A 54,429-nucleotide genomic window follows, 5' to 3' on the forward strand; every position below is an offset into this window, starting at 1 on the left:
AAAGCGGCTTTCAATAATCGGGCAAAGTTTGGGACGCTTCCCCCCACCCGCGCAGTTCGCGCGAACCGGCGCGCTCAATCAATTGGTCGAGATCCGCGATGGTGAAGGCACCGGGACGTTCGATATCCTCCAATTCATCCCAGGTGATCGGCGCGGCGACAGGCGCGTTTTCCCGCGCGCGCACCACATAAGGCAGGACGGCGGTCGCGCCCCGCTGGTTACGCAGCCAGTCGATGAAGATGCGCCCCTTGCGCTTGGCCTTGCTCATGGTGGCGGTGAAGCGGTCGGGTTCCGCCGCTGCCAGCGCGCGGGCGAAGCGGTCGGCGAAATCCTTGACCTGCGGCCATTGCGCGTCGGGCGTCAGCGGCACGACGACATGAACGCCCTTGCCGCCCGACAGCATCGCAAAGCTGGTGAGGCCGATATCGTCCAATGTCCGCCGGATGTCGCGCGCCGCCTTCTTCACATCGCCAAAGTCCAGCCCCTCGTCCGGGTCGAGATCGATGACCAGCCGGTCGGGCCGCTCCACATCCTCCACCCGCGATCCCCAGCCGTGAAACTCGATCGTCCCCATCTGAACGCAGGCCAGCAGGCCGTCGACATCATCGATGTAGAGATAATCCTCATCACCGCCGTCCTTTTCCCGAATGGGAACATGCATCACATGATCGCCAAAGCTGCCGCTATCATGTTTTTGGAAGAAGCATTTCTTCGCCCGGCCCTGCGGACATCGGACGAGGCTGATCGGGCGATGCGCGACCCAGGGAAGCATGATCGCGCCCGCCGCCGCATAATAGTCGGCCAATTGACCCTTGGTGATCTTCGCCTCGGGAAAGATCAGCCGATCGCGATTGCTGATACGGACATCGGTCTGGGTTTCGGGGGTGGCCATTGGTTTCTCCCGGCTGACATCCTTGGCCGCCTTGTCTTCGCGCAAGCCCAGGAAGCTGCCGTGCCGCACGACATTGCTGCCCGTAAATTCGGCAAAGGCGATTTCGGCCACCAGATCGGGACGCACCCACTGAGCGCCCCGGGTTTCGCTGCGCGGGACGGTCAGGGCGGGGGTCTTGCGCGCGCGAGCCTTCAATGACCGGACCAGATCTTCGCTGTTGCGCGCGTTGAATCCGGTGCCGACCTTCCCGGCGTAGACCAGCCCCTCCTCTCCATTCTGCGCGAGCAATATGTTGCGCAAGGCGCGACCGCTGGCACCGCTCGCCGTCCACCCGATGATGACGAATTCCTGCCGCCTGGTGCATTTGACCTTCAGCCAGTTCTTTGTCCGCACACCACGATAGGGTGCATCCGCCCGCTTGGAAATTATGCCTTCCTGCCCGGCGTCGCACATCGCGCGGAACAGCTTTTCACCCGCGCCCACCACATGATCGGCGAAGTGAATCTGCGGCATTCCATCACCCATCAGGGCGGCGAGCTTTTCTTTTCGGGCCACATTGGGAAGCGAGGTCAGATCCTGTCCGTCCAGCTCCAGAAGGTCGAAGGCAAACAGATGGAGAGCGCCGTCAGCCTCTCCTTTCAACACCTGCTGGAGGGTCGAAAAATCCGGGTTGCCATCAGCGCCCATCGCCACGATTTCCCCGTCGATTAGGGCCGGCGGAAGGTTCATCGCCGCGAGTTCGGCGGCAAGCGGGGCGAAACGATCGGCCCAGTCCAGTCCCGTGCGCGTAAACACCCGCACCTGCTTTCCCGCGACGCTTATGACGCAACGATAGCCATCATATTTGATCTCGTGAATCCAGCTATTGCCCGACGGGACCGCGTCGACCAGCGTCGCAAGCTGGGGCGCACGAAAGGCGGGCGGCTTGCCGGTCACGCGCTTGCGCGATGCGCGAACCGGCGTCGCCTTTTGCGCCTGGGTCATGGCGGCGTCGAAGGACTTGCCCTTCTTGCCCTTCAAGGAAATGGGCGGCGCTTGCGCGGCGATCTGGCCCATGGTCCGGCCGCTGCGAATGCTGGTAAGCTCCCGCGCCACCAAATCATCGCCCGCGCCTGCATAGCTATCCTCAATCTTGCGCAGCAGCCAATTTTCCCGTTTTTCGCCCGAACGCGGTTTCAACCGGATCAGCAGCCATTCGCCCTTCATCCTGTGACCGTGCAGGATGAAATGAAGGTGCCCCTTTTCCAAATCCCTGGCGCTCTTGCCGGGGATGGGTTCCCACGTCCCCTCATCCCACAGCATCACCGTGCCGCCGCCATATTCGCCTTTCGGGATGGTCCCTTCGAAACTGGCGTAGGACAGGGGGTGGTCCTCTGTTCGTACCGCCAACCGTTTATCCGCGGGATCAATGCTCGGCCCCCTCGTCACCGCCCAGCTTTTCAGCACGCCGTCCATTTCCAGCCGAAAATCATAGTGCAGCCGGGTGGCGTCATGCTTTTGCACGATAAAGCTGTTTCCGCCGCTTCGCCCGCGCTTGCCAGCAGGCTCCTTGGTCCGGGTAAAATCGCGTTTGCGATTATAGACCGTCAGCGGATCGGCATCGGCCATGGGTCATGCCCGCTTTCGCGCCGGAACCTTGGCCGCCCCGGCCTTCCGCGCGGCGGGCTTTCTTGCCGTTCCGGTCTTGCCGGTCGCGCCCGACGACCCGCCCTTGCCGCCCGTGTCGACCGATTTCTTGAGCGCGGCCATCAGGTCGATGACGTTGCCACTGCGTTTCACCGGGGCAGTATCCTCCTCCTCAATGATGCGGCGGCCCTTGGCCTTTTTCTTTTTCTCGATCAGCCGTTCCAGCGCATCGACATAGCGGTCATGGAAGCTGTCGGGCTTGAAAGGCGCGGTCTTCTTTTCAATCAAGGTCTGGGCAAGGTCGAGCAGTTCCGGGTCGGGCTTTGCATCCTCAATCTCGCGGAAATAGCTTTGCGCGCGGTTGACTTCATCGGCATAGCGCAGCGTTTCCAATATCATGCCCCGCCCGCAGGGCTTGAGCGACACGATATATTCCCGCCCGCGCATCGCCAGCTGGCCCAGGCCGACCTTCTTTGACCGGCGCAGCGCCTCGCGCAGGACGATGAAGGCTTCCTCGGCCAGATCGTCGGCGGGGACGACATAATAGGGCCGCTCATAATAGAGCACGTCGATCTCATCCGCGTCGACGAACTGCGTCAATTCCAGCGTCTTCTTGCTTTCCAGCTTGACCGCCTCAATCTCATCGGGTTGCAGCAGGACATAGTCGCCCTTGCTTACCTCATAGCCTTTTACGATGTCCTCAGGCTTCACCGCGCCGAGACCGGGCACGGTCTTTTCATAGCGGACACGCTTGCCACTAGGTTCATGTATCTGGTGAAAGGCGATTTGCGCACCCGACTTGGTCGCGGAATAAATCTCGACCGGGATGGACACGAGAGCCAGCCTGATCTGCCCCTGCCAATAAGCGCGCGCCGCCATGATAATGTGCCTCCTTGCGACAGGGAAAAATGCGCGGGCGCGGTTCGGAGTTCCGCGCGGGCCACGGCAAAGCTGCCGGCAACTCGCTTCCCCGCCCTTACGCGCGCGTATCGAAATCGGACGAAGCGCTTCCGAAGACGGCTGAAATGCCCTAAGCTGCCCGAAATCAGCAGCTGGGACGATATGCCGATGCAATTTCTGCGGACTGCCTTTTGGGTCGTCATCGCCGTAGCCCTCGCCTTTTTCTGCATGGCGAATTATGTGCCCGTCACGGTCCGGCTATGGGGTGACATGGTGATGGAAACCAAGCTGCCGGTCCTGCTGATCGGCGCATTCCTGCTGGGCGCGCTGCCCTTTTGGGTCATGGCGCGGGCCACGCGCTGGCGGATGAAGCGCCGGTTGGAAAGCACCGAGCGCGCTTTGATTGTCGCCACCACTACCCCCGCCCCAACGCCCAGCCCGGCCGATTCTGCGGACATCACCACCCCGCCAACCCCTCCCCTTTCTGCAACAGGAACAGCATGAGCAGCCCGATCTACGTCGCCATCGATACACCCGACCTGGCGAAGGCGCAGGAATTGGCGCAGCGGGTCCACAACCATGTCGGCGGGCTGAAGCTGGGGCTCGAATTTTTCTGCGCCAACGGCCATCACGGCGTGCGGGAGATGATGAAGTTCGACCTGCCGATCTTCCTCGACCTCAAACTGCATGACATTCCCAATACCGTGGCGAAGGCGGTGCAGTCTCTAAACGGCCTGGAACCCGCCGTGCTGACCGTCCATGCAGCGGGCGGGCGAGCGATGCTGGAGGACGCGAAGGCGGCGGCTGGCATCCATACCAAGGTGGTGGCCGTCACGGTGCTGACCAGCCTGGACAATAGTGACCTCACCGACATCGGCGTCGGCGGAAAGGCGGAGGATCAGGTTGCTCGCCTGGCCGACCTGGCGCGCAGTGCGGGCCTGGACGGTATCGTCTGTTCCGGCGAAGAAGTGGCGATGGCGAAACGGGCATGGCCAGACGGCTTTTTCGTCGTGCCCGGTGTCCGGCCTGCGGGCGGCGCAATGGGCGATCAGAAACGCGCCGTCACCCCGCGCGAGGCGCTTGACCGTGGCGCATCCATCCTGGTGGTGGGACGACCGATCAGCCTTGCGGACGATCCCGACTTGGCTGCGCGCGAAATCGAAGCGACATTATAGCAGCTACGAACGTCCGTGTGACCCGCCGCACCGGCGGGCGGGTCAATAGTCCTTCGATATGCGGACGTTCGCGCTTTCCCGTCCCAAGGTCGATATGGCCGCCAACAGGGAGAGCCAGCGGGTCACCTGATATTCTATGCGGGTGGCGGAATAGCCCTGTCCGTCGGTGATCAGCTCCACATAGGTTTTGCGCGTCAGATATTTGCCCGCCGCCAATGATGTGCCCTGCCCCTGGGTCGGGTCGGCGGCGATGATCCGCAGCCGATCCAGCCCGGCGGCCTTGCGCACGGCATTGATCGGGTCCAGCCCGCCGTCGCCCTGAAGCGAGCCGACAGCCGACGCCAGTTGCAGAGCCTCTGGCGCGGACAGGTTGGTGATGGACGTTCCGAACAGGATGCGGGACAAAAGCTCATCCTGCGGCAATGCGGGAATGCTGGTGAAGCTGATATCGGGTTTCAGCCCCGTGCCGCCCACATGGATGGTCGCGGTCAGGTCGTTGACGTCGGCTTCGGCATTGATGTCCAGTGATGGGTTGACCGGCGTGCGCCCGTCAAACTGTATCCTGCCTTCACGCAGTTCGAACCGCCGCCCCGCAAAAGTATAGCCGCCCCGCACCAGTTCCGCCCTGCCCAAAATGGTGGGCGTCGTGACCGTGCCGCCAATGTCCAGATTGGCACGCCATTCGCTGTCGAGGCCAAGCCCGGTGACGGTCAGGCGGTCGCGGGCCTTGGCCTTGATCGCCAGCGCCCAAGGCTTGCCGGTTCGCGGTCGTTCTATTTCATCCCCATTGCGACGCGTTTCGATGACGCGCAATTCGGGGATCTGGGCCACGGCAGCGGCCCGGCCCATAGTGAACCGGCTGCGGTTGAGGATCAGATCGCCGCCGACCGTGCCTGTGGAGCCGTCAGAGCGCAGCGTGATCGGGCCGCTCACGGTCGCGGCGATATCATCCCGCTCCAGCAAGGCGGAGTTGTCGGCCTGAAGCCGCAGGTCCATGGCCACGCCCCCGATACCCGCAAAGGTGAAATTCCCCGCGCCTGTCACCGTGCCGCCATTTCGCGCGGTGGCGGAAAATTCGGAGATGACGAGTTGCGCGCCGGAAAAGCGCCCCCGCGCCTTGACGCCGTTCAGGCGCATGCCGGTAACGGGGCTGTTAATGGCTGCCTTGTCGGTTGCGAGCGACCCGGAAATGACCGGATTGCCCAAAGTGCCACGGGCATCTGCCGACACGCTGACCGGGCCGGAAATATCGACAATCTCCACGCCTGTCAGCCGCCAGAGCGTGTCAGCAGTTCCCTTGAAACGCAGTTGGGCGAACAGGGGCGCGCGGTTGAGCCTTTCCACCAGCCCACCCTGATTGCCAAGCGGGGTCAGCAGCACCTGGCCGCGCCCGATGGTCTGCCCGTCCGCGGCAAAGACCATGCGGGTCGCCAGCCGGTCCTGCGTCAGAATGATATTGACGCCAGCGTCGACAGGCCGCGAACTGAGCGACAGGCCGGAACGAGTAAGGCCCCGCACCCGCAGATCGCCCTTGCCGCTGGGCAAGCCGCCGCGCGTGTGGACATAGGTCAGCGTTCCGGTGGCGGTGCCCCCCAGACCCAGATCATCATAGGCGATGTCGAGAAGCGCGAGGGGCAGCTTGTTCATCCGCGCTTCGACCCGCGTCGTCGCCCCGCTCAATTCCCCGCCCAGTTGCAGCGATCCGCCCGCATAGCTGATGGTCGCCGGGGACAGCCGCCAACCGCCATCGATCCGGGTAAATAGCGCCGCGCGCGTCAGACGGATCGGTCGTGCGTCGACCGTCCCTTTGGCAGTCAGGCGGATGCGGTCCGGTTCGACCTCCGCCTCTCCCTGAAGGTCGAACAGCCGTCCCCGCTGGCCTGACAGGCTGCCCCGGACGACGCCGCGCCCGCCGATCATTTCGGCATTGGCCGTCATCCGGCCCACCAACATGCCGCCCAGGCGCAATCCGCGCGCCTGCATCGCGGCGTTTACGGATGCGCCCGCGGGATCGAGCAGGATGGTCGCGTCCAGCTTGCCGCGCCGCATCGATATGACCGTCGGCCCATCAAAGTTCGCGTCGGTCGCATCCAGCTTCAGCACCAATTGCTGCACAGCGTTGACGGGGGCAAAAGCGATGGAACCCGCGACCGGCCCCGCCACCACCAGCCGTCCATCAAGCCCGCCGGTCACCGGGCGCAGGTCGCCGCTTGCGGTCACGCCTGACACGGCAATCCGCGCCACCCGGACCACGGCCTGGCCGTCACGCGGCAGGATGATCGCGCCATTGCCGGTGAACGGACCCAGGGTGGAGCCCCCTTCGGCGGTAAAATCATATCCCGGTTCGCTGGGCGTCAAACGGGCGTGCAGATCGGTAACACCCAGGGCGTCGAGCGGGCGCGCAAGCACCAGGTCTATGGAAGGGCGCTCGATCCGGCCGTCCAGCGTGAGGCGCAGCGGGCCATATTGCCCATGCCTGCCGCTGCCTTCGAAATGAAAGCTGCGATCCGGGCGACGATAGCCCTGCGCGGTCAGCTTGAGCAAAGGCGCGTCGAGCGACAGGTTGGAAAAGACCAGCCGCCCATCCGGTCCCAGTGACAACCCGCTGCGCACCGTGGGCAGCCCGCCACCAAGCGACCGAAGAAAGCTGTTGTCCAGCCGCCGCATCTTCGCCGCCGCATTGCCGCTAAGGCTGAACGCACCGCCAGCACCCGGCACGGCGCGCAGCCGCGAAACCAGGTCCACAACGCCCAGCCCGCGAATGGCGAGACCCCGGATTTCACCGTCCAATCCAAAATCATATCGGCCAGTCTTCAGGTCGGCCAGCATCAGCAACTTGCCGTCAAGCTTGTCCGAACGGATCGACATGGGATTGCTGACGATCTGCTGCCCCTTGATTTGCAGCACCCCGTTCAGCGCAAAATTGCGCACTATGCCTTCGACCAGTTCTCCCTGACCGTCCAGCCGCCGCGCCTTCAACTGCACGGGGATCAGCGTGGGACCGTTCTTCGCCTTGCGTCCCTTCCCTTCGGCGCGCACGTCGCTGATCAGGGTGCGGTCGAACGCCAATTGTCTGGCCCGAAGCAGATATTCATAGCCAAAGGCCGCGAAAGGTCCGTCCAGACGAATACGCGCTGTGACATCCCGCCCGCGCATCGATTTGAGCAACGCCTGGGGACGAACCAGCTTCATGTCGACCAGCACATTGTCGAGCGCATTGTTCCGCAGGTCGAGCGCACCGTCCGCACTGAGTTCCATCGCGTCGGATCGCAGCGACACAAGGCCATCGATCCGCCGGTTGGCCATGGTCCCCTTCGCGCTCACCGCCAGACGCGGGGCCGACAGGCGGCGGATAAGCCCCTGCCCTGCGATGGCCGATCCTTCGACCGAACCCGTTGCCGAATAGGCCCCACCCCGCGCCGCCAGTCGAAGGTCGACCGCAGGATTGCTGTCCAATGTGCCGGATAATCGGCCGTCCCACCGGGTCCAACTGCCCTGGCCGCGAATGCGCAGATTGGCGTTCTGGCTGAGGCCCGCCATCGCCGCCAGCACCCCGCCCTTGGGGGCGTTGACGGTCACGTCCAGGTCGAACCGGTCGTCGTCCGGGCGGCTGTCCAACGCGATGTTCAGCGCATCGTCGCCATCCAGCAGCCGGGCCGACAGGTCGATCACGGCACGGCGGTCGCGAATGTCGGCATCGCCGGCAATGGTCGCCTGCCGCGCACGCCCCGTCACGCTCTTGTCAATCATCAGCCGGTCGATGGAAAATTGCATCAGGCGGATGTCGAAGCCTGGCAGGATCGGGCCTTCGCGCTGGCTTGGGTTCAGCTTGGGCAATTTGTGCAGCGTGGCGACTGGAATGACCAGGCGGTCGATGTCCAGCCGATTGGACAGCCATGCAAAGGGCCACCAATCCAGCTCGACGCGCGGCGCATCCAGAAATGCGCCCTTGGGATCGGACAGGGTCAGACCATGGAGCACGGCCCGGCGATAGATGCTGCCTTCAATCCGGTCGACATGGATGCGCAGGCCCGATGGCGGGCTGATCCGCCCTATCCGCGAAATCAGGAAGCGGTGGCCCGACGGCGTATCCAGCCAGGTCAGCGCGCCCGCCGCCACCAGCAGTAGCAGAGCGAGCAATCCTGCAATCCACCTCTGCCACGGCCCGTCCCAGGCGCGGTGACGCGCGGTTGCCGGGCGGGGCTGCGACTGGGGCTGAACCTCATCCTCCGCCATCAGAAGGCCTGACCCAGCGAGACGTAGACCGCGACCTTGGGATCGTCCTCTTGCGGATTGAGCGGCGTGCCCACATCGACCCTGATCGGCCCGAAGCTGCTATAATAGCGCACGCCAAGGCCCGCCCCGATCCTCAAATCGCGAAAGCGCGGCACGAAGCTGGTCGATATATTGCCCGCGTCCACGAACGGCACCACACCGAAATTGCCGAAGCGTATCCGCGATTCCAGCGAAAATTCGGCCAAACTCTTGCCGCCGATCGGGTCATTACCGGAATCGCGTGGGCCGATTGCCTGATACCCATAGCCGCGCACCGAAGCCCCGCCCCCTGCATAGAATCGCCGCGACGGCGCGATGCGATCCACGGTAGACCCCAATATGGTGCCGAAGCGCGCACGAGCCGCCATCACGACGCGATCCCCCATAGGCTGATAGACGCTGCCGTCCAGCTGGACGCGGGCATAGCCGAAAGTGCCGTTCTGGAAGGACAGCTCGGGACTTAGACGGCCACCCAGGCGAAAGCCTCTCGTCGGATCGAGCAGATTGTCGCTGCCGTCATGGGTCAGGCTAAGCGGCACGGCTCCGATCAGGAAAGTGCGCCGGTTGCCTCCGCTGAACGCGTCCTTTTCATCCGAAGCGATGAATTCCGCGCCCACACGCCAGACCCATTTCTTTTGAAACAATATGTTGGTCTGCCGCTCGATCGCGCCGGATAGGGTTATGGTTCGCGCGTCATAGGCATCGCGCTTGATGTTGCTGATGGAAACCAGCCCGGTCAGCACATGGTCGCGCCGACGGAAATTGTTGCGCCGATAGGTGGCGGAAGCCGTCTGCTCCTGCGTGCCCAGAACGCCGCGAAACGTCACGGCTCCTTCGGGCGGGAACATGTTGCGGTGCTGCCAGCTGACTTCCGCGCGATAACCTTCGCCGGTGCCATAACCCAATTCCCCGGCGATGGTCCGCAACGGCGCAGGCCGCACATCGACCAACAAATCGACATGCTCCCCATCGCCAGCATCCTTCCGGGTCAGGCCGACCGAGGATACGAGGCCGGTAGCGATGATGGCGCTGCGCAGGTCCTCCACATCGGAAGCCATATAGGGGTCGCCCGGCTGGAAACGGGCGATGCGCTGGACATGGCTGGCGCTGAACAGCTCATCATTCGTCAGCTGGATGGATCCGAACGTCCGATAGGCGCCGGGCGACACGACAATGTCCAGATCGCCCTTGCGCTCTTCATGATCGATATGGACTTCCGGCTCACCCACGGTCGCGAAGGGAAAGCCGCTTTCCGCCAGGGCCAGCGACAGGGCGGCCTGGCCGGACAGGATGGCGTCGGCGTCGACGGCATCGCCCGGCTTCAACGGAAATGCGGCGCGCAACTTCGCCTCGCGCTCGCCCGCCGCCGACAGCCCCTCCAGATCCACGCTGGACAACAGGTAAAGCGTTCCCGGCACGATCCGGAACGTGACCGACAGGCGATCTTCACCCGCAGGTGCGACGGATGAACGGATACGGGCAGCATAATAGCCCTTGGCGCGCAGCAGCCGGTCCAGCAACGCCGTATCTTCCGCAATGCGACGGTTGATCTGCGCCAGGTTGGCCGGCTTGCCTTCGCCCTGCTGCAACACGGACAGATCGCGGAAGCGCGCGTCGAACTGCGCATCGGCGATCTGCTCCACGCCTTTCAGCTGCAACGAATAGCGGTTTTCCTTTGCGGGGTCGGTGAAGTCCCCGGCGGGACTGATCGCTGCGGATGCGGCCTCTGCTTCTGGCTCAACCCCGCCTTCATCCGCCACGACCGGCTCGTCATCAGGCAGCATGTCGGCCACATCATCGGCAGGAAATGGATCGACGCTGTCAGGCTGATCCAGATCGGGCCAGGCGACCCCGATATCAGGCATGGGATCGAGCGGCATCTGTTGATCGTCAGCGACGGCGGGCGGGGCAACGCTTTGCGCCTGCGCTTCAGGCCACAACAGCAGCAGCAGCGGCGCCAAGAGAAGCCGGGCAGCTTGCGGAGTGCCTGAAGTGCGGCAGTTGTTCCGCAAACCGGTGTTCATATCAACGATCTAGACCATTTGGGCAGGGAAGCGCCAGAGCGTATCGTGGGGCAAGCGCGAACGGCGCACCGCTCAAAATGCCAGGTTCAGCCGGTCCATCAATGCGCGCGCGGGGTTGGCCGCCTGCTGCGCCGTTGGCCGCGCCATTTTATCCATGCTGTCCTGCAACCTGGACACCCGATCATATAATTCCTGGCTGGCTTCGATCAGTGCACGCGCAGCGAAGGGAAAGGCCAAGGCCACCTCCGTGTCGGTGCTGGCCGCACGGCCCAGGCGATATTTCTCATCCGTCAGGTCGGCGTCTGCAATCTCCCCCCTCTGCCATGCCCGCTGGCTCAGCAGCCAGGCAATGACGTGCATCAATCGGGTCGTCACCTTGAGCGATTCGCATGCGAAGGATACCCGGCGCAGCGGATCGTCAATCTCGCCCATGCTCGTTTCACGCTGATCGAAATAGGAACGCGCTTCATCCGCCATGACCATGGCCTCCAGATAGAGGCCATCGACCAGCCGTCGATGAAGGCCACGATCAAGGAAACGCGCAGGAGACATGTTTCATTCCTGACATAAAAGTTTCGCCTTGTCAGGCCCGCGTGGCCCCCGTCACGCAGCTTGTCCCATTAAGGGCCGTCTAACCATGGAATTAACCACGAATCGCACGGTGGGCCGGGTTCAGGCGATGATGTCCGGGATCAACGCGTCTTCCAGTAATGCGATTTCGTCACGCAGCCGCAGCTTGCGCTTCTTCAGTCGCGCGACCTGCATCTGGTCGCTGGCCCCGGTGCCGATCAATGCGCCGATGGCGCCATCGAGATCCCTATGCTCGATTCGCAGCAGTTCCAGCCGACGCATAATGTCTTCCCGGCTCAATCGGCACTCTCTTTCCAGGCCATGCTTTCGAATGCCCCTCTGATAGCTTGGCGCAGACCATCGGACCATCGTAAATTTTGGCCCATCCGGTCGCAAAGCGATGCGACCATGAGGACAAAGCCTCAAAATCATGATCTACTCGTTCATCCATCACCTTCACAAGGAGAACGTCATGGAAAATAGCCACATTTCAGCTCTTTCGGCCAAGCATGCAGGGCTTGAGGCACGCATAAAGGCGGAGTCGAGTCGGCCCATGCCTGATGCGATCCTTGTCGCCTCGCTCAAAAAGCAGAAGTTACGCGTGAAAGAGGAAATGTCGGTGGGGAATTAACCCCCGCATAGGCAAAGGGGTCGGATCGGCGCAACAGCCGTCCGACCCTTCGCCATCAGTCGACTGCCATCCATCCATAGCTTAAAATCGGGTCGCGTGACCGCCCGAAAGGAGCGATGTCAGCGCTTTACCTGCCGTGCGTGCTGATGGGTCGAGCGGGGCTGAGTTTTGCTGAGGCTGGAAACCGGCTTGCGCGCCGCTTGCGGGTCGATTTCACGGTCGAACGCGATACCGATCTTGTCCCCGCGCGCCCATACGACCTTGCCCTTCACCCTGCCAACGCCGCGCAGGTCCATGAAAATTTCGATGCCGGAAGGCACCGGCCTTTCACAATCTGCCATCATGCCCGTGGCGGACAGATTACGAACGCGGGCGCGTCCCAGGGGAGCGCCGCCGGTCGACTCGAGGCTGGTGAGTAGAAACAGGCTGTCCCTTGGCCCAGACCGCGCCGGACCCCGCTCACCCAATTCCTGTTCGATGTCCATCATCAACCCTTGCGATGCCCACTGTTTCCAACGGCTTGCCACAGGGCGATGGACAAAGGGTTAATCGTCGCGGGACACCTTTTCCTGGCGCTCGTGCCGCTCCTGGGCCTCCACCGTCATGGTGGCGATCGGCCGGGCTTCCAGACGGCCCAGCGAAATTGGTTCCCCGGTGACTTCGCAATAACCATATTCGCCATCATCGATACGCCGCAGCGCCGCGTCGATCTTGGAAATCAGCTTGCGCTGGCGGTCGCGGGTGCGCAGTTCGATGGACCAGTCGGTTTCGCTGGACGCGCGGTCATTGAGATCGGGTTCACGCAATGGTTCGTTCTGAAGAACCGCCAGAGTGCCTTCGGCCTCCGTCAATATCTGCTTTTTCCAGTCCCACAGTCGCTGCCGGAAATATTCAAGCTGCAGCGGGTTCATAAACTCTTCGTCGGGTGAAGGACGATAGTCGGCGGGAAGGGATACCGCCGATTTTGGCGGATTTTGGCCGTCATTATCGGAATTAAGGACCGATGCCATCTGGCTCTCCGACTCGATAGGCCCCTTCGCGTTTTGCTTTGGGAGCCGTGACTTATGATTGAGCGCGCCTAATAGCCAGCGGCGCGAGGCGACACAAGCGCCATTCCTGGTGGAATGAAAAGCGCCCTCACCCCCGCCTCATCAGCATGCGGTCGCAACATCGCTTTCCGGCTTGTCCAAAGAGGAGGTGGCGGAAAAACAGATACAGGCAGCATCGCGCCCGTTCCACTATGGGACGTTAACCATCATGGTTGAGGCATTCCAACAATTTCTCTCGACTTAGCCCCGACAATCAGAGTTAACGCCATTGAAGTTAACATGTTCTTTTGCCTTTCTACGTGAAGGCGACTGTCCTTCATCTGCCACCGACATGCGGTGACTGGGCTGAAGGACAGGAAGACAAACAAGAGTGGATCACTATGTCGGTACGGATGGCATTGGCTAAATTATGCGCATGCACCTGCGGCGGCGCCCTTATCGGCGGTGGTGCGGTCCATGTCGCGGAAAGCGCGCGCCCGGCAGGGGTCCAGAGCACGAAGAGCGTCAAGGCTGCGCCCAAGCGCTATGCCGCCCGCCCCGTGAAGCGCAAGGTGGTAAAAACCGTCACCGCCTGCGCCCCGCAAACAATCTCTGTAACCACCCAGGCTCCGCCCGTCCCCCTGCCTCCCCCCATGGTGGCCACCGAAATGCCCGTCATGTCAGGCGGTGGTGCTGCGCCGATCATGATGGCTGGCGGCCCCGGATTCGGCGGCGGTGGCTTTATCGGCGGTTTCTTCGGCGGTAGCGGCGGCGGCAGCAGCGGCGGATCAGTGGTAATTTCCTCCACCAGCAGCTCGACGGGTGGCATCAGCAGTTCGACAAGTTCCACAACGGGCGGTGTTTCCACATCGACCGGTGGCGTTTCCACGTCGAGCGGCAATGTCTCGACCTCCAGCGGCAACGTGTCCACCTCCAGTGGCAATGTCTCGACTTCAAGCGGGAACGTGTCCACTTCCAGCGGGAATGTGACGAGCAGCTCTTCTTCGTCCAGTTCCAGCTCCAGTTCGTCGTCATCTTCCTCCAGCTCCTCTTCCAGCAGTTCTGGCGGAAAACCCCATGGGTCGAGCGGGAGCAGCGGCAGCAGTTCTTCGAGCTCTTCGGGCGGTTCTTCAAGTTCATCCAGCTTCGGCAGCACCAGCTCGTCCACCTCATCCAGCAGCTCATCCTCCAGTTCGTCGAGCAGCTCTGGCGGCAGTTCGAGCAGCACTGGCGGAACCGACGTCCCCGCGCCGCCGATGGTCCTGCTGTTCGGAGCAGCGGCGGTCGCGCTGATGGCCCGCCGACGCTTCGCCGAACGGAAGGGCCAGACGGCCTGATCGGCGTTCACAAAAAAGGGGCGGCTCCTTCACGGTGCCGCCCCTTTTTCGTTCAACCGATCGCCTCGCTTCAGCTTTGGGCGATGATCCGTTCGATCTCAGGCACCGGGTGGTTCGCCAAATCCTTGGCAATTTCGCCTACCAGCCGACTTTGCACTTCCTTGTGATAATGTTTGCGCATTTCACCAAGGGAATTGGGCGGGGCCACGACGATCAGCTTGTCGAAATCATTCGCCAGCGCCCGCTGCTTGAGCAGGTCGCTTGCTTCGGCGGCAAACCGAGCTTCTTCCTGCTCATGATAGTCGGTCTTGCCCATGGTCGCTTGCCCGCCATTGGTCGAAGGTGCACGGCCTGACATGTCGGACGACTGTTCGCGGTCGAGTGGGTTATCCTGTGTCTTTACGATTTCCGCTTCCAGATTGGGCGCAAATCGATCACCCCTGTTCCGAAAGAACAGCATCTTGCGCCCATCGGCAACCAGCACCATCGCACCATGATCGATCCACATCGCAGCTTCCTTTCCTTGGTTTGCCTATGGTCAACGGACGGAAGCGCGCAGGGTTGCGCGGTTCAGCGCGGAACGGCATAGGGCTGACCCATGCACGACATCCGCTTCATCCGTGAAAATCCCGCTGCCTTCGATGCGGGCCTCGCCCTGCGCGGCCTTGATCCGCAAAGTGCCGAGATTTTGTCGCTCGATGAACGTAGCCGCGCGATCAAGACCGAACTGCAGCAGGGCCAGGCCCGCCGCAATGAATTGAGCAAGGCCATCGGGCAGGCGATGGCCGCCAAGGACGTCGCGCAGGCGGATGCGCTGAAGGCAGAGGTCGCGGCGCTGAAAGACCGCATGCCCGCGCTGGAGAATGAAGACCGGGCACTGGATGAACAGCTGCAGACCCTGCTCGCCGCCCTTCCCAACCTGCCTGCGTCCGACGTTCCGCAGGGCGCGGATGAAACGGATAATGTAGAGGTCGCCCGCTGGGGTGCCCCGCGCGATTTCGCTTTCGCGCCACAGGATCATGCGGATTTCGGCCCAGCTCTGGGTCTGGATTTTGAAGGCGCGGCGGCTCTGTCAGGCGCGCGCTTTGCAGCGTTGCGCGGCCAGATGGCCCGGCTGCACCGCGCGCTTGCTCAATTCATGCTGGATCGCCAGACCGCCGACAATGGCTATGAGGAAGTGAACCCGCCGTTGCTGGTGCGGGACGAAGCCTTGTTCGGCACGGGCCAGTTGCCGAAATTCGCCGAAGACCTGTTCCGCACGACCGATGGCCGCTGGCTCATCCCCACCGCTGAAGTCAGCCTGACCAATCTGGTTCGCGAGCAGATCGTGGCGACAGGCACCCTGCCCCTGCGCTTCACCGCGCTGACGCCGTGCTTCCGGTCAGAAGCCGGGTCGGCGGGCCGCGACACGCGGGGGTTCATCCGTCAGCATCAATTCGAGAAGGTCGAACTGGTCGCCATCTGCGCACCCGATGAGTCCGAGGCAGAGCATGAACGCATGTGCACGGCGGCGGAGGGCATATTGCAGGCGCTGGAACTGCCCTATCGCAAGATGCTGCTGTGCACCGGCGACATGGGCTTTTCCGCCGCCAAGACCTATGATCTGGAAGTCTGGCTGCCGAGCCAGAAAACCTATCGCGAAATCAGCTCCATCTCCAACTGCGGCGATTTCCAGGCACGGCGCATGAACGCGCGCTACCGGCCAGAAGGCGAAAAGCAGACGCGCTTTCTGCATACGCTCAACGGGTCGGGACTGGCCGTCGGCCGGACGCTGGTCGCAGTGCTGGAAAATTACCAGCAGGAAGACGGCAGCGTAATCGTTCCTGATGTGTTGGCCCCCTATATGGGTGGCGTTACGCGGCTGGAGCCTCGCTAAGGCTTTCGTTTGAATGACGCGGCGTGGCGGGTGAATTGAGGGGGGTCTTGATGCGCGTCCTGCTTTCCAATGTTCACGGGCGCGCACGATGAGGATCATCCCTGCCCGCCCTCCGTTGAGCCAGATCGGGTTCCTGCGTCGGCGATCATCAATGCCGGTGTGGGCCGATCTGACATGGCGTGTGGGGTTGGTGTTCGGTCTGATTGCACTGGTGCTCATATTGCACTGGATCGGTCGCGATGGCCTGAAAGACAATCTGGACGACCATATCAGTTTCATCGATGTGCTCTATTTTACCACGGTCACGGTAACGACCGTGGGCTATGGCGACATCGTGCCGGTCAGCCCGGAAGCCCGGCTGTTCGAAGCATTGCTGGTGACGCCGATCCGATTGTTCGTCTGGCTGATCTTTCTGGGAACGGCCTATCATCTGTTTTTCCGCAACATCCTTTACAGGTGGCGCATGGCTCGCATTCAGGCCGATCTTCATAATCACATCATCGTGACAGGCTTTGGCACCAGTGGCAGCGAAGCCGTCAACGAACTGCTGGCGCGGGGGGTCAATCCGCGTGAGATCGTCGTCGTCGATCCCGAAGAAAAGGCATTGGCCAAGGCCGAAGACCTGGGCTGCAACATCCTGTGCGGCGATTCCACCCGCGACCGGACGCTCAAGGATGTGGCGGTCCATCGCGCCCGGACGCTGATCGTTTCCGCAGGGCGCGACGACACGTCCATCCTCATCACGCTGACCGCGCGGCACCTGGCCCCACACCTTCCCATCAGCATCGTGGTGCGCAACGAAGATAATGAACTGCCCGCGCGCCAGGCGGGGGCGACGACGGTGATCAACCCCGTCAGCTTCGCCGGGCTGTTGCTGGCGGGAAGCACCAGCGGGCCGCACATCGCCGATTATATGGCGGACCTTGCCGCTACCGGCGGTCGGGTGCGGCTGCATGAGCGGGGCGTGCTGGCGGAAGAGATCGGCCAGCCGCTATCGGCGATACAGACGGGGCTGGGCGTGCGCATCTATCGCGGCAGTCGGGTCGTCGGTTTCTGGGAACCCGAAGCAGCCCAGTTGCAACATGGCGACATGATCATAGAGATTGTGGCCGGGGTCGAGGATGACCAAGGGGACAATCCCGCCTGAATCTGCCGCAACAAAGGCTTTGGTGACATGGCGCGCAAAAAACCCTATGTGCGCGCCGATCATGGCAACCAAATTTCCTGAAGCGCCGAAGGTCGGCATGGTGTCGCTGGGCTGTCCCAAGGCACTGGTCGATAGCGAGCGCATCCTTACAAAGCTGCGGTCCGACGGCTATCAGATGTCCGCCGACTATGCCGGCGCTGACGTCGTGCTGGTGAACACCTGCGGCTTTCTCGATTCGGCGAAGGAAGAATCGCTGGAAGCCATTGGCGAGGCGATCGCGGAAAATGGCCGTGTCATCGTCACCGGCTGCATGGGTAATGAAGCGGAACTGATCCGCCAGAAATTCCCTCAGGTGCTGGCCGTCACCGGCGCGCATCAATATGAGGCGGTGGTGAACGCGGTGCATGACGCGTCGCCGCCCGTGCCGAACGCCTTTGTCGATCTGGTCCCCGAAGGCGGCCTGAAACTCACGCCCCGCCACTACAGTTATCTGAAGATTTCGGAGGGCTGCAACCATCGCTGTTCCTTCTGCATCATCCCGTCGATCCGGGGCGATCTTGTCTCGCGGCGTGTGGACGCGGTGCTGCGTGAGGCGGAAAAGCTGGTCCACGCAGGGACCAAGGAATTGCTGGTCATCAGCCAGGATACATCGGCCTATGGCGTCGATACCCGGCATGAAACGCGGTCATGGAAAGGGCGGGACGTTCGCGCCCACATGACCGACCTGGCGCGCGAACTTGGACAGTTGCGCACCGCCGACGGCACGCCGCCATGGGTACGGTTGCACTATGTTTACCCCTACCCCCATGTGGATCACGTCATTGCGCTGATGGCGCAAGGGCTGCTGACGCCCTATCTCGACATCCCCTTCCAGCATGCCTCACCCAATGTGCTGAAAGCCATGAAGCGGCCCGCCAATGAGGCCAAGGTGCTGGACCGCATCCACAACTGGCGGTCGATCTGCCCGGATATCACCATCCGGTCCTCCTTTGTCGTCGGCTTTCCCGGCGAGACGGAGCAGGATTTCCAATATCTGCTGGATTGGCTGGACGAAGCGCAGTTGGACCGGGTCGGCGCATTCCGTTTCGAGCCGGTCGAAGGCGCTGCCGCCAACGACTTGCCGGGCGCAGTGCCGGAAGAGGTGAAGGAAGAACGCTACCAGCGCATCATGGAAAAGACCGCCGCGATCAGCGCTGCCAAGTTGAGCGCGAAGGTTGGTCGTGTGCTTCCGGTCATTCTGGATGAAGTTGGCGAAGCGGACGAAGATGGCACTATCGGCGCCACCGGACGCAGCCAGGCGGACGCGCCGGAGATCGACGGCAGCGTTTTCCTGCGCGACGTCGGTGAGGGACGGAAAGCCGGGGACATTTTCAATGTGCTGATCGAGGACGCCGACGAGCACGACCTGTATGGCGTGCCCGTCACCGTCTGATCACCAGCTAACCTTTCGCAAAGGCGTCCTGATATTCCGTCTTGATCGCGTTCCGCATGGCCGCATCGACGGGCAGGAATACCTCATAACTGCCTTCCGAATATGGTCCGGCGCTGTAGGGACCGATCACCACGGTCACGCCGTCGATCAGCTTGCCGCTCTTTGACGTGAGCGTCAGTACCTCCTTCATCGGATCGATGCAGGCGGAGAAAGGATCGTCACCCCTCGGCGCGATCGGCCCTCCGCGCTTGGCGGCCCGCGCCTTGTCCAATCCAGTGCAAAAACGGTCGTGGATCGCGTCTGCAAAGGCTGTGGGGGAGGTCATGACCGCCTGAAAGCTGGTTTCGCGGCGGCGGACCTTGTCCCACAGCAGAGCCTTGTAGCCGGTCATCCCGTGCGCGCCGCCGGTATAGCTGTAGGTCGACGATTGCAGCGCCAGAAACCGGGGCGTGTCCGCGCTCACCGTCCAGCGCGTTTCAAGGCTATGCGCGTGAAAGGGAAAGCCCGACTCGCGCGCCGACTTCCTGTCCTGCTCCGCCATTTTCAGTGCGTCCGCCTTGCCCTCCGTCATGTCCTTGCGCAACTTGGCCCTCAGTTCGGGAACGGCGGACACTTGCGCTGGCCAGGCGTAGAGAAATTCCAGGACCCCGGACTTGCTCGATTCCTCGAACGGTTCGGCGGTGACAGCGGGGGGAGCGTCCGCGCCTGCCATGCGATTGAGAAAATTGGTGGCGGCGACGTCGGCAGGGCCGTCCTGGTTGGCGACTTCGTCCGGGCCAGATGCCGAACAGGCACAAAGCAGCAGGGCCGCTCCTGCGAACGGCCCTGTGCGCAACATCGATAGACGCCTCAATGCGCTTTAGCCGCCAGACAACGCTCGCTGATGGCCTTGCGCGTATAGCTGCTTTGCAGCGCCACGCCCGCATTGGGCCAGCCTTCTGCAACCAGCGCCTTTTCGACCGCATGTGCGCCATCGTAGCGCCCGCTTTCGGCCAGTATATAAGCGCGGGCACGAAGCGCCTGGAGGCGGCCATCTTCGCTATGCATCATCGCTTCTCTCCTTATTGCCATTGCATTCAATCTAAACCCGCCAGCCCTTTTAGCAAAGGGCCGCCAGCCGGAATGAGCCTGTGAAGGGACGAAAATTGCGCTTTCCAACATGGCTGGCATTGTCCAGAGTTGGGGACATGACCGAATTTTCCGAACTGCTCAAAGCGGACAACAATCAACCCGCGCATATGATCCAGATCGTGGACGCAGCGGGCTTTGAAACATGGCTCGCCGCGCAACCCGACCGCGTGCGGGCAATCGTCGCTGCCCAGAAATTCAGCGGCAAAGGCTATGAACATGCGATCATTCCGGGCGAAGGACCGGCGGATTGGTCGGTCGTCACGGGCGTGGCGAACCAGGCAAATCTGTCCGCCTGGTGCCTGGCCAAGCTGGCGGAAATCCTGCCCGAAGGCCACTATCGCCTTGCGCAAGGCCAGGCTGGACCTGCGACGCTGGGCTGGATGACGGCGCAATATCGTTTCGACCGCTACCGCAAGGATGAAGCCCCGCCCGGCCCCCGCGTCCTGCTGACCGAAGAAGTGGCTAAGATCGACGCGCAGGTCAGGCTGGCGGAGGCGGTCGCCCTGGTCCGCGATCTGGTGAATACGCCTGCCGCCGACATGGGTCCTTCTCAACTGGAGGATGCCGCGCGCGCTGTCGCAGAAGAATTCGGCGCGAGCATGACCGTGACGCGGGGCGATGCGCTGGAACAGGGTTTCCCCATGATCCACGCCGTCGGGCGCGCCGCGGGCAAGGATTTCGCGCCGCGCCTGATCGAACTGCGCTGGGGCGATCCGTCCCACCCGCATGTTGCCGTAGTGGGCAAGGGCATATGCTTCGACAGCGGCGGGCTGGACATCAAGCCTTCCTCCGCCATGCGATTGATGAAGAAGGATATGGGCGGGGCTGCTCATGCGCTGGCTCTTGCGCGCCTCATCATGGGTGCCCGGTTGCCGGTGCGGCTGCATCTGTTGATACCGGCTGCCGAAAATGCGGTGGGAGCGAACGCCTTTCGCCCCGGCGACATATTGCACAGCCGCAATGGATTGACGGTGGAGATCGGCAATACCGACGCCGAAGGACGCCTGGTCCTGGGCGATGCGCTGGCGCTGGCGGGCGAAGATAGTCCCGAACTGATCATCGACTATGCGACATTGACGGGCGCGGCCCGTGTTGCGGTGGGGCCGGACCTCCCAGCCCTGTTCACGAATGACGAAGGTCTGGCGACGGACATGGAGGAAGCGGGCAAGGAGGCTGACGATCCCAGCTGGCGATTGCCCTTGTGGGACGGCTATGCCGACATGCTGAAGTCGGACATTGCCGACATCAACAATGCCGGTGAGGGAGGATTTGCAGGCGCAATCACCGCTGCACTGTTCCTGAAACGCTTCGTGCCGGAAGACACGAAATGGATGCACCTAGACACTTTCGCATGGCGTCCATCCGCGCGTCCGGGCCGCCCCAAGGGTGGCGAGGCCTTGGGGCTTCGGTCGGTTTTCCATCTTTTGCAACGACGCTACGGTACGCCCGCGCAGAAATGATCCTTGCAGGCAAGTCCGTTACGCAACCGCATTGGCCGTGATGCGTTAGGGGGGCATGAACGCCACATCTTCTCCCGAGATGGCCACTGAGCTGACCCGGCCCGGCCTGAAGCAGCTTGGGCAATGGATGCGGACGCTGGTCGATTATGTCCGGTCTGGAAAACCGGACCTCACCAACCGGCAGATGGCGCTGATGATGACGGTTTACATCGGCGCTGGTCCCCATACGGTTCGCGGATTGGCCGAGGCGCTGAATGTTTCCAAGCCGGTAATTACACGCGCGCTCAACAAGCTGTCAGCCCTGGGCTATCTTCGACGGGAGCGTGATGCGGCCGACCGGCGAAATATTTTCATCACTCGCACCCCCAAGGGCGCGGAATTTCTTGACGCCTTTCATCATTTCATCGCAGGAACCGGCCGCGATGAAAGCAACGAATACCCCTCTGCGGAACGCTCCGCCTGAACGCACCCGTTTCAAACTGGATGGCCGTTCCGTTAAGCTCGACAGCCGCATCCACGCGGCGCGGGGAGACTTGGCCGACGTATCACTGGCGGGCGTGCTGTTTTCCGCCCATTATGCCCGCGCCGTCGAATTGACGTGCGTCGTCCCTGGCGCTGCCATCCTGTCGGCACCATCGGCCAGCGCTACGGCGGTCAGCGAGTTGCTGCGCGGTGAGAGTTTTCACGCCCTGGACGTGACGACGGACTGGACATGGGGCTTTTGCGGCCATGATGGCTATGTCGGATATGTCCGCCGGGAAACGCTGGACACGCGCGAAGCGACGAGCCACCGCATTTTCGCCGGGACTGCCCCGCTGTTCAGCGCACCCGACATAAAGGCATCGATCGTCGACTATTGGCCGGGCGGTGCCTTGTTCGGCGCAGAGGCGCAGGGCGACTTCCTGGCGTGCAGCGACGGCTATGTGCATCAGCGGCACGCGGTCGCCGCCGACGCGCTGGAAAGCGATTGGGTCGCGGTGGCGCTCCGTTATCTTGGGCAGCCCTATGTGTGGGGCGGACGGGGCCATCGGGGGGTCGATTGTTCCGGCCTGGTGCAGGTCGCGCTGGGACAGTGCGGCATCAGCGCGCCACGCGATACGGACCTGCAACGGGATGGCATCGGATCGCCACTGCCGGACGATGCTCCGCTACAGCGTGGCGACTTCATCTTCTTTCCCGGCCATGTCGGCATCATGGTCGATGGCGACAATATGCTGCACGCCAATGCACATTGGATGGCCGTGGTTGTCGAGCCGCTGGCCGACGTGGTCGCGCGGCTGGCGGAGAGCCACGCGCAGCCTATCATCGCGCGGCGGAGGATCGGCGCATGACGCACAATATCTTTATCGACGGCGGCGTCGGCACGACCGGGCTGGAAATCGTAGAGCGGCTGTCTGGCCGCCCTGAACTGGCGGTCATCACGCTGGACGAGGATCGGCGGAAAGACGCAGATGCACGGAAAGAGGCGCTGAACGCCGCCGACATCGTCATCCTATGCCTGCCCGACGACGCCGCCCGCGAAGCCGTGGCGCTGATCGACAATGACCGCACGCGTGTAATCGACGCATCCACCGCTCATCGCGTGGCCGATGGCTGGACCTATGGCTTTCCCGAACTGGAGCCGGGGCACCGCGAAAAGCTGGCAAAGTCGCGCTTCGTCGCCAATCCCGGCTGCTGGCCCACCGGCTTCCTGGCGCTCGTGCGGCCGCTGGTGCTTGGCGGGCTGCTGCCTGCTGATTGGCCGGTGACGGTATCGGGCGCGTCGGGATATTCCGGCGGCGGCAAGGCGATGATCGCCGAGTTTGAAGGCCCGGACGGAGCGCCCAGCGCTTTTCGCCCCTATGGCCTTGGCCTGTCACACAAGCACGGCCCGGAAATGCAGCGCTATTCCGGGCTGCAACATCCGCCCCTCTTCGCACCGGCGGTCGCGAATGCCTATCGCGGCATGATCGTTGAAGTGCCGTTACAGCTGCGCGCCATGCCGGGCGCTCCCACGGTGGCGGACATCCACGCAGCGATATCGAAAGCCTATGAGGGGTCGGCAGTCGTTCAGGTCGCCCCGCTGGCGGACGGCAAGGCGATGACCCAATTGAGCCTGGAGCATGTCGGCGCAACCGACCGGCTGGCCCTGTTCATATTCGGCAATGAAGAAACGGGTCAGGCGCGACTGGTCGCGGCGCTGGACAATCTGGGCAAGGGCGCGGCAGGCGCGGCGGTGCAGAACCTCAACATCCTGGCCGGGTTGCCCGAAACGGCAGGCTTGCGCCTCTGACGCTCCCGCCTGTCAGTGGACAGTGCCTGCTGGCGCATCCTGCGTCAGCAGCACGATCAACCGTTCGATCTGACGCCAGCGGCAGAAATGGATGTGGTTGCCAAGGTCGCGGCTACGGTCGGCGCGGGCCGACGCTTCATAACCCGCATTGACGCCAAAGGTCGCAATGAGTTCGGCGGCATCCTCATAGCTCTTTCGATCCGAAAGATATGGCACCTGCATATAACCCCCTGCATTCCGTCCCGCCGACAACGTAAGCCATTCAATCGCCATGCCAATTCGTCGCTTCCACCGCTGCCAGCGGGTTGCGAAGGTGAACGGACGGTTATCCAAGTCCCGGACTGATACATTGATCCCGCTGCGGGACTCGGCGCGTTTCGAAATGACGCGGAACAAAGCCGCTGGCGTCCCCGCTTTTCGCGTGGCAAGGCGGGCGCGACATGACCAAAGGCAAAAAAAATCCCACCGGCGCGGGTGCCATCATCGCGCTGCTGATCCTGGGCGGCACGATTGTGGGCGGGATGATGGGGCAACCCAGCGCAGGACTGCTTGCGGGCGCGGCCCTCGGCGCGCTGATCGCCCTGCTGCTCTGGCTTTGGGAACGCGGAAAATAGCGCGACTTTCGGCCCTTCCGCTTCTTGCCCGACAATCGTTGGCAGCATAGACAGGGGCCATGAAAAAGCATCTGATCGCCATCAGCCTTATCGTGCTGGCCCTCCTCGCGGGCGTCGTCTTCTACTTCGCGCGGGGTGATACGGCGAAACTTGCCGCTGGAGCGGACACCGGGCGAGAGCCGGTCTTCACGTCCCCCCGCAGCGAAATCTTCCCCACGATCAACGTCGCCGAAGTTGTTCCATGGCGGGCGGACGAGAAACCCGTCGCTGCCAAGGGCCTGACGGTCGCCCGTTTCGCCGAAGGTCTGGCCCATCCGCGATCGATGCTGACGCTGCCCAATGGTGACATATTGGTCGCGGAAACCAACAGCCCGCCGCGTCCAACCGGCGGGATCGTCGATCGCGTCATGGCCTATCTGATGGACAAGGCGGGCGCAGGCGCGCCCTCGGCCAATCGCATCACACTGCTACGCGATGCCGATGGAGATGGCCGGGCGGAAGTGAAGACCGCGTTTCTCACCGGCCTGAACTCACCCTATGGCATGGCGCTGGTCGGTGACACGCTTTACGTGGCGAACACCGATGCGCTGCTGGCCTTCCCCTATAAGGTGGGTGAGACCCGGATAGCGGCGAAGGGGCGCAAGATTTTGAACCTGCCCGCGCAGGCCCCCAATCAGCATTGGACCAAAAGCCTGGCCGCTGGCCCAACAGGCCTCCTTTATGTCGGGGTCGGATCGAACAGCAACATTGGCGAAAATGGCCTGGACAGCGAAGAAAACCGTGCCGCCGTGCTGGAGGTCGACCCCAAGACCGGCGATTATCGCATCTTTGCTTCGGGCCTTCGCAATCCGGTCGGTCTCGCCTTCGAACCCAATAGCGGCGCGCTTTGGGGCGTCGTCAACGAACGGGACATGCTGGGCAGCGATCTGGTGCCGGATTATCTCAGCCGGATCGAATTTGGCGGCTTCTATGGTTGGCCGTGGAATTATTGGGGCGGCTATGAAGATCGCCGGGTACAGCCGCAACGACCGGAGGTTCGCGAATATACCAAGCGGCCCGACTATGCGCTGGGCAATCATGTCGCGCCGCTGGGCCTGGCTTTCGCCGACAAGGTAAAGCTGGGCGCACCTTTCCAGAACGGCGCATTTGTCGGCCTGCACGGCAGCTGGAACCGCAAGCCGGCAGCTGGCTACAAGGTTGTCTTCGTGCCCTTCGCCGCTGACGGCGAAGCCGGACGTGCCAAGCCTATCGACGTGCTGACCGGTTTTCTGAATGCAGATGGCGATGCGCGCGGGCGACCGGTGGATGTCACCGCCGATGCCAAGGGCGCTCTGCTGGTGACCGACGATGTGGCGGGGATCGTGTGGCGCGTCGCGGGCGCGAAATAACGTCTCCGGCCCGCCGCCGCCCTCAAGGCGCGATCAGATCGTCATGCCGTTCCGTCCGGCAAGTTCGACCACATATTGCCAGGCGACGCGGCCTGACCGGCTGCCCCGCTGCGTCGCCCATTGGATCGCCTCCAGCGGATCGAAGCTGAGGCCAAGGCTCGCGGCATAGCCCGACACAATGTCGACATAGGCCTGCTGGTCCATGGCGTGGAAACCCAGGCTCAGGCCAAACCGGTCCGACAGCGCCATCTTGTCGTCCACCACATCGCGCGGATTAACGGGGTCGTCCTGCTCGGAAAGGTGCCGGGGGACGATGTGACGGCGGTTGGACGTCACATATAGCCGCACATTCGCCGGGCGAGCGGCGGTGCCACCTTGCAGCAGCGACCGCAGCGACCGGGCGTCGCCCACGCCATTCTCATCGAAGCCAAGGTCGTCCAGAAACAGGATGAAAGGCCGCTGCGCATCCCGAAGGATAGAAAACAGGCGCGGCAGGCTGGCCAGTTCATCGATCGCGCATTGCAGCAGCGCGATATCCTGCCCTTCCTGTTGCAGCTTGCGGACCACCGATGCGACCACCGCCGATTTGCCCGTTCCCCTTGCCCCCCACAACAGGACGTCGTGCGCGGCGTACCCGGCGGCATGACGGCGCGTATTGTCCAGCAGCGTCTGCTTTTGCGCATCGATGCCGGTCAGCAAAGCATAATCGACCGGACTGAACGCCTCCACCGCGTGTATCGTTGCCCCATTCCAGACATAGGCGGGGTGTGCGGCAAGGTCAGCGCTTGATGAAGGGGGCGGAGCGATCCGCTCCAGCGCGTCAGCGATGCGGGTCAGAAGGGCGTCATTCATGGAAATGGCTTACCCCTGCCCCGCTAGCCGGGCAAGCGCAGGAAATCTGTCATTCCTGTGTAGCAATGGACTTTTACTCGATGACGGGGGCCTATATATCGCGGGGGTCGTGACCATCTCAAACCCAGTCTTTTCCACCAGAATCTGTCGCTATGGCGCTGAAGCATTGCGTGAGGCGGCGCTGCTGATCCGCGCAGGCGAACCCGTCGCCGTTCCCACCGAAACGGTTTACGGATTGGCCGCCGACGCCACCGACTCCAATGCGGTGTCCGCCATATATGCCGCGAAGGGACGGCCCAGTTTCAATCCGCTGATCGTCCATGTTGCGGATCGGGAGATGGCCGAAAGACTCGCTCTATTCTCGCCCACCGCTGACAGGCTCGCTAACCAATTCTGGCCCGGAGCGCTGACGATGGTGTTGCCGGTTCGCGAAGACAGCGGGCTATCCCCGCTGGTCATGGCGGGATTGCCCACGGTGGCGCTGCGCCTGCCCGCCCACCCCGTGATGCGAGCGCTGATCCGGGAAAGTGGTCGCCCATTGGCCGCGCCTTCGGCCAACCGAAGCGGATCGATCAGCCCCACGCGGGCCGAACATGTGCTTGCCAGCCTGAACGGCAAGATCCGGCTGATCCTGGACGAAGGCCCCACCAGCGAGGGGCTGGAATCGACCATCGCCGCCCCTGAACAGGATCGCATCCGCCTGCTGCGTCCCGGCCCGGTCACTGCTGCCATGCTGGAGGAAGCGACCGGCCTGCCCGTGATCGTTGGCACCGATGCCAAAATCGAGGCTCCGGGACAGCTGGAAAGCCATTACGCCCCCTCCAAACCCGTTCGCCTGAACGCGCTGAACGCGGAAAAGGACGAATATCTGATCGGCTTTGGACTGATGCCCTGTCACATGAACCTCAGCGCGGAAGCCGACATTCAGGAAGCGGCAGCCAACCTGTTCGCCGCGCTGCATATTGCCGACGCCAGCGCCGCCACGCGGATCGCGGTGGCCCCCATTCCCGACCACGGCATTGGCGCCGCGATCAACGACAGGCTGCGCAGGGCGGCTGCCTGAATCCGATCCGGCATTGACCGGTGCCGTCAGCAGTCATCATGTCCTGCACGACGGCATTCACGGCGACGCTGCTTCTCCGCTTTCTTCTGTTCACGGGCCTCACGCGCTTCCTGTTCACGCATGCGGCGACCGTAATTGCGATCCGCCTCGTCCTGGCTCGTGGTGGCCCAGTCAGCCGCTTGAGCACCCGCACGCACCGGCATGGTTGCAACGTCAAGCGCAGTCTTGGCGATGCACCCCGGCAGCAACAGCATCGCCACCGGCGCGCTCATAAGGCAAATATTACGCATCGCTATTACCCCCGATAATCCAGCAGCGGCCATGGCATGGACAAGATGAACCAATGCCTAAGCCGCAGGAAAAGATGCGGCAAGCCATCGCGTGGCAAGGGTTCAGCCGTTGATGCGATCCCCAAACCCCTTGCGCAGCTTTGCGAGCTTGGGCGGAATGACCGCCATGCAATAGGGATTGCGATCCCCTGCCCTGTCCCAATATTTCTGATGATAATCTTCGGCGGAATACCAGGGCGCGTCCGGCTCGATCGTGGTGACGATCGGGCTAGCATGGTCAGCTTGCGCCCGCGCGATTCCTGCCTTCGCTTCCGCCGCCTGCCCTTCGGAATGCGGGAAGATCGCGGAACGATATTGCGTGCCCACGTCATTGCCCTGCCGGTTCAGGGTCGTGGGATCATGGGTGGCGAAAAAAATGTCGAGAAGGTCGGCATAGCTGATGATGGTGGGGTCATAGGTGACGCGGATCGCTTCGGCATGGCCGGTCGCGCCGGAACAGACCTGCTCATAGGTCGGATTGGCATCCTGGCCGCCAATATAGCCGCTCTCGACCGACTGAACGCCTTTCAGATTCTGGTAAACCGCCTCCGTGCACCAGAAGCAGCCGCCAGCCAGGGTCGCGATTTCCGTCGCCATCGATCATTCCTTATCCTGATTGGCGGCAGAGATAGGAAGGGTCAGGCCGCGCTTCCAGACTGGCGGGGCAATCTTTCAGCCTTGGCCCGTTCCTCCGCCACCAATTCCTTGCGGGACAATTTGCCCACCAGCGTCTTGGGCAGGGTCAGCCGCACTTCGACCTCGCAAACCCTTTCATGCTTGCCCACTTGGGGGTTGAGCCATTGCTTGAGCGTTTCACCGTCGACGTCCGCGCCTTCCTGCAGCGTGACGAACGCCTTGGGACATTCGCCGCGATAAGCATCCGGGATGCCTATCACCAGCGCCTCCTTCACCCCCTCATGGTGGTAGAGGACCGCCTCCACTTCGCTGGGAAACACCTTGAAACCGCCGACCGAGATCATGTCCTTCAGCCGATCGACAATCTTTACATAGCCTTCCGCATCGATAACGCCCACGTCGCCGGTGCGCAGCCAGCCGCCCTCCAAAAAAACCTCTTTATCCGCGTCGGGCCGCTGCCAATAGCCCTTCATGATCTGCGGCCCGGCGAAAACCAGTTCCCCCGGCTCACCCGGCGGAGGGGGTTTGGACGGATCTTCGCGATCCACCAGCTTCACCCGCGTCCCCGGAACGGGCTGTCCAACGGTCCCCGACTTGTTCACCCCTTCATATGGGTTGGAGCAGACCACGGGGCTGCTTTCCGTCAAGCCATAGCCTTCGCACAATTTCGCGCCGGTCATGGCTTCGAACCGCTGTTTCAGTTCCAGCGGCAGCGGCGCACCGCCGGAGATGCAGAGGCGCAGCGAGGAAAAGTCGATGTTCGGCGTCGCCGGATGATCCAGCAACGCCTGATACATGGTCGGCACGCCGGGCAGCGACGTTGCCTTTGTCCGCTGAAGAGCGGCCAGCACCTGCACGGCTTCGAACCGGGGCAGCATCACCATTTCACCACCGTTCAACACCGTGCGGTTGAGCACGCAGCTATTGGCGAAGACGTGAAAGAAAGGCAGCACGGCCATGATGCGGTCGGGCGCTTCGGGATGCGGATCGATCATCAGAACCTGACGCGCATTGGCGGTCAGGTTCTGATGGGTCAGCATCGCGCCCTTGGGCCGCCCGGTGGTGCCGCCGGTATATTGCAGCAGGGCGACGTCTTCTTCCGGGTCGATGTCCACCGCCACCGGATCATCGCCATGGCGCAGCAACTCGGCATAGCTGGTTATGCGGGGATCATGGGGGATGGCAGCCGTTTCGCCACGCTTGAAAATGCGGAAAAGCACGGACTTCGCCGGCGGCAGCGCTTCCGCCACGCAACCCACGACCAGCCGTTCAAGGCTGCTATTGTCCAGCACTTCCAGCGCGGTCGGCAGCAACGCCTTGGCTGACAGGGTGAACAGAACCTTGGTGCCACTGTCCTCGACCTGATGTTCCAGTTCGGCGGCGGTATAGAGAGGGGAGAAGTTGACGACGGTGGCACCCGCCATCATCGCTCCATAATAGGCCGCGACATAATGCGGAACGTTGGGAAGGAACAGGCCGACGCGGTCGCCCTTGCCCACCCCCATATGCTGCAAACCCTTGGCCACCCGCCTGATGACATCGAGCATGTCGCCATAGGTCGTCTTGCGACCCAGGAAATCGATCATCACCCCGTCGGGTCTGGCCGTTGCGCTGCGCAAAACCATGTCCACCATCGACATGGGGGGGAACGCCTGATCCCATGGCACGGGATGACTATAGTGGTCTTTCCAGACCTCTTCGCTGCTCTCCATAACAACAGGAGTAAGTGAGGCATCTGCTTTACGCAAGCGTAAAGCAATCCACCCCCCATGGCAGTCGGCCCTCCCACCCCTATCGAGGCGGAAGGAGCCTAAGGCTTAAACATGGCCCTTATTATCGCTGAACGGGTCCAATATCTTCGCGGCACTGGAAATCAGCTCCGCCTCGCTCTTCAGCGCCGCTTCCGCGCGCTGCGCGGCGTCGTCGCGTTCACGGCGCAGTTCGGCGATCAGCGCTTCGCGATCACCATCCAGCCTCGAATCCGTCGGCGCTTCGATCCCAGCCTTCTTCGCGGCCTTCGTCACCAGGCCGTCCAGTTCACGCTGCGAACACAGGCCGAGCGTTACCGGGTCCTTGGGCACGATGTTGGAAATATTCCAGTGCGTGCGGTCACGGATCGCCGCGATCGTGGTGCGGGTGGTGCCGATCAGCTTGCCGATCGCGCCGTCCGAAATTTCGGGATGGTTGCGCAGGATCCACGCAATGCCATCGGGCTTGTCCTGCCGCTTCGACACCGGCGTGTAGCGCGGCCCCTTGGTCCGGCGAACAGGCTCCGGCCCTTTCAGCATCTTAAGGCGATAGTCCGGGTTCGCTTCACCCTTGTGAATTTCTTCCATGGTGATTTCATGGGCGCGCACCGGATCGCGGCCGGTATATTTCGTGCCGGCAGTATCGTCTGCAATCGCCTGCACTTCCAGAATGTGAAGCCCGCAAAATTCCGAGATTTGATCAAAGCTTAGCGCGGTATTGTCGACCAGCCAGCTGGCTGTGGCATGGGGCATGAGAGGCTGGGACACGGGGACTTCTCCGGCACTAAAAATGACAAGGGCCGCCCAAGCAGGGCGGCCACGCCCGTGCAGAGATAATGCATGACGTGCCAGCGGGCAAGGAAAAGCGTCAGGCCGCCGCGTTATCCATCCCAGTGGAACCGATACAATGAAGGCCGGTCAGGAACTCCTGCGCGCTGCGTTCCCAACTGAACGTCCGACCATAGGCGGCGCACGCCTGCCTGTCGCATGACAGGGCGGCGGTGATAGCCGTTTCCAGACAGTCCGACAAAGCGCCGATTTCGGGCGTCACTATGTCGATCGGGCCGGGCACTGGATAGGCGGCGACGGGCGTCCCGCACGCCAGCGCCTCTATCATCACCAGGCCGAAAGTATCGGTGCGGCTGGGAAATACCAACAGGTCCGCCCCGGCATAGGCACCCGCCAGTTCTTCACCAAACAGCGGCCCAAGGAAATGCACGTCGGGATAGGCCCGCTCCAGCGCTGCGCGCGCTGGCCCGTCGCCCACCACCACCTTGCTGCCCGGATGGTCGCAAGCCAGAAAGGCCTCCAGATTTTTCTCAACCGATACCCGACCGACAGAAAGCAGGATCGGTCGGGCCAGATCAGCAAACAGGGCCGGTGGCGGCGCTTCGGGCGTAAAGGCACCAAGGTCCACTCCCCGCCCCCATTTGCGCACCTGGGCGATGCCATGGGCGCGCAATTGCTGCCTGACCGACCGCGTGGAAACCAGCACCGCGCGCGCAGGACCATGAAACCAGCGGATATAGCGCCAGAACCAGGCAGCGGGCAGGCCGGTGCGCCGCGACACATAATCGGGGAAATGCGTGTGATAGGCGGTGGTGAACGGCACGCCCGTTCGCAGGCACCAACGCCGCGCGGCCAGGCAAAGCGGACCTTCCGTCGCCAGATGCACGGCGTCAGGCGCAAACGCCGCTATAGCCTGCCCAATAACAGCCGATCGGACGAAGGCCAGCCGGATTTCGGGGTAAGTCGGACAGGGGATGGAGCCATAAAGGTCGGGCGAAATCACCTTCACGGCATGCCCCGCTTTTTCCAGCTCGCCCTTGATGGTCAGCAATGTTCGAACGACGCCGTTGACCTGCGGCGACCATGCGTCGGTCACGATGACGATCCGCATCGGGCGCGACCCGGTCACGCCGCGATGCGGACGGGCTGGCCCGCCTCGCGCGCCGCAATCTCGTCGGCCCAGTGCAATATTTCCATCCGCCCGTCGAAATGTTCGACCAGCGCGGTGCATCCTTCCACCCAGTCGCCGTCATTATAATATTGGATGCCGCCAATTTCCCGCATTTCGGCATTGTGGATGTGACCGCATACGACGCCATCAACCCCACGCGTTCCGGCTTCATGCGCCACCACCTCCTCAAAGCGGGAGATGAACTCGACCGCATTCTTGACCTTGTGCTTGGCGATTTTGGACAGCGACCAATAGGGCAGCCCCATACGCTGGCGCACCGCATTCACCACCACGTTCAGGCGCATCAGCAGCGAATAGGCCGCGTCGCCCACAAAGGCGAGCCAGCGGTGGGCAAGCATGATCGTGTCGAACTCATCCCCGTGCAGCACCAGCAGTTTTCGACCGTCCGCTGTCTCATGAATCGCCTTGCGCCGGATTTCGACACCGCCAAAGCTGAGCCCCGTGAACTGACGGAACATCTCATCATGGTTGCCCGGAATGTAGATGACCCGTGTGCCGCGCTTGGCCCGCTTCATCACGCGCCAGACAATGTCGCTATGGGCGGCAGGCCAGTAAAAACGCCGCTTCAGCCGCCAACCGTCGATGATGTCGCCCACCAGATACATGGTGTCGCTATCGACGCTGTCCAGGAAGTCGACGAGCATTTTGGCGTTGCACCCGCGCGTGCCCAGATGAATGTCGGAAATCCAGATCGTGCGATATCGTTGCCGCTGCCCTTCCCTTTCGGGGCTGGTGGTGCGGTCGATGCCATCCTGCAGTTCGGCAAGGAAGGGCAAGCGCGTAATGGCGTTCATGATGCTGCCTTCGGAGCTGTTGTCCTCAGGCCCGAATCCCTAACCGCCTATTGTGACAATCCCGCACCGAATATGACTATAATGCTACAGCCATGGCGCGTCAGACGGTCAGCACGATCTTGCCGAAATGATCGCCCGCATCCATCCGCGCATGGGCCTGAGCCGCGTCAGCCAGAGCGAAGCGCTTGTCCATTGCCGGACGCAGCTTGCCCTCCTCCACAAAGCGCCAGACGGTTTGCATCAGTTCGTCGGCTATCAGGCTTTTGAACGCCGCCGACCGGGGCCGCAGCGTCGACCCGGTGAGCGTGAGGCGCTTCGTCATGACTTCGGGTATGAAGATGCTGGCCTTGGCTCCGCCCAGCACCGCAATAGAAACATGTCGGCCATCTTCGGCCAGGCACTGCAGGTTGCGCGGCACATAGTCGCCCCCCACCATGTCCAGCACCGCCTGCACGCCCTGCCCGCCGGTAATGCTGCGGACCTGTTCGACGAAATCCTGGCTTTTGTAATTGATCGCATGGTGCGCGCCCCACACCTTTGCCTGCTCGCATTTCGCGTCACTGCCACAGGTGACGATGACGCTGATGTCGAACAGACGGCAAAGCGAAATAGCCATGGTGCCGATCCCGCTGGTGCCGCCATGGACCAGCACGGTATCGCCGCTCACCACATAGGCTCTCTCGAACAGGTTGGTCCACACGGTGAAGAGTGTTTCGGGCAGCGCCGCCGCCTCGACCAGATCGTAACCGTCCGGGACCGGCAGGCATTGCCCGGCGGGCGCGACCGCATATTCGGCATATCCTCCCCCCGGCAGCAACGCGCACACGCGCTGGCCCAGCAAAAGATCGTCATTGCCGCCGGTGGCCACGATGGTGCCTGCGACCTCCAGTCCGGGGATGTCGGTCACGCCGGGCGGCGGCGGATATCTGCCCTCTCGTTGCATGACGTCGGGACGATTGACGCCAGCGGCAGCGACGCGGATCAACACTTCGTCGGGACCAGGCGCGGGAACGGGCCGCCGTTGGGTGATCAACGCTTCCGGCCCCCCAGGGTTGGGTGCCACAACCGCAGTCATGTCAACCGGAATTCCTTCTTCAACCGCCATGCTGGCTGCCCCCAAACCTATTTGCGCCGCCACTTTCGGCAAACGGTATCAGCGTCTTATTGACAGACTGGCTTATGCGGTCAACATTGGCGTCATGGACGTGGATGACGATCTTGCCCGCAGGGCCAATGATCCCCTGGCCCAACTGCTCAGACAGGATTTGGGTCCGCTGTCCGTTGCCGAACTGGAAGCGCGCATCAAAGCGCTTGAGGGCGAAATAGCACGGACCCGCTCAGTGATTGAAAACGCCGTTAACCATAAGGCAAGTGCCGAGGCGTTATTCAGACGATGAACAAGCGCCCCGCCCCCTGCGGCCTCGAATATGGCTTCACCGGGCACGGGCAGTCTGGCAATTCCGGTGATCGAGGAACCCTCCTTGATCCGCCGTCGAGCAATGCCGACATAGTGTTCAAGACAACCCCTTTTTGGGGTCAGGAGTAGAACAGAAATGCCATCTTTCGCACCCGCCCTTGAAACTACGCTGCACAATGCGCTGACGCATGCGTCCGAACGCCGCCATGAATATGCGACGCTCGAACATCTGCTGCTCGCCTTGATCGACGACGAACATGCGTCGAAGGTGATGCAGGCATGTGGTGTGGAAATTGGCGAGCTGGGCGACGCCGTCACCCAATATCTCGACAGCGAACTCGACAGTCTGAAGGTGGAAGGCGTCAGCGACCCCTCCCCCACCAGCGGCTTCCAGCGCGTGGTCCAGCGCGCAATCCTGCATGTCCAGTCTTCCGGCAAGGATGAAGTGACGGGGGCCAATGTGCTCGTCGCGCTTTTCTCCGAGCGGGAAAGCTATGCTGTCTACTTCCTCCAGCAGCAGGACATGAGCCGCCTCGATGCCGTGAGCTATATCAGCCACGGCGTCGGCAAGGGCACGTCAGCGCCTGAATCCCGCGAACCGAAAGGATCGCAGGAGGAAGAGAAGAAGGCGCAGGACAGCAAAGGCAAGAAGGACAGTGCCTTGGAGCAGTTCACGGTCAACCTCAATGAAAAGGCGATGCGGGGCAAGGTTGACCCGCTTATCGGTCGCACGGCCGAGGTCGACCGGACCATCCAGATCCTGTGCCGCAGGTCAAAGAACAACCCGCTCTATGTGGGCGATCCGGGCGTGGGCAAGACCGCAATTGCCGAAGGCCTGGCGCGCAAGATCATTGAAGGCGAAGTTCCAGACGTTCTCAAGGAAGCCGTGATCTACTCGCTCGACATGGGCGCGCTGCTCGCTGGCACCCGCTATCGCGGCGATTTCGAAGAGCGGTTGAAGGCGGTCGTCACCGAACTGGAAAAGATGCCGCATGCGGTGCTGTTCATTGACGAAATCCACACGGTCATCGGCGCGGGCGCGACCAGCGGCGGCGCGATGGACGCGTCCAACCTCCTGAAACCTGCTTTGTCCGGCGGCACGATCCGTTGCATCGGCTCGACCACCTACAAGGAGTTCCGCAACCATTTCGAAAAGGACCGCGCCCTGCTGCGCCGGTTCCAGAAAATCGACGTCAATGAACCCACGATCGAGGACACGATCAAGATTCTCGCCGGGCTGCGCAGCGCCTTCGAAGAGCATCACAACGTCAAATACACCCCCGACGCGATCAAGGCGGCGGTGGAACTCAGCGCGCGCTATATCAACGACCGCAAGCTGCCGGACAAGGCGATCGACGTGATCGATGAAGTCGGCGCGATGCAGATGCTCGTGGTGCCCTCAAAGCGCAAAAAGACGATCACCCCGCGCGAGATCGAAGCGGTGATCGCCACCATGGCGCGCATCCCTGCCAAGACCGTCTCGGCTGACGACAAGTCGGTGCTGGAAACGCTCGACACCGACCTGAAGCGCGTCGTCTTCGGCCAGAACCGGGCGATTGAAGTGCTGTCCTCCGCGATCAAGCTGTCGCGGGCGGGCCTTCGCGATCCCGACAAGCCGATCGGCAATTATCTCTTCTCCGGCCCCACCGGCGTCGGCAAGACAGAGGTCGCACGTCAACTCGCCCATCTGCTCGGCATCCCGCTCCAGCGGTTCGACATGTCGGAATATATGGAACGCCACTCGGTCAGCCGCCTGATCGGCGCGCCTCCGGGCTATGTCGGCTACGATCAGGGGGGCCTGCTGACCGATGCGGTCGATCAGAACCCGCACAGCGTCCTGCTGCTCGACGAGATCGAAAAGGCGCACCCGGACCTGTTCAACATCCTGCTGCAGGTGATGGATAATGGTCGCCTGACCGACCACCACGGCAAGACGGTGGATTTCCGCAACACCATCCTCATCATGACCACCAACGCAGGCGCGTCGGACATGGCGAAGGAAAGCATCGGCTTTGGCGAACTCACCCGCGACGATGTGCAGGAAGATGCGGTGAAGAAGCTCTTCACCCCGGAATTCCGCAATCGTCTCGATGCCATCGTGCCGTTCAACTATCTGCCGCCAGAGATTGTGGCGCGGGTCATCGACAAGTTCGTGCTCCAGCTCGAACTGCAACTGGCCGACCGCGACGTCCACATCACGCTGGACGAAGAGTCCAAGGCATGGCTCACCAAAAAGGGCTATGACAAGCTCTACGGCGCGCGTCCGATGGGCCGCTTGATGCAGGAAAAGATCAAGCAACCGCTGGCCGAGGAACTGCTGTTCGGCAAGCTGGTCCATGGCGGGGAGGTCCATGTCCGGCTGAAGGATGATGCCCTCGCCTTCGAAATCACCCCCGCCGCCCCGAAAAAAGGCAAGAAGGGTGGCAAGGCAAAGCCCGCGGAATCGGCAAAATAAGTCCACCGATCCACTATTGAGATTGAGGGCGGTTCTGTTGGGCCGCCCTTTTTCATATATAGCGGCTCTGGGTTCGTGCATTATCAGGCGAGCGCCTACATCACCCATAGCCGGGGAGAGACATTGATGGCAGACGAGATCATCTTCTACACCAACCCCATGTCGCGCGGGCAGATTGCCCGCTGGATGCTGGAGGAGGTTGGGCAACCCTACCAGGCCGTCATTCTCGATTTCGATACGACGATGAAGGCCGACGACTATCTTGCCATCAACCCCATGGGCAAGGTTCCCGCCATCGTGCACCGGGGCAAGACGGTCACAGAAGCCGCCGCCATCTGCGCCTATCTGGCCGACGCCTTCCCGGACGCAGGCCTGGCCCCGCCAGCCGATCAGCGCGCCGATTATTATCGCTGGCTGTTCTTCGCCGCCGGACCGGTGGAAGCCGCCGTTTCCAACAATGCGCTCGGCCTCGTCGTTCCCGAAGGGCGCGAACGCTCAATCGGCTACGGCAACTTCGACCAGACCATCGACACGCTGGAACAGGCGGTGTCGCGCGATCAATGGATATGCGGAGATCAGTTCACCGCAGCCGACGTCTATGTCGGGGCGCAGATCGACTGGGGCCTGTCCTTCGGCACCATAGGCACCCGCCCCGCCTTCGAAGCCTATGCCGCGCGCCTCCGCGAACGCCCCGCCTACAAGCGGCAGAAGCAACTCGACAACGCCCTGATCGCGCAAATGCAAAGGCCCGCATAAGGAAAGGGCCCGGCGGTTCGCACCGCCAGGCCCTTCCTGTTCCGCCCGCTGTCAGGCGATCATTCGCGATTGCCCATGAACCGCAGCAGGAACATGAACATGTTGATAAAGTCGAGATACAGGCTCAACGCCCCCATCACCACCGACTTGCCCATCATATCCGTGCCCGCGACCTGAGCATAAATGCTCTTGATCTTCTGCGTGTCATAAGCCGTCAGACCCGCAAACAGCAGGACGCCGATGAAGCTGACCACCATGTCCATCGCGCTGGATTGCAGGAACAGGTTGATCAACATCGCGACCAGCAGGCCGACCACGCCCATGATCAGGAAGGTGCCGAAGCCCGACAGATCCTTCTTCGTAGTATAGCCCCACAGGCTAAGGCCCGCGAACGCCGCCGCCGTCGCAAAGAATGTCTGCGCGATCGACGCCTGCGTGTACATCAGGAATATGGACGATAGCGACAGCCCCATCACCGCCGCATAGGCCCAATAGATGGCCTGAGCTGCCGGCGTCGACAGCTTGCCGATGCCAAAGCTCAACACCATCACGAACAGCAAGGGCGAAAACATGATGACATATTTCAATATGCCCGGCTGCAACAGGATCTGCGCCGCGGGCGAGTTCATCCCGCCCCAGGAAAACAGCAACGCGACGATGCCCGTCAGCAGCACGCCGCTCGTCATATAATTATAGACGGACAGCATGTAACTGCGCAGGCCAGCGTCATACGCCTCCCCTCGCGCTACAGTCGTGCCGCCAAAGCTCGCCATGCCGGAGCGGGGATCGGACCAATTGGCCATGGGAAAATCTCCTTCGCCGACGCTCTTCCGCCGGTGACCCTATTATCGGCATATATGGCCATCAATTCAAGCGTAGAGCGCAATGCTGACTCGACGCCGCACTCATTCTATATAGTCGGCATGCACCGGCTGTTCATCGCCATCCGTCCGCCCGCCGAAATCCGCGCGAGACTGCTGTCCCTGCCCGGCAACATAGCTGGCGCACGATGGCAGGATGACATGCAATTGCACCTGACGCTGCGCTTCATCGGGGAGGTCGGCCCGCATCAGGCGCAAGATGTGGCCGACGCGCTGGACCTGATCCACTTTGCCCCATTTTCCATCGCGCTCGCCGGCTTGGGGCAATTCGAACGAAAAGGCCGGGTGGACACGATCTGGGCTGGCGTCCAGCCACGGGATGCCTTGGCCCAACTGCACAAAAAGGTCGATCGCGCCTGCGTTCTGGCCGGACTGCCTGCGGAAGAACGCGCCTATCTTCCCCATATCACCCTGGCCCGGCTGAGCCGCACAGCAGGACCTACCCGCGCATTTCTTGAACAGAATGCCGGGCTTTCAAGCCAGCCCTTCCCAGTCGACAGCTTTGCCCTTTTCGAAAGCCATCTGGGTCAATCCGGCGCAGTCTATCACCAGGCAGCGCTATATCGTGCCGCGCCCGACGACCTTGAGCGAACACAGGAATAACAGCGGCACTTACCCGCCGGAAATCACCCCGCACGCCACCCGTCCACCAGCATTTCCAGCCGGATCCGACCTGTTATCATCCGCCTGCGCGTGGATCACGATAGCCGCGCCGTCAGCGTCCAGCATCGGCATGCCGCCGCTGCCGAGCCTCGCGCCCGGTATTACATATTCCATCTGACCCGAACCATCGGCACCCGCAATCATATTGGGCATGTCTCCCATATGCATCCCTGCCGGATTGTCCCTGCCATGCTGTCGACCGCTGGGATTCCAATGTCCACCGGCGCTGGTGAAATCGGGCGGCGTGCAATTGCCGGTGCCGTGGACATGGACGGCGTGCATACCCGGCGTCAGCCCCTTGGCATCGACCATCACATGCAACCCGTCGGAAGCCTCCGTTACTCGGGCCTCCCCACGGGATGATCCATCCGCCGCCAACAACACAGCCGTAGCGGAAGTCGGCGCTACCCCTTCCGCGCTTTCGCCCTGCGTGGTGGCACAGCCAGCCAGCATCGCCGACGCTGACAAGGTCATGGCAAAGATGGAATATTTCATGACGAGCTGCACTCCAAATTGAACCTGTTAAGCAAACGCGATCGGGATGGCTTTTGTTGCGTAGCCGTCACTCTCGCACTGGCTGGGCCATTTCGTAAGTCATTGCGAAAAGCCATGAACCTGTTCCTGTGCCTGAAATTGCCAGAAAACCCACGGTCTACGGATGCACCCCCGGATCATGCAATTACAAATCGGCACGATCCCATAAGAAAGGGGCCAGTCTTTCGACCGGCCCCTTCCATTTCTTCCGTCCCGAAAGACGAAATATTCTTACTGACCCGAACCCGGACCGTAGGTGATTTCCACGCGACGGTTCTGCAGTTCGCGAACACCGTCGGCGGTTTCGACGCGGGGGTTCGATTCACCGAACGCCTGGGTCGTCATCACACCATCGGGGATGCCCTTCGAAGCCATGTAGGCCTTGACGGCATCAGCGCGACGCTGCGACAGGCCGACGTTGTACGAGGCCGAACCCGAACGGTCCGCATAACCCGCCAGCATGACCTGGGCGCTGCCGCAGTTGCTGTAGGCCGAAACCGCGTTGTCCAGAATGGTGGCGGCGTCAGGCGTGACGTCTGCCTTGTCCCATTCGAAGAACACGATGTACGGTCCAGGGCTGCACTCAGCGACCGGGGGAGGCGGCGGCGGGGGCGGCGGAGGCGGCGGAGGCGGCGGGGGAGGCGGCGGCGGAGCAGCCGGCTCACCGAAGTTATACGCCAGACCCAGCAGCAAGCTGTGCGTACGCAGCTTGGTCGACACGTCCGAACCAGCCGGACCAGCGGTCGGGAATGCGTTCACCAGGTTGATGTCGTCCTGGTTGAAGAAGCGATACTTCAGCGAGACATCGACGTTGTTGGTCAGCGGATAACGAACGCCAGCGATTGCCTGCCAGGCGAAGCCCGTGTCGGAATCGTTGACCAGGTCGTTGGCCAGTTTGGCGCGCGAAACGCCGACACCGCCGCCGACAAAGCCCTGCAGGCCATCATCAGCACCGAAGTCCAGCAAGCCGTTCAGCATGAACGACAGAGCCGAGGCCGAACCACCAAAGTTGCTCTTGTCCAGATCGACCTTGGCGCGCTTGTAAGCGGCTTCGGCTTCCAGGCGGAAACCACCGAAGTCATAACCGATCACGGCATCGCCGTCCCAGCCCTTGTGGTAGTCCACGTCAGGCACGGTCACGCCCGGGGTGAATTCAATGTCCTGATCTTCGACAATCATGACGCCAGAGTCGATACCGATGTACCAGCTGTCGTCACGCGCCAAGGCCGGAGTGGCCAGGGCAGTAGTCGCAAGCGCAGCCGCGAGGGCAAGCTTCCGCATTTGGATTCCCCTTTCAAAAGTGTCACGAAGGACTGTGGAAACCATGTATCGGCAAGAAAGTTTCATGGCAAGTCCACATTTGCCGGAACTGTTGCGTTTTTACATCACCAATCGCGAACGTCCCGGCGTCGAAGCTAATATAAAAGGCCCTTCATGTAATAATGGCGGCCGCGCAAGTCACGGCGCGATCAGTCCATGGTGCCGCATGGCCGCCAGCATAGCGTTGATGCAGCTTCGGGCTTCACTATCGACAGTTGCGCCTCCGGCGGCATCAGTAATTGCCGCGACCTGGGTCCCAACCACACGCACGCCATCTACATACAGCCCCTCTGCGCCCAGACCTGCGTCCTGCCAGACGCCGCCCAGATAGTGCATGCTGTTCCCTCGGTCGGCGACCCACATGGACAATCCTGTGCGCGGCGCTGCAAATCGCCATCCGCCTTCGGTCCAGCAGGCAACGGCGTCCTCCCGTCCGGCCCACGCCCCGGTCGCCCCAGCCGCGACGATCCAGCAATCCCCGGTGTCCGGGTCCAATGGCGGCGCATTCTCATCGGCGCTTTCGACCTGCCCGTGTAACAGCATGTCGATGCGCGCCAGCGCCTCATTATGAAAGACTTCCTTCTGCGCCTGTCCCGAAAAAAGCTGCGGCAATGCCCATCGGGGCGTCACGTCCGTCGTCATAGTTCAATATCCTGTCCAAAGTTTCACAGCGAAAGCTGCAATCTGGTCGCCCGCCCCATGGCGAACGATCCGATCTGCCGGATCTCGACCGCCATTTCCCCGCCCCCGTCGGCGGCGACCATGGCGGCATCATATGTCCAGGCCGGAAACACCGTTTCCACCCGGCGGACCAGCGCGTCACCGTCCAGCACCTTCACTTCATATCGCTCGCTTTCCTCGGCCAGCGGAACATCGGACCCGCTCAGCCATCGCCACCCGCCCCTGCTCCGCCGCGTCCATGTGACGGTCCATCCGCCTCCTCCGTCAGGGACCGCTCCAGCATGAACCGGCGACGGCGGAACCAGCGCTTCTCCGCCTACGGTCAGCACCGCTTCGGATGGTTCCGCGTCGCCGACGCCAATCGCGGCCAGACGCAGCGCAGCGCCCGCTTCGATCCCGCTCTGCGTTACGAAAGGTTCGACCAGCCTGTCCTCTTCGACCAGCAGGAAAGGCTCATCGGCTTCATGCCCCACCATCGCCCATTCGGTTCCGCACAGCCCACGCCGCAACCCGTCCAGGCGGAAACTGAGCGGCCCGGTCTGCACCGCGCGCGAAAACTGGATCAGCTCGCGCCCTGCCAGAACAAGGTTTCGGCCCAGCGACAGGGCCGCTTCATCGGCATCGCCCAGTTCCCATTCCGCTGCCAGCAAGGTGACATGCAGGGAATGGCGCTCATCGATCATCGCCGCGCTGCCCGGCGGCAACAGTTCGTCCACCCGGCCCATCACGGCGGCAGGCGCGGTCCGGCCCACAGGGGTCGCTTCGCCCGTCGCGCCCATCGCAAACAGCGCAGCGCCCCGCCACCCCGCGCCACCGCTGGCCGCCGCGACGATCACCGGACTGGAAACCAGACCATCCCTTATCAAAGGCAGGTCGGCCAGCATCAGCGTCGTCGGGCCATGCGGCGCATCCTCCTGCCGCACAACCGCTCCAGAAGAAGCGCCCGGCGGCAGCATCGACTCCCCGCCCGGCACCCGCCGCAGGGTCAGGCGCACCGCCATCGCCTCCCATTCCCTCTCCTCGATCCGCCACCGGCCAGGCGCGCCTTCCACCCGCACCACATCGCCAGCATCGTGGCGCAACGCATCCCAGCCACAGCGCAACATGATGGTCGATCGCCCAGCCCACGCATGGGCCAGCCGCCGCGCCGACAGGAACCGCGCCGCGCCGCCCGAAAGCACCGCTGGCAGGTCGATGCCTTGCTCCACCCTGCCGGGGCCGGGTCGGCTGATCCGCTGGACCCCGGCCTGATAGTCCCGCTCCGCATCATAATGGCGAAGCGACAGCGCCACCGGCACGCCCTCCGCCGCCGCGCCAGCCCGTTCGGCAGGGTCCAGCTTTCGCCCGTTGACCCGCTGACACAGATCGGCCTGGCGCAGCTCGGCCTCGTCCTCCTCGTCAGCGACCGTCCCGGCCAGCCGCAGGCCCGCTTCCCCGTCGATAAAGGCAAGGTCGTGCGCCTGCGCCAAAGGCATGATGGCATCGGCCACATCCGTCCCGCCCGCCGCAAAGCCGTCCACGTCGCCCAGACCCCCGGCACTCAACAGCCCGCCGCACAGATGCTGCGCGATGAAACCGATGCCGACAGCGCCGTCATCGGCCTCCACCTCAAAGGTCAGCGACGGTATCCGGTTGCCAAAGTCCGCCAGTTGCAGGTCCTCGAACACTACATAGGCGATGCCGCGATGCGCAGGCGTCTGGCTCAGCCCCTGCGCGGACGCGATCAGCGGGTCCACCGCCTGCGCCTCTCCGCCCATATGCAACCGGAAAGCGCCCAGTTCCGACTTGAAATCCCCCGCCGCGCCGCGCAGCAGATTGCCGTCCGCCCATATGCGCCGCACCGCCTTGATCTTCCGCGCCGACAACGCGACCGCGAAGCTGGACGAATAGCTATAGCTGGTAACGCTGGGCCGCCCCTTGCCGCCGCCGCTCTTTTTCCGCTTCTCCTTCAGGTCCGTCGCCCAGATCACCGTGCCCGCGACCCGCATCTTTCCGAATATTTTCGGCATCTGCGCGCCATAGGTGGACGTCTGGACCTGCAAATCGGCCAGTCGCCGTCCTTCCACGCCCTTGGGCTTGAACAGGACCGCCTGGTCCAGGCTGTTGCCGATCAATCCGCCGATCGCGGCGCCCAACGGCCCGCCAATCGCCGTGCCCAGCGCCGTCAGCACGATAGTCGCCATCTCGCCTCCTATATTGTTCGCCAGTAACCGATCACCGGCCAGGGTGACTCCCCCGGCATCTCCACCACGCGCCCCAGCCCCGCATGGGCATGGACATGGCCCCCCGGCACCACCACCATCAGATGCAACTGCAGCGGCCCCGGCCGCACCAGCGCCAGATCGCCCGGCTCGCCCTTCGCCACAGCGGCCAGCCCCGCCTGCGCCAGCCAGGCGCGGGCCAGGTCTTCATCCCCCGACCGCAGCCCATATCCACGCGGCGGCGCGCCTTGATGCCCAGCCGCTGCGAAAGCCAGCACCGCCAGCCCCACGCAATCGACGCCCTGCGCCACGCTGCGGCCATGCAGGCGAAAGGGCGCGCCCACCATGTCGCGCGCGGCGGCGACGATGCGCGCCGCCTTATTCTCCCCGCTCATGCGCCGGGATAGCGCGTCAAAAGGTCCGTCCCCGGCAGATAAGGCTCCCCCCGGAAATTCGCAGCATTGCCAAAGCGCGTGGCGCAACTTCCCAGCTGCCGGTCGCACCCTTCCGTCAACAGCGCCATCGTCCCCGCCTCCACCGCAAAATGCGGCGCGTCCGCCAGAGTCAGCGCGTCCTCGCCATTGTCGATGATCGCCTGCACCATCCCGCCGTTCGCGCCTGTCAACCAGCGCAGGCTGCCATAGCCATAGGCCCCCGCCGTCAGGCCAGCGACACTCACGACCGCATCCTCCACCCCGGTCACAGCCACGATCCTGCGCCGCCCCGCCATATCGACACGGCACTGCGCATCCCCCAGCTGCGCCCGGCAATCGGGCGACGTCGATGGCGCGACCGGCGCTTTCAACGCCGCCATCGCGCCCACCAGCTCCGCCGTGAAAGCCCCACCCCGGCAAGCGACGCTGCCTATTTCACCCCGCGCCAGCAGCAGCCACAGGACGCCCGGCGCTTCCCACTCCGTCAGCCGCAACTCCAGCGCCGCCCCGTCCCAGCGCCCGGCCATCAAGTCGCGCTCGCTGATCGCGTCGGCGACCAGAGCGCCTTCCACATCGGTATCGCCGCCTTCCGCCGTGATCCGGCTATGGATCGCGGACGGCATCATCCCCGGCGCGGCGCGATAGCGTATGTGGCCGATCTCCAGGTCCCGGTCATGGCTGGTCAGCCCTATCGTCACCCCGTCCCGGCGCTCCAGCCGCCAGCAAAAGGCCAACGTCGCCAGCGGCTTCTCCAACCCTTCCAGCCCGCTCATTCCCTGATCTCCACCAACGGCACCGAAGGCGCTTCGCCCGCCGCGAAAGTCGCGCGGTTGATGTCGATCCTGTCCTCGGCAAATCGCACCGGCACGTCGAACCGGAACCCCGCCGTCAGCACCGCGCCATCGGCAGGCGCTACATCGAAAGCGATGACGCCCGCCCCCGCATGGCTCCACCCGTCGGCGACCTCCACGCCGTCCACCGCGACCCGAATGCTCCCCGGCGCGGGACGCGTGATCCGCCTCGCCTGCGCCTCTTCGCCGTCGCCATAATATCGCTGCAACGGAAATTCGGCCCGCACGCCATCGCCGATGCCCAGCCGCTGGTCCAACGGACCGGGCATCCCCCCAATCGCGCAACTACGGTCATCATAGGGATCGGTCAGCCGAAAGCCGCGCGCCGCCCCCCGCCGCGCACGGAAGAAAGCGATCAGCGTCGCGATGTCCGCTTCCGACCGCACCCCCGGCCCGACATCGAAAGACAATCGCGCATCGGCCCAATCGCTGCTGCGCCGCTCATGCCCGGACGGACTTTCGACAATCTGCGTGGAAAAAGCGGGGGCAAGGCTCGCCTCCCGCCCGATGCTCAGCGGAAAGGCCACATCGTCAAAGGCTTGCATATCCTCTTCCCCATAAAGTCTGAAACAGGTGAAGCCGTCCCGCGCCACCTGCGGCAACGCCCACACGAACGTCGCCGCCGTCCCGCGCTTCACCGCCGCGTCCGCCGCATCGGCGATCCGCTGCCACTGCCCCGCCTGCTCCGGCAACAATACGAAGCCGGAAAAATAATGCTGCTCCGCCACCGGATAGCCCAGCCTCTGGGTGGCAAGGTCGATGCCCTTGGCGGTCAGGCGCGCCCGCCCTTCCGTCACCCAGTCATAATCTTCCAGCTGCAGCACATCGAATGCGGGGAAAGCCCATCCCACCGGCATGTTCGCCCGCTTCGCCTCGGGCGCCAGCGGGTCCAGCACCGTGGGCAGATAGGCCAGCAACAGCGTCACCGCGTCCGGCGCGACCCCCTTGACCCACGCACATAATGCCGCAGTAGACGCCGCCAGCATCGCCCCCGCCTGATCCAGCAAAGCCTTCTGCCCACTGTTCAGCGTCCCGCGAATATCGGGAATGGACACCGGACTGCCGCCAAAGGCCGCCCGTGCCGCAGCATCATAGATGCAGATGCGTCCATCGGCGGGCATCACCCACCACCACGGCTCGCCAACCTGAAACTTGACCGCAATATCCGCCGCCAAGGCTATGGCAACAAAGGCCCCCGCCACCAGCCGCAAATAGCTCATTGCCCCATCATGCGCGGGCGACAACAGCGTCGAAGGGGGCGACCATCCCGTCAGCGCCGGATCGCCATTTTCGGCCCGCTGCTTCCAGTCGTTCCAGCAATGGGCGTCGAACAGCTCGTAAGACAGCGACCAGATGACGCCCATCCCCATCGCCTTGGCCCGCCGCGCGAAATCGGCATTCCACGCGGCACATGGCGTGTTCAGCACGCCACCGGCCAGGCTGACATAATGGCCGCCGCCCAGGGGTTCGAGCCGGAAATAATGGCTCATGCCGACATAATGGTTGATGTCGCCACGATAGCCCAGCGCATGGATCGACGCGACGATCCGTTCCGGCGTCTGGTTGAAACAATCGTCATAGCCGGTCGCCATCGACAGGCCATGTTCGGGCACCATCACGTCGCCAATGCTCAGGACGGAACCCGCCCCATCGCATCTTATGCCGCTGACTTCCGCCCACCCCTCTACCGCCGCGCCAAAGACGACCGTCCCCGCATCATAGTCCGGCGGCGCAATGGAAATGAACATCCGGTCGACATCCCCGGCCCAGACCGGATCGGCTTCTCCGGGCAGCAGGAACCCGCCGTCCATATCCGAAAAATCCAGCGTGACCCACGCATCCTCGGCGGTGCCATCGGCATAGTTCCACAATCGCACATACCAGGAACGGGGATTGCCCGCCTCGTCCCTGCCCTCGACCGTCAGCGTCGGCCCATGGGTCTCGTCCAACTGCCTCAGCCCGCCGCTGCGCCACCGGAACCGCAGCACGCATTCGCGAAAGTCCCGCGCCGTCTCATAGGCCAGCAGCGGATGACTCCATTTGTCCTCCGCTTCCCAGATCAGCCCCGCCAGGTCGCCCGATCCGTAAAATACCGCATCCACACGCAAAGCGTCCGGCGCGGTGGTGACGACGCTCGCCATCATTGGCCGGGGGAAATTCACCGTCCAATGCGTCGGCGCAAAGCGCTTCATGTGCCGCGCCTCCTGCCCCCGCCGCGTATCCGCCAGCCAGTAATCCAGTCCGCTCATCCGTTCAGCGCTCCCCTGACCGCCCGCGCCACCTGCCGCGCGCTGCGCGCCAGCAACCGGTGTCCCTCCTGCCCCTCACCCCGGCCCGACACGGCGATGCTGACCCGCACGTCACGCGCACCGCCGCCACCATTCGGCACCACCTGCCCGCTCGCCGTCGGCACGAACATTTCCGGTCCGCGCTCGCCGACCATATAGGCCCGCCCCGGCGTCACCGGCCCGCCCGTCGCCCGACCCGGCAGGCCCAGCGCCGCCGAAGCGAGTGTCAGCAGCGTGCCGCCGGTTCCCCCCATGCCACTCGCCGCCGACCGCACCGCCGCAGCGGCAATGTCTTCCAGTATCGACGACGCCACGCGCTTGAGTTCCTCAAAGCCGAACCGGCCCGACCGCACCGCGCGCAACAGTCCCTGCTCGATCCGCCGCCCGGCCCGTTCGGCCCCGTTCGCCAACGGCCCTTCCAACTCGCCTCGCATCGCATCCACATCCCGCGAAAGCCCCTGCGTGTCGGCCCGCACCCGCACCACCAGCGTCTCGATTTCCTCGTCCATCCCGCGCCTCCCACACACCAAAAAAAGCCCCTCCCTTCAGGGAGGGGTTGGGGGAGGGCCTGTCCCTCAACCCACTTACCCACAGCCGTTGGGGCTGACCCACAGCCGTTCGGGCTGAGCTTGTCGAAGCCGCCCCCTTCCCCTTCTCTTCCCCTTCTCTTTCCCTTCCCTTCCACATGCCAAAGAAGTGAACCCGTTCGTTTCGAGCGAAGTCGAGAAACCGGGGCCACCCCCAGCCCCTCAATCCGGCATCATCCCCTTCAGCCGCTCCAGCTCCCCCGCATCCATTCCGGCATCCGGCTCATCCTCCCCCCGCGCGGCGCGCAGCACCGCCTCCAGCTCGACCGGCGTCGACCGCCAGAACTCGTCAGGCCGCCAGCCCAGCAGCCATCCCGCGACGCCCGCCAGGCGCGCCGCCGTTTTGAAAAAGCTCATCGTCCCCCCAAAATCTGCTTCAATATGCCGCGCAGCACCGGCGACAGCTTCGCCAGCCCCGCCTCGACAATCGCCTCGCCCAGCCCATCGCGGGTCAGTCCCTGCGGCGGATCGACCAGGCAATGCCAGAACAGCGCCGCCATGTCGGACAGCGACAGCTTGCCGTCCGCCGCCCGGTCCACCAGGTCGAACAACGGCCCCAATTCTTCCTCTGCCGCCACCAGCGCGGCAAAGCTTGGCCGCAGCCTCAACCGCTCGCCCGCCAGATCCAGCGCCGCCTCGCCCCGCGCGCCGTTGGGCGCTTCGCTCACGCCGCTCATTCCGACACCACCGGGCCGGAACTTTCCAGGCTCAGCGCATAATTGCGCTCGCCATTATAGTCCCCGGCATAGTCCAGCCGCGTCACCAGGAAACGGCCGCGCATTCGCTCGCCGCTTTCGAAACTCAATTCATAATCGTCGATTGTGCCGGACAGCGCATGGTTGCGGATGCGCACCTCTGCCGCCGATCCGGTGAAAATCCCCGCCGCCGACACGCTGACCGACCGCACGCCCGCGCCGGACAGCAATTCGCGCCAGCCACCGGAATCCTTGCTGGTGACATTGACCGCTTCGCCGTTCACCGACAGCTGCGTCGTGCGCATTCCAGCGACCGTGGCATAGACTGGCGGACCCCCGCCATCACCCACCTTCAATAGAAATGCGCTTCCTTTTTCTACGCCCATGGAGCATTCTCCTGTAAGATAAACCGTGTCAGAATCGGGATTTTTGGAGAGGATCAGATGCTTTCCGCCATTCCCCTCATCATGCTGCTGGCCGCCCCCCAGTCGGGCGACGCTGTCGGCGCTGGACGCAAGGCTTTCACTCAATGCCTGGCCGCCCAGGTGCAGCCTTCGCTCGACAAGAAAATGACCGTCAGCGCCTTTCAATCCGCGCTGAAGGCGAAGTGTCGCGACAAGGAAGCGGCCTTCCACGTCGCCCTGGTGGCTGACGGCAAGGCGATTGGCCTGTCGGAAAAAGACGCGCAGGCCGACGCCGACGATCAAGTGTCCGAATATGTCGACAAGATTACCGGCGAATATGAAGATTATTCGCGCTGACGACTGCGACGACCTGCTCCCAACCGCAGATCAGTCCTGCGCCACCGCCCGCAGCCGATAGTCCACCACCGCGCGCCAGCCATCGCCGTCCCGCGCGCCGGTCCGCAACAATCGCGACCGGATCAGCCTCGCATTGACGAGGCGCCACTCTTCGCCCGCCATGTCCAGCGCCTGCATGACCGGATCGATCCGGGCCAGCATCGCCCCGATCCTTCCCGCCATGTCCCCCGCATCGTGCAGGCTGATGGTCAGGCGCAATTCGCGCCCATCGACGCCCTTCGCGCCCCAATCGCTCGCAATACACTCACCCATCACCGCGAAGGGCGGGGCCGCGCGCGCCGGTTGTCCATCGAACAGGCCATTCAACAGGCTCATCAGGCCCCCGTCCGCCTTCAACGCGGCGATCACCGCCGCCCGCACCGTCACTTCCGCGCTCATCCGCTTCCCCTCCCCGCCTCACGCAGGCCCAGATCGCTCATCCATCGGCGCACAAGGCCCCGCCCAGTCAGCCTGACGCTCTCCCCCTCGACCCACGCGTCCTCGACGCCAGCGGAGATCGCCGCACTCGCCACCGCGCGGCGACGGCGCTCCGCCCGCGCCTCGACCATGCGGATCATCCGCCCCAGCATCGCGGCCTTCATGCCAACCGCATCCGCCGCCATGGCCGCCACAGCGCGCTCACCACGGCGGGCGGGGATGGCATGTCGCCGCCGCGCGCGGCAAAATGCTCCGCCGCCAGCCGGACAATTCCCTGTCGGATAGCTCCGGGCAGCCCGTCCGGCTCCTCGGCCAGCCCCGCGCGATACCGCACCGCCGCCACCCGTCGTTCGCCCGCCAGATGAACTCGCACCCATCCATCGCCTGCCGCATCAATATCGACGGCATAATCCTCCACCGGCAGCGCCTCCGCCTCGCCGTCCGGCGTCACCGCGTCGACGCCCAGCACCGCGATCACCGGCCTTGCCGTCAGCCGCTGCCAGCCGCCGTCCGCCCGCACCGTCTCGCGCGCCTCGCCGATCATCAGCCACTGGCCGACAAATTGCTCGCACAGCCCCGTCGCGCTCAGCAGCAGCGCCTCCAGCAGCGCATCCTCACCGTCCCCCGTGATCCGCAGATAATCCTTCAACTCGCCAAGCGACGCGCCCGGCGCCCCCGCCTCTTCCCGCACCAGCACCATCGCCCCTCCAGACATAAAAAGGGGGAGCGCCACGAAGACGCTCCCCCAATGCACAAACCAGAAAACCGCCCGTGTCAGGTGGCGGCGAACTTCATCAGCTTGATCGCTTCGCTATTGGCGACCGCCCCGCCGATGCGCTTGACCGCATAGAAATGCACGAACGGCTTGTTGCTGAACGGATCGCGCAGGATGCTCGTCTCGCTGCGCTCCGAAATGACATAGCCCGCCTGAAAATTACCAAAGGCAATCGACAGGCTGTTCGCCGCGATGTCGGGCATGTCTTCGGCCTCCACCACCGGATAGCCCAGCAGCGTCGCGGGCTGCCCCGCGCTCAGCGACGGCTGCCAGATGAACGCGCCGTCATCCGTCTTCATCTTGCGGATGGCGCTCAGCGTCGCGGAGTTCATGACAAAGCTCGCACCTTGGCGATAGGGCGCGCGCAGGCTCTGCACCAGGTCGATCAGCTTGTCCTGCGGGTTCGTCGCCGCAAAGCCCGCCGCCGCCCCCGACGCAACATATTGCAACGATCCAAAGGCCCGGACGCTGTCCGCCTCATTGGTCGTCGTATAGGTCAGGAACCCCTTGGGCTTGTTCGTGCCATTGCCGTTGACGAACGCCGCGCCCTCCGCCGCCGCGAACTCGCGGGCGATCTCCATCGCCAGCCAGCTTTCGACATCGAACTGCGCATCGTCCAGCATCGCCTGGCTCGCCGCCGGATTGGCGTAAAGCTCGCCCGATGGCGGGACGATCTCGTTAAAGGCGGGGGTAGCCGTCTCCGCCCGCGCGCCGGTCTCGCTCGCCCATCCCGACACGATGCCGCCCGACGTCACCAGCTTGCGATATCCAGCGCTGCCCGTGCGCACCACATTGGCGATCGCGCGAATGGGCGAGATGCTCTTGAGCGTCGCATCAATAATCTGGTCGATCTCACGCGGCACCGCATAGCCGCCCGCGCCGCCGCTCGCCCCCGAAAAGCTTTTCAGCTCCACGCCCGCTTCATGCCCCTGCCGCAGATATCGATCGACAAAAGCCGCCCGCTTGGGATCGAAAGCACCGCCCTTCACCCCGTCCAACGCCGGACGCTGCTGCTGCAACAGCGCGCCCTTTAGCGCCGCAATCTCCCCCTCCATCGCCTCGATCCGCTCACCCTGCACCACCGCGTCAAAGCTCGCTTCCAACTGGTCCGTCATTCACCACTCCCACAAAAAAGGCGGCCCGAATGGACCGCCTGAACCTCAAAGAAATCGGAACGCACCTCACTCCACAGCAATCACCCGCGCCAGCGGCTGCATCGGATGCGTGACCACACTCACCTCCACCACCTCCAGCGCCAGCAATTCCCGTGGGCCCGCCCCGCGCGCTTCCCGCACCCGATAGCCAAAGGACAACCCATCGACCGCGCGCGCCTTCAAGGCCCGCCCCGCCTCCCGCCCGGCGGCGGTCCGCCCCGAAACGCGCCCGATCACGCGCAGCCCGCGCGCATCCTCCTCGATCCGCTCGACCGTGCCGATCGCATCGCCCGGACGGTGCTGCCACAGCAAAGGCACGCCAGCCGCCACCCCTGCAAAGGCCCCCGCCCGCACCACGTCCCCGCCGCGATCCACCCGATCGAACACCGCCGCATATCCGGCAAAGCGCACATCATCGCTCATGCCCGGATCATCCCCAGCAGCCCGGCCTTCACCGCCACGCCCAGCAGCACCAGCGCCATGACGATCCGCACCGCCCACCCGACGACAGCGCCCCGCGCCGCCTTCTTCGCGTCGCGCCATGCGGACAGCAGTTCGCGCAATTCCCGCACATCGCCCTCCGCGCCCCGGTCGGCCAGGCCCAACCGCTCCAGCGCCCGCCCCGCGCCCAGCTCGCTTGCTTCCTCGATCAGGGCGCGGATCATCACCATGTCCATCTGCCCCGGCACGCCCTGCGCCTGCGCCACCAGCCGCGCCAGCATCTCGCCATCATATTTCATCGGCCCCTCCCGCCTTCGCGACATCAAATCCCCAGCATCGCCTTCTTCTCATCCGCCGTCAGAAAATCCGCCCCGGCCACGCGATCCCACAATGCCGCCCGCTCGTCCGACAGTGCAGGCACCGCATCCATGTCCACCGCCAGCGACAATCCCGGCCACCACCCGCGCAGCCCCTGCGTCAATCCGCCGCAAATCTTGCCCAGCAACGGCAGGATCGTCTGCCGCCACAGCGCCTTGTTCGCCTCGCGATAATTGGCGTAGCTATTGTCGCCCGGCAGCCCCATCAGCATCGGCGGCACCCCGAAAGCCAAAGCGATTTCCCGCGCCGCCGCCGCCTTCAGGCCGACAAAGTCCATCTCCGCTGGCGACAGGCTCATCGCCCTCCAGTTCAGCCCGCCTTCCAGCAACATGGGCCGCCCCGCATTGGCAGCACCGGAAAAGGCCACCTCCATCTCGCGCTTCACCCGCTCGAACTGCTCCGGCGACATCACCGACCCGTCGCCCGGATCATAGACCATCGCCCCGGAAGGCCGCGCCGCATTGTCCAGCAACGCCTTGTTCCACACCGTCGCGGCATTGTGGATCGCCACCGCGCCCGCCGCCGCGCCGACACAGCCCAACCCATAATGATCGTCCAGCGGATGCAGCGCCTTCAGGTGGATGATGCTCGTCCGCCCCGCCGCATCTTCGGGCAGCAGCCGGGTCACATTGTCCCCGACCCGATAGAGATAGGCTGCTGGCCACCCCCGCGCGTCGGCCTCCACGCTCACCCGCTCAGGCCGCAGCGCATAAAGTTCGGCAGGCATCCCATCCGCGCCCGCGATTATCTGGACATATCCATTGCCATGCAGCAGCAAATGGCTGGCCAGCACCTCCACCATCGCCTGCCCACCGACACAGCACGTCACCAGCGACAGCGCCCGCGCGCCCTCCTCCGGCTCGACCCCGGCGGCAGTCAGGGCCGTCGCCCCCGCCCCTTCCGACACCAACCGCAACGCCCGCTGCGCCACCGGATTGCCGATCACGCCAGATCGCACCTGCGCCTCATAGGAAGCAGGCCATTCGCCCAAAGCCACCGCGCCCGAACCCCAGGCACGCGCCAACACCGGCCGCGCGGAACCCCGCGCCGCCTTCGTCCCAAAGAATTTCATGAAAGCCCCCGCCACAAAAAAATCCTCGCCCCATCGGGGAGAGGATAGTGAAGCTTGGCAGCGTGCTGCCTAGCGAAACTTGGAGAGGGGGCAGCTCCCCTCGCCTCAACTCAAAGATCGCGGTTCAGCAGGAATTAGTGCCCCTCGCTCTCGCCGTTTGGGAAGAGGAAGCCCCCTCGCCTCAACTCAGGGATTACGCCGCAACACCCGGTCGCACGTGGAATTGGTGCCCTCGCTCTTGCCAATCACGCGCCCGGCGACCGCGCCCGCAGCACCCGCCAGCAGGGATTCGCCCAGGCTTCCACCCGCAATCGCGCCGACACCCACGCCGCCCGCCGCACCGATCACGGTTCCGCGATCGCGGCCCTTCTTCGCCTGTAACAGGCAATAGCGCACATCATCGCGGTCGCGCGGCGCGGCCCTTGCC

General features: G+C 63.4%; 59 protein-coding genes (1 of these 59 cut by a window edge). 18 read left to right on the top strand and 41 right to left on the bottom strand.

From position 1 onward, the window contains the following. Positions 1–10 precede the first annotated feature (10 nt). Positions 11–2,500 (bottom strand): DNA ligase D, encoded by a 2,490-nt coding sequence (ligD, locus tag FHS54_RS10140; protein ID WP_167303714.1) that lies wholly within the window; start codon positions 2,498–2,500, stop codon positions 11–13. 3 nt (positions 2,501–2,503) lie between these two features. Further along, positions 2,504–3,397, bottom strand: coding sequence for a non-homologous end joining protein Ku (gene ku / locus FHS54_RS10145; RefSeq protein WP_167303715.1), 894 nt, complete (start codon positions 3,395–3,397; stop codon positions 2,504–2,506). Positions 3,398–3,586: 189 nt separating this feature from the next. On the opposite strand from ku, the gene FHS54_RS10150 reads away from it, so the two are divergent. After that, positions 3,587–3,922 carry a lipopolysaccharide assembly protein LapA domain-containing protein gene (locus tag FHS54_RS10150; RefSeq protein ID WP_167304370.1) on the top strand — a complete coding sequence of 112 codons (336 nt, stop codon included), beginning with the start codon at positions 3,587–3,589 and terminating at the stop codon, positions 3,920–3,922. Next, positions 3,919–4,593, top strand: a complete 675-nt coding sequence (gene pyrF / locus FHS54_RS10155; protein ID WP_167303716.1) for an orotidine-5'-phosphate decarboxylase — start codon at positions 3,919–3,921, stop codon at positions 4,591–4,593. Before FHS54_RS10150 ends, pyrF begins: the two co-directional genes overlap by 4 nt. Positions 4,594–4,635: 42 nt before the next feature. Here the strand turns inward: pyrF and FHS54_RS10160 are convergent, their stop codons facing one another. From FHS54_RS10160 to FHS54_RS10175, 4 genes are all read right to left on the bottom strand, one after another. After that, positions 4,636–8,829 (bottom strand): translocation/assembly module TamB domain-containing protein, encoded by a 4,194-nt coding sequence (locus tag FHS54_RS10160; RefSeq protein WP_167303717.1) that lies wholly within the window; start codon positions 8,827–8,829, stop codon positions 4,636–4,638. After that, the gene (locus FHS54_RS10165) at positions 8,829–10,892 is read right to left on the bottom strand and encodes an autotransporter assembly complex protein TamA (protein ID WP_167303718.1); all 2,064 of its coding nucleotides are present in this window, start codon (positions 10,890–10,892) and stop codon (positions 8,829–8,831) included. The genes FHS54_RS10160 and FHS54_RS10165 overlap by 1 nt, the downstream gene beginning before the upstream one ends. A 72-nt stretch (positions 10,893–10,964) precedes the next feature. Next, positions 10,965–11,444, bottom strand: a complete 480-nt coding sequence (locus FHS54_RS10170) for a DUF1465 family protein (RefSeq protein ID WP_167303719.1) — start codon at positions 11,442–11,444, stop codon at positions 10,965–10,967. Between the two features lie 120 nt (positions 11,445–11,564). Further along, complete coding sequence (locus FHS54_RS10175) at positions 11,565–11,744, bottom strand: YdcH family protein (protein WP_167303720.1); 180 nt, start codon at positions 11,742–11,744, stop codon at positions 11,565–11,567. A gap of 190 nt (positions 11,745–11,934) precedes the next feature. Here FHS54_RS10175 and FHS54_RS10180 point away from each other — a divergent pair, with 190 nt between their 5' ends. After that, entirely contained in the window at positions 11,935–12,093 is a 159-nt protein-coding gene (locus FHS54_RS10180) for a YdcH family protein (RefSeq protein ID WP_167303721.1), read from the top strand. A 119-nt stretch (positions 12,094–12,212) separates the two neighbouring features. Here FHS54_RS10180 and FHS54_RS10185 read toward each other — a convergent pair whose 3' ends face one another. The 4 genes from FHS54_RS10185 to FHS54_RS10200 all read right to left on the bottom strand — a co-directional run bounded on the left by FHS54_RS10185 (position 12,213) and on the right by FHS54_RS10200 (position 14,966). Then, positions 12,213–12,578 carry a PilZ domain-containing protein gene (locus FHS54_RS10185; RefSeq protein WP_167304372.1) on the bottom strand — a complete coding sequence of 122 codons (366 nt, stop codon included), beginning with the start codon at positions 12,576–12,578 and terminating at the stop codon, positions 12,213–12,215. 60 nt (positions 12,579–12,638) lie between these two features. Continuing rightward, positions 12,639–13,103 (bottom strand): RNA polymerase-binding protein DksA, encoded by a 465-nt coding sequence (gene dksA / locus FHS54_RS10190; protein ID WP_167303722.1) that lies wholly within the window; start codon positions 13,101–13,103, stop codon positions 12,639–12,641. Between the two features lie 562 nt (positions 13,104–13,665). After that, on the bottom strand, positions 13,666–14,469 hold the full coding sequence (locus tag FHS54_RS10195) for a hypothetical protein (RefSeq protein WP_243855729.1): 804 nt from the start codon (positions 14,467–14,469) through the stop codon (positions 13,666–13,668). Between the two features lie 59 nt (positions 14,470–14,528). Then, on the bottom strand, positions 14,529–14,966 hold the full coding sequence (locus FHS54_RS10200; protein WP_167303723.1) for a host attachment family protein: 438 nt from the start codon (positions 14,964–14,966) through the stop codon (positions 14,529–14,531). A gap of 90 nt (positions 14,967–15,056) precedes the next feature. Here FHS54_RS10200 and serS point away from each other — a divergent pair, with 90 nt between their 5' ends. The 3 genes from serS to rimO all read left to right on the top strand — a co-directional run bounded on the left by serS (position 15,057) and on the right by rimO (position 18,913). After that, positions 15,057–16,334 (top strand): serine--tRNA ligase, encoded by a 1,278-nt coding sequence (gene serS, locus FHS54_RS10205; protein ID WP_167303724.1) that lies wholly within the window; start codon positions 15,057–15,059, stop codon positions 16,332–16,334. A gap of 88 nt (positions 16,335–16,422) precedes the next feature. Continuing rightward, positions 16,423–17,481 (top strand): potassium channel family protein, encoded by a 1,059-nt coding sequence (locus tag FHS54_RS10210; protein WP_167303725.1) that lies wholly within the window; start codon positions 16,423–16,425, stop codon positions 17,479–17,481. 46 nt (positions 17,482–17,527) lie between these two features. Next, a complete protein-coding gene (rimO, locus tag FHS54_RS10215; RefSeq protein WP_208404884.1) occupies positions 17,528–18,913 on the top strand; it encodes a 30S ribosomal protein S12 methylthiotransferase RimO in 1,386 nt (461 codons plus the stop codon). Between the two features lie 7 nt (positions 18,914–18,920). Here the strand turns inward: rimO and FHS54_RS10220 are convergent, their stop codons facing one another. Then, on the bottom strand, positions 18,921–19,751 hold the full coding sequence (locus tag FHS54_RS10220) for a DUF4163 domain-containing protein (protein ID WP_167303727.1): 831 nt from the start codon (positions 19,749–19,751) through the stop codon (positions 18,921–18,923). Between the two features lie 11 nt (positions 19,752–19,762). Further along, entirely contained in the window at positions 19,763–19,963 is a 201-nt protein-coding gene (locus FHS54_RS10225; RefSeq protein ID WP_167303728.1) for a hypothetical protein, read from the bottom strand. Positions 19,964–20,100: 137 nt separating this feature from the next. Here FHS54_RS10225 and FHS54_RS10230 point away from each other — a divergent pair, with 137 nt between their 5' ends. The 4 genes from FHS54_RS10230 to argC are packed head-to-tail and all read left to right on the top strand — an operon-like array spanning position 20,101 to position 23,776. Continuing rightward, on the top strand, positions 20,101–21,504 hold the full coding sequence (locus FHS54_RS10230; protein ID WP_167303729.1) for a leucyl aminopeptidase family protein: 1,404 nt from the start codon (positions 20,101–20,103) through the stop codon (positions 21,502–21,504). Between the two features lie 55 nt (positions 21,505–21,559). Beyond that, positions 21,560–21,967 (top strand): MarR family winged helix-turn-helix transcriptional regulator, encoded by a 408-nt coding sequence (locus FHS54_RS10235; protein ID WP_167303730.1) that lies wholly within the window; start codon positions 21,560–21,562, stop codon positions 21,965–21,967. Continuing rightward, positions 21,927–22,835 carry a C40 family peptidase gene (locus FHS54_RS10240; protein WP_167303731.1) on the top strand — a complete coding sequence of 303 codons (909 nt, stop codon included), beginning with the start codon at positions 21,927–21,929 and terminating at the stop codon, positions 22,833–22,835. The genes FHS54_RS10235 and FHS54_RS10240 overlap by 41 nt, the downstream gene beginning before the upstream one ends. Further along, on the top strand, positions 22,832–23,776 hold the full coding sequence (gene argC, locus FHS54_RS10245; RefSeq protein ID WP_167303732.1) for an N-acetyl-gamma-glutamyl-phosphate reductase: 945 nt from the start codon (positions 22,832–22,834) through the stop codon (positions 23,774–23,776). The genes FHS54_RS10240 and argC overlap by 4 nt, the downstream gene beginning before the upstream one ends. A gap of 12 nt (positions 23,777–23,788) precedes the next feature. Here argC and FHS54_RS10250 read toward each other — a convergent pair whose 3' ends face one another. Further along, positions 23,789–23,998 (bottom strand): hypothetical protein, encoded by a 210-nt coding sequence (locus FHS54_RS10250; RefSeq protein WP_208404885.1) that lies wholly within the window; start codon positions 23,996–23,998, stop codon positions 23,789–23,791. A gap of 218 nt (positions 23,999–24,216) precedes the next feature. Between FHS54_RS10250 and FHS54_RS10255 the strand changes: the two genes are divergently transcribed. Together FHS54_RS10255 and FHS54_RS10260 are read left to right on the top strand one after the other, a co-directional pair. Continuing rightward, positions 24,217–24,390, top strand: coding sequence for a hypothetical protein (locus FHS54_RS10255; protein WP_167303733.1), 174 nt, complete (start codon positions 24,217–24,219; stop codon positions 24,388–24,390). Between the two features lie 59 nt (positions 24,391–24,449). Continuing rightward, the gene (locus FHS54_RS10260; RefSeq protein ID WP_167303734.1) at positions 24,450–25,778 is read left to right on the top strand and encodes a PQQ-dependent sugar dehydrogenase; all 1,329 of its coding nucleotides are present in this window, start codon (positions 24,450–24,452) and stop codon (positions 25,776–25,778) included. Positions 25,779–25,811: 33 nt separating this feature from the next. Here the strand turns inward: FHS54_RS10260 and FHS54_RS10265 are convergent, their stop codons facing one another. Then, positions 25,812–26,630: an ATP-binding protein gene (locus FHS54_RS10265; protein ID WP_167303735.1), complete on the bottom strand. Its 819-nt coding sequence runs from the start codon at positions 26,628–26,630 to the stop codon at positions 25,812–25,814. Between the two features lie 109 nt (positions 26,631–26,739). On the opposite strand from FHS54_RS10265, the gene FHS54_RS10270 reads away from it, so the two are divergent. Next, on the top strand, positions 26,740–27,693 hold the full coding sequence (locus FHS54_RS10270; protein ID WP_167303736.1) for an L-threonylcarbamoyladenylate synthase: 954 nt from the start codon (positions 26,740–26,742) through the stop codon (positions 27,691–27,693). A 26-nt stretch (positions 27,694–27,719) separates the two neighbouring features. Here FHS54_RS10270 and FHS54_RS10275 read toward each other — a convergent pair whose 3' ends face one another. The 7 genes from FHS54_RS10275 to FHS54_RS10305 all read right to left on the bottom strand — a co-directional run bounded on the left by FHS54_RS10275 (position 27,720) and on the right by FHS54_RS10305 (position 34,286). After that, on the bottom strand, positions 27,720–27,983 hold the full coding sequence (locus FHS54_RS10275) for a hypothetical protein (RefSeq protein ID WP_167303737.1): 264 nt from the start codon (positions 27,981–27,983) through the stop codon (positions 27,720–27,722). Positions 27,984–28,085: 102 nt separating this feature from the next. Next, on the bottom strand, positions 28,086–28,619 hold the full coding sequence (gene msrA / locus FHS54_RS10280; RefSeq protein WP_167303738.1) for a peptide-methionine (S)-S-oxide reductase MsrA: 534 nt from the start codon (positions 28,617–28,619) through the stop codon (positions 28,086–28,088). A gap of 41 nt (positions 28,620–28,660) precedes the next feature. Continuing rightward, positions 28,661–30,370 carry a long-chain-fatty-acid--CoA ligase gene (locus tag FHS54_RS10285; RefSeq protein WP_167303739.1) on the bottom strand — a complete coding sequence of 570 codons (1,710 nt, stop codon included), beginning with the start codon at positions 30,368–30,370 and terminating at the stop codon, positions 28,661–28,663. Between the two features lie 105 nt (positions 30,371–30,475). Continuing rightward, positions 30,476–31,159 carry a DUF1013 domain-containing protein gene (locus tag FHS54_RS10290; protein WP_167304378.1) on the bottom strand — a complete coding sequence of 228 codons (684 nt, stop codon included), beginning with the start codon at positions 31,157–31,159 and terminating at the stop codon, positions 30,476–30,478. A 115-nt stretch (positions 31,160–31,274) separates the two neighbouring features. Further along, a complete protein-coding gene (locus FHS54_RS10295; RefSeq protein WP_167304380.1) occupies positions 31,275–32,306 on the bottom strand; it encodes a glycosyltransferase family 4 protein in 1,032 nt (343 codons plus the stop codon). A 14-nt stretch (positions 32,307–32,320) separates the two neighbouring features. Continuing rightward, complete coding sequence (locus FHS54_RS10300) at positions 32,321–33,181, bottom strand: UDP-2,3-diacylglucosamine diphosphatase (protein WP_167303740.1); 861 nt, start codon at positions 33,179–33,181, stop codon at positions 32,321–32,323. Positions 33,182–33,281: 100 nt separating this feature from the next. Next, positions 33,282–34,286, bottom strand: a complete 1,005-nt coding sequence (locus tag FHS54_RS10305) for an NAD(P)H-quinone oxidoreductase (RefSeq protein WP_167303741.1) — start codon at positions 34,284–34,286, stop codon at positions 33,282–33,284. A 94-nt stretch (positions 34,287–34,380) separates the two neighbouring features. On the opposite strand from FHS54_RS10305, the gene FHS54_RS10310 reads away from it, so the two are divergent. The 3 genes from FHS54_RS10310 (at position 34,381) to FHS54_RS10320 (ending at position 37,809) form a co-directional block, all read left to right on the top strand. Beyond that, a complete protein-coding gene (locus FHS54_RS10310; RefSeq protein WP_167304382.1) occupies positions 34,381–34,578 on the top strand; it encodes a DUF1192 domain-containing protein in 198 nt (65 codons plus the stop codon). A 156-nt stretch (positions 34,579–34,734) separates the two neighbouring features. Beyond that, positions 34,735–37,053 carry an ATP-dependent Clp protease ATP-binding subunit ClpA gene (gene clpA, locus FHS54_RS10315; RefSeq protein WP_167303742.1) on the top strand — a complete coding sequence of 773 codons (2,319 nt, stop codon included), beginning with the start codon at positions 34,735–34,737 and terminating at the stop codon, positions 37,051–37,053. Positions 37,054–37,179: 126 nt separating this feature from the next. After that, positions 37,180–37,809 (top strand): glutathione S-transferase family protein, encoded by a 630-nt coding sequence (locus tag FHS54_RS10320; RefSeq protein ID WP_167303743.1) that lies wholly within the window; start codon positions 37,180–37,182, stop codon positions 37,807–37,809. A gap of 59 nt (positions 37,810–37,868) precedes the next feature. On the opposite strand, the gene FHS54_RS10325 is transcribed toward FHS54_RS10320, so the two are convergent. After that, positions 37,869–38,612 carry a Bax inhibitor-1/YccA family protein gene (locus tag FHS54_RS10325; RefSeq protein ID WP_167303744.1) on the bottom strand — a complete coding sequence of 248 codons (744 nt, stop codon included), beginning with the start codon at positions 38,610–38,612 and terminating at the stop codon, positions 37,869–37,871. A gap of 120 nt (positions 38,613–38,732) precedes the next feature. Here FHS54_RS10325 and thpR point away from each other — a divergent pair, with 120 nt between their 5' ends. Then, complete coding sequence (thpR, locus tag FHS54_RS10330) at positions 38,733–39,293, top strand: RNA 2',3'-cyclic phosphodiesterase (RefSeq protein ID WP_167304384.1); 561 nt, start codon at positions 38,733–38,735, stop codon at positions 39,291–39,293. A gap of 9 nt (positions 39,294–39,302) precedes the next feature. Here thpR and FHS54_RS10335 read toward each other — a convergent pair whose 3' ends face one another. The 11 genes from FHS54_RS10335 to FHS54_RS10385 all read right to left on the bottom strand — a co-directional run bounded on the left by FHS54_RS10335 (position 39,303) and on the right by FHS54_RS10385 (position 49,330). Further along, positions 39,303–39,848, bottom strand: a complete 546-nt coding sequence (locus tag FHS54_RS10335) for a superoxide dismutase family protein (RefSeq protein ID WP_167303745.1) — start codon at positions 39,846–39,848, stop codon at positions 39,303–39,305. Positions 39,849–40,118: 270 nt separating this feature from the next. After that, a complete protein-coding gene (locus FHS54_RS10340) occupies positions 40,119–41,168 on the bottom strand; it encodes an OmpA family protein (RefSeq protein ID WP_167303746.1) in 1,050 nt (349 codons plus the stop codon). 177 nt (positions 41,169–41,345) lie between these two features. Beyond that, the gene (locus tag FHS54_RS10345) at positions 41,346–41,849 is read right to left on the bottom strand and encodes a DUF2793 domain-containing protein (protein ID WP_167303747.1); all 504 of its coding nucleotides are present in this window, start codon (positions 41,847–41,849) and stop codon (positions 41,346–41,348) included. A 23-nt stretch (positions 41,850–41,872) separates the two neighbouring features. Beyond that, positions 41,873–44,071, bottom strand: coding sequence for a phage tail protein (locus FHS54_RS10350; RefSeq protein ID WP_167303748.1), 2,199 nt, complete (start codon positions 44,069–44,071; stop codon positions 41,873–41,875). A gap of 8 nt (positions 44,072–44,079) precedes the next feature. Beyond that, positions 44,080–44,484, bottom strand: a complete 405-nt coding sequence (locus tag FHS54_RS10355) for a C40 family peptidase (protein ID WP_167303749.1) — start codon at positions 44,482–44,484, stop codon at positions 44,080–44,082. Next, complete coding sequence (locus FHS54_RS10360) at positions 44,481–45,296, bottom strand: DUF2163 domain-containing protein (protein WP_167303750.1); 816 nt, start codon at positions 45,294–45,296, stop codon at positions 44,481–44,483. Before FHS54_RS10360 ends, FHS54_RS10355 begins: the two co-directional genes overlap by 4 nt. Then, positions 45,293–47,623, bottom strand: coding sequence for a DUF2460 domain-containing protein (locus FHS54_RS10365; RefSeq protein WP_167303751.1), 2,331 nt, complete (start codon positions 47,621–47,623; stop codon positions 45,293–45,295). Before FHS54_RS10365 ends, FHS54_RS10360 begins: the two co-directional genes overlap by 4 nt. Beyond that, a complete protein-coding gene (locus FHS54_RS10370; protein WP_167303752.1) occupies positions 47,620–48,171 on the bottom strand; it encodes a tail tape measure protein in 552 nt (183 codons plus the stop codon). Before FHS54_RS10370 ends, FHS54_RS10365 begins: the two co-directional genes overlap by 4 nt. 240 nt (positions 48,172–48,411) lie before the next feature. Then, positions 48,412–48,606, bottom strand: a complete 195-nt coding sequence (locus FHS54_RS10375; RefSeq protein WP_167303753.1) for a phage tail assembly chaperone — start codon at positions 48,604–48,606, stop codon at positions 48,412–48,414. Then, the gene (locus FHS54_RS10380) at positions 48,603–48,926 is read right to left on the bottom strand and encodes a gene transfer agent family protein (RefSeq protein ID WP_167303754.1); all 324 of its coding nucleotides are present in this window, start codon (positions 48,924–48,926) and stop codon (positions 48,603–48,605) included. The genes FHS54_RS10375 and FHS54_RS10380 overlap by 4 nt, the downstream gene beginning before the upstream one ends. Beyond that, the gene (locus tag FHS54_RS10385) at positions 48,923–49,330 is read right to left on the bottom strand and encodes a phage tail tube protein (protein WP_167303755.1); all 408 of its coding nucleotides are present in this window, start codon (positions 49,328–49,330) and stop codon (positions 48,923–48,925) included. The genes FHS54_RS10380 and FHS54_RS10385 overlap by 4 nt, the downstream gene beginning before the upstream one ends. Before the next feature lie 57 nt (positions 49,331–49,387). On the opposite strand from FHS54_RS10385, the gene FHS54_RS10390 reads away from it, so the two are divergent. After that, positions 49,388–49,705, top strand: a complete 318-nt coding sequence (locus tag FHS54_RS10390) for a hypothetical protein (RefSeq protein WP_167303756.1) — start codon at positions 49,388–49,390, stop codon at positions 49,703–49,705. 30 nt (positions 49,706–49,735) lie between these two features. Here FHS54_RS10390 and FHS54_RS10395 read toward each other — a convergent pair whose 3' ends face one another. The 8 genes from FHS54_RS10395 to FHS54_RS10430 all read right to left on the bottom strand — a co-directional run. Next, a complete protein-coding gene (locus FHS54_RS10395; RefSeq protein ID WP_167303757.1) occupies positions 49,736–50,143 on the bottom strand; it encodes a DUF3168 domain-containing protein in 408 nt (135 codons plus the stop codon). Next, positions 50,140–50,346 carry a hypothetical protein gene (locus FHS54_RS10400; RefSeq protein WP_243855731.1) on the bottom strand — a complete coding sequence of 69 codons (207 nt, stop codon included), beginning with the start codon at positions 50,344–50,346 and terminating at the stop codon, positions 50,140–50,142. The genes FHS54_RS10395 and FHS54_RS10400 overlap by 4 nt, the downstream gene beginning before the upstream one ends. Beyond that, on the bottom strand, positions 50,343–50,915 hold the full coding sequence (locus FHS54_RS10405) for a head-tail connector protein (protein WP_425057309.1): 573 nt from the start codon (positions 50,913–50,915) through the stop codon (positions 50,343–50,345). The genes FHS54_RS10400 and FHS54_RS10405 overlap by 4 nt, the downstream gene beginning before the upstream one ends. 41 nt (positions 50,916–50,956) lie before the next feature. Next, positions 50,957–52,072 carry a phage major capsid protein gene (locus tag FHS54_RS10410; protein WP_167303759.1) on the bottom strand — a complete coding sequence of 372 codons (1,116 nt, stop codon included), beginning with the start codon at positions 52,070–52,072 and terminating at the stop codon, positions 50,957–50,959. 66 nt (positions 52,073–52,138) lie between these two features. Next, on the bottom strand, positions 52,139–52,534 hold the full coding sequence (locus tag FHS54_RS10415) for an HK97 family phage prohead protease (protein WP_167303760.1): 396 nt from the start codon (positions 52,532–52,534) through the stop codon (positions 52,139–52,141). Further along, positions 52,531–52,851, bottom strand: a complete 321-nt coding sequence (locus FHS54_RS10420; protein WP_167303761.1) for a DUF6127 family protein — start codon at positions 52,849–52,851, stop codon at positions 52,531–52,533. The genes FHS54_RS10415 and FHS54_RS10420 overlap by 4 nt, the downstream gene beginning before the upstream one ends. A gap of 23 nt (positions 52,852–52,874) precedes the next feature. After that, entirely contained in the window at positions 52,875–54,002 is a 1,128-nt protein-coding gene (locus tag FHS54_RS10425; RefSeq protein WP_167303762.1) for a phage portal protein, read from the bottom strand. A gap of 186 nt (positions 54,003–54,188) precedes the next feature. Next, on the bottom strand, positions 54,189–54,429 hold the 3' portion of the coding sequence (locus tag FHS54_RS10430) for a hypothetical protein (RefSeq protein WP_167303763.1). The gene runs 98 nt beyond the window's last position; 241 of the gene's 339 nt are visible here — the last part of the coding sequence; its start codon lies off the right edge, out of view — the gene reads right to left on this strand; it ends in the stop codon at positions 54,189–54,191.

It is taken from the genome of Sphingobium vermicomposti, from assembly GCF_011762025.1.
Classification (GTDB): Bacteria; Pseudomonadota; Alphaproteobacteria; order Sphingomonadales; family Sphingomonadaceae; genus Sphingobium; species Sphingobium vermicomposti.

Bases quoted from the DNA above. Each gene is read 5' to 3' on its own strand.
- FHS54_RS10165 (WP_167303718.1), bottom strand. From the start codon at position 10,892: ATGAACACCGGTTTGCGGAACAACTGCCGCACTTCAGGCACTCCGCAA.
- serS (WP_167303724.1), top strand. From the start codon at position 15,057: ATGCACGACATCCGCTTCATCCGTGAAAATCCCGCTGCCTTCGATGCG.
- FHS54_RS10300 (WP_167303740.1), bottom strand. From the start codon at position 33,181: ATGAACGCCATTACGCGCTTGCCCTTCCTTGCCGAACTGCAGGATGGC.
- ku (WP_167303715.1), bottom strand. From the start codon at position 3,397: ATGGCGGCGCGCGCTTATTGGCAGGGGCAGATCAGGCTGGCTCTCGTG.
- FHS54_RS10175 (WP_167303720.1), bottom strand. From the start codon at position 11,744: ATGCGTCGGCTGGAACTGCTGCGAATCGAGCATAGGGATCTCGATGGC.
- FHS54_RS10360 (WP_167303750.1), bottom strand. From the start codon at position 45,296: ATGAGCGGGCTGGAAGGGTTGGAGAAGCCGCTGGCGACGTTGGCCTTT.
- FHS54_RS10220 (WP_167303727.1), bottom strand. From the start codon at position 19,751: ATGTTGCGCACAGGGCCGTTCGCAGGAGCGGCCCTGCTGCTTTGTGCC.
- FHS54_RS10185 (WP_167304372.1), bottom strand. From the start codon at position 12,578: ATGGACATCGAACAGGAATTGGGTGAGCGGGGTCCGGCGCGGTCTGGG.
- FHS54_RS10380 (WP_167303754.1), bottom strand. From the start codon at position 48,926: ATGAGCGGCGTGAGCGAAGCGCCCAACGGCGCGCGGGGCGAGGCGGCG.
- FHS54_RS10260 (WP_167303734.1), top strand. From the start codon at position 24,450: ATGAAAAAGCATCTGATCGCCATCAGCCTTATCGTGCTGGCCCTCCTC.
- dksA (WP_167303722.1), bottom strand. From the start codon at position 13,103: ATGGCATCGGTCCTTAATTCCGATAATGACGGCCAAAATCCGCCAAAA.
- FHS54_RS10275 (WP_167303737.1), bottom strand. From the start codon at position 27,983: ATGCGTAATATTTGCCTTATGAGCGCGCCGGTGGCGATGCTGTTGCTG.
- FHS54_RS10385 (WP_167303755.1), bottom strand. From the start codon at position 49,330: ATGGGCGTAGAAAAAGGAAGCGCATTTCTATTGAAGGTGGGTGATGGC.
- FHS54_RS10370 (WP_167303752.1), bottom strand. From the start codon at position 48,171: ATGGACGAGGAAATCGAGACGCTGGTGGTGCGGGTGCGGGCCGACACG.
- FHS54_RS10420 (WP_167303761.1), bottom strand. From the start codon at position 52,851: ATGAAATATGATGGCGAGATGCTGGCGCGGCTGGTGGCGCAGGCGCAG.
- FHS54_RS10170 (WP_167303719.1), bottom strand. From the start codon at position 11,444: ATGTCTCCTGCGCGTTTCCTTGATCGTGGCCTTCATCGACGGCTGGTC.
- FHS54_RS10225 (WP_167303728.1), bottom strand. From the start codon at position 19,963: ATGATGCATAGCGAAGATGGCCGCCTCCAGGCGCTTCGTGCCCGCGCT.
- pyrF (WP_167303716.1), top strand. From the start codon at position 3,919: ATGAGCAGCCCGATCTACGTCGCCATCGATACACCCGACCTGGCGAAG.
- argC (WP_167303732.1), top strand. From the start codon at position 22,832: ATGACGCACAATATCTTTATCGACGGCGGCGTCGGCACGACCGGGCTG.
- FHS54_RS10335 (WP_167303745.1), bottom strand. From the start codon at position 39,848: ATGAAATATTCCATCTTTGCCATGACCTTGTCAGCGTCGGCGATGCTG.
- FHS54_RS10290 (WP_167304378.1), bottom strand. From the start codon at position 31,159: ATGCCCCATGCCACAGCCAGCTGGCTGGTCGACAATACCGCGCTAAGC.
- FHS54_RS10325 (WP_167303744.1), bottom strand. From the start codon at position 38,612: ATGGCCAATTGGTCCGATCCCCGCTCCGGCATGGCGAGCTTTGGCGGC.
- FHS54_RS10425 (WP_167303762.1), bottom strand. From the start codon at position 54,002: ATGAAATTCTTTGGGACGAAGGCGGCGCGGGGTTCCGCGCGGCCGGTG.
- FHS54_RS10310 (WP_167304382.1), top strand. From the start codon at position 34,381: ATGGACGTGGATGACGATCTTGCCCGCAGGGCCAATGATCCCCTGGCC.
- FHS54_RS10340 (WP_167303746.1), bottom strand. From the start codon at position 41,168: ATGCGGAAGCTTGCCCTCGCGGCTGCGCTTGCGACTACTGCCCTGGCC.
- FHS54_RS10355 (WP_167303749.1), bottom strand. From the start codon at position 44,484: ATGAGCGGGGAGAATAAGGCGGCGCGCATCGTCGCCGCCGCGCGCGAC.
- FHS54_RS10400 (WP_243855731.1), bottom strand. From the start codon at position 50,346: ATGAAGGCCGCGATGCTGGGGCGGATGATCCGCATGGTCGAGGCGCGG.
- FHS54_RS10285 (WP_167303739.1), bottom strand. From the start codon at position 30,370: ATGGAGAGCAGCGAAGAGGTCTGGAAAGACCACTATAGTCATCCCGTG.
- ligD (WP_167303714.1), bottom strand. From the start codon at position 2,500: ATGGCCGATGCCGATCCGCTGACGGTCTATAATCGCAAACGCGATTTT.
- FHS54_RS10250 (WP_208404885.1), bottom strand. From the start codon at position 23,998: ATGCAGGTGCCATATCTTTCGGATCGAAAGAGCTATGAGGATGCCGCC.
- FHS54_RS10305 (WP_167303741.1), bottom strand. From the start codon at position 34,286: ATGGCGGTTGAAGAAGGAATTCCGGTTGACATGACTGCGGTTGTGGCA.
- FHS54_RS10410 (WP_167303759.1), bottom strand. From the start codon at position 52,072: ATGACGGACCAGTTGGAAGCGAGCTTTGACGCGGTGGTGCAGGGTGAG.
- FHS54_RS10265 (WP_167303735.1), bottom strand. From the start codon at position 26,630: ATGAATGACGCCCTTCTGACCCGCATCGCTGACGCGCTGGAGCGGATC.
- thpR (WP_167304384.1), top strand. From the start codon at position 38,733: ATGCACCGGCTGTTCATCGCCATCCGTCCGCCCGCCGAAATCCGCGCG.
- FHS54_RS10295 (WP_167304380.1), bottom strand. From the start codon at position 32,306: ATGCGGATCGTCATCGTGACCGACGCATGGTCGCCGCAGGTCAACGGC.
- FHS54_RS10345 (WP_167303747.1), bottom strand. From the start codon at position 41,849: ATGACGACGGACGTGACGCCCCGATGGGCATTGCCGCAGCTTTTTTCG.
- FHS54_RS10160 (WP_167303717.1), bottom strand. From the start codon at position 8,829: ATGGCGGAGGATGAGGTTCAGCCCCAGTCGCAGCCCCGCCCGGCAACC.
- FHS54_RS10350 (WP_167303748.1), bottom strand. From the start codon at position 44,071: ATGGCGACTATCGTGCTGACGGCGCTGGGCACGGCGATTGGCGGGCCG.
- FHS54_RS10255 (WP_167303733.1), top strand. From the start codon at position 24,217: ATGACCAAAGGCAAAAAAAATCCCACCGGCGCGGGTGCCATCATCGCG.
- FHS54_RS10365 (WP_167303751.1), bottom strand. From the start codon at position 47,623: ATGAGCGGACTGGATTACTGGCTGGCGGATACGCGGCGGGGGCAGGAG.
- FHS54_RS10230 (WP_167303729.1), top strand. From the start codon at position 20,101: ATGACCGAATTTTCCGAACTGCTCAAAGCGGACAACAATCAACCCGCG.
- clpA (WP_167303742.1), top strand. From the start codon at position 34,735: ATGCCATCTTTCGCACCCGCCCTTGAAACTACGCTGCACAATGCGCTG.
- rimO (WP_208404884.1), top strand. From the start codon at position 17,528: ATGTGCGCGCCGATCATGGCAACCAAATTTCCTGAAGCGCCGAAGGTC.
- FHS54_RS10320 (WP_167303743.1), top strand. From the start codon at position 37,180: ATGGCAGACGAGATCATCTTCTACACCAACCCCATGTCGCGCGGGCAG.
- FHS54_RS10375 (WP_167303753.1), bottom strand. From the start codon at position 48,606: ATGAGCTTTTTCAAAACGGCGGCGCGCCTGGCGGGCGTCGCGGGATGG.
- FHS54_RS10415 (WP_167303760.1), bottom strand. From the start codon at position 52,534: ATGAGCGATGATGTGCGCTTTGCCGGATATGCGGCGGTGTTCGATCGG.
- FHS54_RS10235 (WP_167303730.1), top strand. From the start codon at position 21,560: ATGAACGCCACATCTTCTCCCGAGATGGCCACTGAGCTGACCCGGCCC.
- FHS54_RS10395 (WP_167303757.1), bottom strand. From the start codon at position 50,143: ATGAGCGCGGAAGTGACGGTGCGGGCGGCGGTGATCGCCGCGTTGAAG.
- FHS54_RS10150 (WP_167304370.1), top strand. From the start codon at position 3,587: ATGCAATTTCTGCGGACTGCCTTTTGGGTCGTCATCGCCGTAGCCCTC.
- FHS54_RS10180 (WP_167303721.1), top strand. From the start codon at position 11,935: ATGGAAAATAGCCACATTTCAGCTCTTTCGGCCAAGCATGCAGGGCTT.
- FHS54_RS10200 (WP_167303723.1), bottom strand. From the start codon at position 14,966: ATGTGGATCGATCATGGTGCGATGGTGCTGGTTGCCGATGGGCGCAAG.
- FHS54_RS10240 (WP_167303731.1), top strand. From the start codon at position 21,927: ATGAAAGCAACGAATACCCCTCTGCGGAACGCTCCGCCTGAACGCACC.
- msrA (WP_167303738.1), bottom strand. From the start codon at position 28,619: ATGGCGACGGAAATCGCGACCCTGGCTGGCGGCTGCTTCTGGTGCACG.
- FHS54_RS10210 (WP_167303725.1), top strand. From the start codon at position 16,423: ATGAGGATCATCCCTGCCCGCCCTCCGTTGAGCCAGATCGGGTTCCTG.
- FHS54_RS10390 (WP_167303756.1), top strand. From the start codon at position 49,388: ATGCTTTCCGCCATTCCCCTCATCATGCTGCTGGCCGCCCCCCAGTCG.